The organism is Microvirga sp. BSC39 (genome assembly GCF_000739015.1).
Taxonomy (GTDB): Bacteria; Pseudomonadota; Alphaproteobacteria; order Rhizobiales; family Beijerinckiaceae; genus Microvirga.
Map to the genome: position 1 here is coordinate 1 of NZ_JPUG01000027.1, position 51,419 is coordinate 51,419.

The following is a 51,419-nucleotide window of genomic DNA, read 5'->3' on the forward strand; positions in this document are numbered from 1 at the left end:
GCCATGGCGCGCCACACCTTCTTCTGCATCGACGGTCATACCTGCGGCAACCCGGTCCGCGTGGTCGGCGGCGGCAGCATTCCCCAGCTCAAAGGGGACACGATGTTCGACCGACGCCAGCACTTCCTGGCGGAATACGACTGGATCCGGACCGGCCTGATGTTCGAGCCCCGCGGCCACGATATGATGTCGGGCTCGATCCTCTACCCGCCGACGCGGCCGGATTGCGACGTGGGAATCCTGTTCATAGAGACCTCGGGCTGCCTTCCCATGTGCGGTCACGGCACCATCGGCACCGTGACCATCGCGCTTGAGAACGGCCTCATTCACCCGAAGACACCGGGACTGCTGCGGCTCGATACGCCGGCAGGCGTCGTTGAGGCACGCTACGAGCAGAACGGTCCCTTCGTGGAGCGGGTGCGCATCACCAACATTCCGTCGTTCCTCTATGGCACCGGCTATGAGGTCGAGGTCGAGGGGCTTGGCCACCTCACGGTCGACGTTGCCTATGGCGGCAACTTCTATGCCATCGTGGAGCCGCAGACGCTCTTTTCGGATGTTGCAGACGTCAATCCGTCCGACATCCTGCGCTGGAGCCCGAAGCTGCGCGAGGCGTTCAATGCACGCTACCAGATCGCGCACCCCGAAAACCCGGCCATCGACCGTTTGACGCACGTTCTCTGGACCGGGAAAGCCCAGAATCCGGGCAGCACGGCACGCAACGCGGTGTTCTATGGCGACAAGGCCATCGACCGCTCGCCCTGCGGCACGGGCACCTCCGCCCGTATGGCGCATCTCGCTGCCCGCGGCGCCCTGAACGAGGGCGATGCCTTCGTTCACGAGAGCATCATCGGCTCGACCTTCACCGGGCGCATCGAAGGCCGTACCACGGTCGGCGACCGGGACGCGATCATCCCGTCCATCGAAGGCTGGGCCAGGGTGACCGGGTTCAACACCATCTTCATCGACGACCGGGATCCCTTCGCCAACGGCTTCCAGGTCGTCGACCAGAGCCGCTAGGCCTGAAGCCTGTTTCAGGGGCAAACCATGCGGGTTGCGATCATAGGAGCCGGCGTCGTGGGGCTTGCCACCGCGCACGCCTTGCTCGACAGGGGCCATGAGGTGGTTCTGATCGAGCCGGGGGCCAAGCAGGGGCGCCCGACGGATGGCAATGCGGGCTGGATCGCCCATACCGACGTGATGCCGCTCGCCTCGCCGAAGGCGTGGCGGAACCTGCCGCGCTGGCTGATGGACCCGCTCGGGCCACTGACCATCCGGCCAGGCTACCTGCCGCATCTGGCGCCCTGGTTGGCGCGTTTCCTGATGGCCTCGTCGCCCTCACGCATCAAGGCCAGCATCGGGGCGATCCGCTCGATCAATGCGGAGTCGCTGCCAGCCTGGAAGAGCCTTCTGTCGTCTCTCGATCTGAATGGCCACCTCAGGGAGAACGGCATCCTCTCCGTGTGGAGGCATCAGGGCGAGTTCAATCGATCGCAGGACATCGTCGAACGTCAGCGCGGCTTCGGGATCGAGGCAAAAGCTCTGCGCCCTGAAGAGCTCGCAGAACTGGAGCCCGCACTCCGCAACGTCGAAGCCGCCGTGCTTTATCCGGACGCTTGCCATGTGTCCGATCCGGCTGTTCTGGCCGCTGACCTTCTGCGTCTGGCTCTGGAGCGCGGTGCGGTGCTTGTAGCGGCACATGGGCTGAGACTTGAGCCCAGGGAGGAGGGCATTCACGTTCGAACGGATGGGGCAGAAGCAGAGGTCATCTCCAACCGGGTTATCGTTGCCGCCGGAGCGTGGTCACGTTCCCTTGCTCAGCAACTCGGCGATCGCATTCCCCTCGATACGGAGCGGGGCTACAACGCCACCTATCCAAAGGGGACCTTCGGCTTGAACCGTCCGATCATGTTCGAGGGCGAGGGCTTCGTCGCCACGCCTCTCGATACAGGCGACCGGGTCGGCGGTGCGGTCGAGTTCGCAGGGCTTGAGGCGCCGCCCAACCACAGCCGCACCGATGCCATGGTGCAGCGCCTGACGGGCTTCCTCCCTCATCTCCAGACCGAGACGCCGGCAAAGCGGTGGATGGGCTTCCGGCCGTCGATGCCCGACTCTCTGCCGGTGATCGGACCTGCCGGAAAAGACCGGCGCATCCTCTATGCCTTCGGTCATGGCCATTACGGTCTGACCCAGGCCGCCGTGACGGCCCAGATGGTGGCGGGAATGCTTGAGGGACGGTCGGGTCCGGTTGATGGGAAGCCCTTTGCCGTGCAGCGATTCTGAGATCATTGGGCACCGTTGCAGTAACTTGAAACGGCAAAACGAATCTCGTCGATCAGATCATTCAGGCTGTAGTACTAGACCGAAGAACTGATTGACGAGACGAACTTCGCCCATCACCTGACGTTTTCGCTGGCTGCAGTGACCGCGGCGGATCATCCGCATGGTCTCGAAGCCCATCAGGGCCACGGCGGCGGTTTTCATCGTCTGGAAGCCACGCGTCGGCCGGATCACAGGCTTGAGCGCACCATGGTCGGCTTCGATGATGGTATTCAGATATTTCGAGGTGCGGTGTTCGACATCCTGCGGCAGCAGCCCTTCGCTTTGTAAGCGGCGGATGGCATTCGGATAGGATGCAGTTTGTCGGTCGTGATCGAGGACGGCCGTATTCGTCGACCGCTCGAAACAAGTACCGCCAGCGTCCGCCAACTCGTACATAGATACCGTCTGAGTGGTCAAGTCGGGTGGGCAGCCGGAAACTGGTAAACGTTTCCACTCTTAAGCACGCCAAAGCAGATGTGAACCAGTTTGCGCATGGCGGCCCCTAAGGTCGACATCTTGGCCTTGCCTCGCTCAAGCAGCCGCTGCTGTTGGGCTTTGATGTCCGGGTTCAACTTTGTGGCAACGACAGCTGCCATGTAAAGCGCAGCGCGCAGTCGGGAATTGCCGGCTTTCGAGAGCCGCGGCCTTCCTCGGACGCTCCGCCCCGACTGCCGCTCAATTGGCACAAGACCCAGGAAGGCTGCGGCTTGGCGAGCTGTATCAAATGGGTGGCTTCGCAGCAGCGCGAGCATTCGCATCACTGTCTTTGGACCCACCGCTGGAATCGTGAGCAGTCTCTTCAGATCAGCCTCGAGAGCCTCGTGGGCGGCAAAGTGCCCGGCGATGGCCTCCTGCAGAAGTTTACACTGAGCTTTGAGCGCCCTGATGTTCGTGACAAAGGAACGCTTGATGGCGCCGGAGCAGCCACGGACACACGCCTGCTCATATCGGTTCTGCTCCCGGCGAAGATCGCCCTCCAGGTCATCCAGCCGTGCGAGAAGGGCTTGCAGTTCGATCAGCGGTTCGGCGGGAGGGGTCCACGCTTTCGGCTGGGCCAGGCAGCCGTAGCGCGCCAGGAGCACCGCATCGATCTGGTCAGTCTTGTTCAGGACAGCCATGCCCTTGGCGAAGCTGCGGATTTGGGCAGGGTTGACGAGAGAAACTGTCATACCTTTAGTAGCCAGGAAGCGAGCAGCAAGCTCGTGATAGGCCGCTGTCGGCTCGAGAACCGCATGAACCTGCGAGATCTCGGCTTTAGATACCTTCATCACCCAGGCGGCCGCTCGCTCGATACCGTCCAGGGTATTGGGAAACGACTTCTGCCCGATGGGACGCTGCCGATCAAGAATGATAGCCGCGCAATCCAGTCTCTCCTTTGCGACGTCAATGCCGAAGAACACCGTCATAGAGCTTCCTCTTGTTGAGAATGCCCCTTGCGCTGATCAACCTTGTGAATGCAGGTTTACCCGTCTTGGGATGACCTCTGATACCGTCCGATCTCAGCTGGGGCGCGTGGTGAGGCCGGGCGCACCATCTATGTCGCAGACTTCTGTCTTACGTCTCATTCGAGCTATCCCGGCCTCATGCTGTGGGAATGACCCGCAACACCCATCAAATACAAGGTCTCATCCACTCGCCACGAACTTGAACAATGTCCCTGGTACCGTCGTACCCGCTTCTCAATCTCTGGGGCATAGCGTTGGACCCAACGAAAGATCGTACTTAGACTGACGCTGATACCACGCTCGGACATCATCTCAGCCAGATCGCGATAGCTGATCCCGTACTTGCAATACCAGCGCACGCACAGCAGGATGATCTCGATCGGGGAAACGGCGGCGCTTGAACAAAGACAACAGGATGGCTCCTCAATTAGCCATCCCTCACTACACTGCCGAGGTTACTGCAACAGTGCCTACGGTCTGGCCGAGATGCTCAAATTCTATGCCTGATCTTGTTCGTCCGGGCCAGCCAACAAGTCTATGTTAACATCTATGAGCTCGGCCCATGGTTTCCAATGACCTTCGGCGCAACGGCTGCCCTCATGGCGATCGGCTCGTTCTTCAGCGCGCACGTCGTGGCCCACTTCGGCATGCGACGCATCTATTACTTTGCGATCCCGGTCTTCACTGCGTTGAGCGCCGTCTGGCTCGTATAGGTGGTGGTCGGCGCAGTGCCGATCCTGGCGTTCTTCCTTATCACGGCGGCCTGCATGTTCATGTTCGGCTGGTCCAGCTCCAACATGAATGCCCTATCAATGGAGCCAATCGGCGCCGTTGCCGGCACCGCCTTATCGGTCTTCGGCTTCATCCAGTCCGTAGGAGGCGGTCTGACCCGAGGGTATCTCGGATCGCTGTATGATGGACCACCCTACCCCTCGCCGCAGGCTTTCTCGCTATCGGCACCGCGACGCTGGTATGCGTGCTGGTGGCAGAGAAGGGGCGCCTCTTCAGCGTAGGTATCGAGCACGTTCAGGCCGAGCATCACGCCGCACATTGATCCGAAACAGCAAGAGCCCACCGCCTGGTTGAAATAGTGGGTTCTTGCGTAGTCACTTATCAACTGTGTTGATTTCTCAGGCGACTTGTTGCAGCCCATTTCTGAGATGTCTGGCAGTGAAGAGATCGAGGTGGCCGCCTCCGACGTTTTTGAACACAGTGATCTCACTCTGATCCTTGCGGCCGCTCTTGGTACCGGTGCAGAGTTCGAAGTGATCGGCTTGTATGTCGGTCCAAGCGAAGAGTCCGCGCTCGACCGGCTGGAACAGATCCCCTGCTCCTTCCATGCCGACCCGCGTATCGACGAAAACGCGACCTCGCTGGATGGTTTCGTCATCGGCCTCGCGCATGGTCGGCAGATAGGCGCCGATCAGGTCCACATGTGCGCCCTTCTTGAGAAGAGCACCCTTTACCAATGGCGCAGTCGACATTGTCACGCAGGAGATCACGTCCGCTGCGGGAAGAGCAGCCTCGAGGTCGCGGACGGCAGAGATCGAGACTCCGGCGATTTGCATCTCGCGAGCCAGGGCCTCCGCTCGGGCTGGGGTCCTATTCCAGACTAGGACGCGCTTGATCGACGGCCGCACGCTCGTATGGGCGAGGATGACATGCGGTGCAAGCCCGCCGGCGCCGATAACGAGAAGAACGTCCGCGTCTTCCCGCGCGAGGAACCTCGCGCCCAGAGCGGAATCGGCAGCCGTCTTGCGAAAGGTCAGGGCCGCGCCGTCCGCTGCGAGGACGGGAGCCCCCGTCTTGCCGTCGAAAACCGCCACAAGGCCCTGCACGGAGGGCTGCGGTGGCTCCAGCGCAAGGTTCGACGGGAAGACGCCCACGAGCTTGACCGCAATCACCTCCTGCGCGGCCCAAGCCACCAGCGACACGAACTTGTTGTCACCGCCTGCTGGCTCGTCCATGACTGAGGCGTCGCTTTTGGGAGAAGCACCTTTGTGCGCAACTCGGAGAGCCTCGACGAGGCCTGGATAATCGAGCAGACGGTGAACCATATCGGCATCGACGAACTTCATGGCACTCTCTCCAACTTTACGAAGCTTTTGACGGTAGGGCGGCGCATCGATCAAATGCTCGTTTCATCGATGGATGATGGCTCTTGGTCAGGGATGATCCTCGTTCAAGAGCCGGGGTGTTGCGAACGAAAGCTCCATGAGCCCTCCGCATCAGGTCAGAACAGCAGCCTTGGCAGGAGCACGACCGTCGCTGGCAGGAAGGTGATCAGGAAGAGAACGACGATCAGAGCCATGAGTAGAGGGATCGATTCTCGCGTGAACTCCTCGATCGAGCATTTAGTGATCGAGCAGACGGTGAACAGAACGGAACCAATAGGCGGCGTCACGGAGCCGATGGTGAGATTGACGATCAGGACCACTCCGAAATGGATCGGATCGATTCCGAACCTCTGCATGACCTGAAGGAACAGAGGAGCTAGGATCACCATGAGAGAGAGCCCCTCCATGACGGTTCCGAGCAGAAGGAGAAGTACGTTGATCAGAGCGAGCGCAACGTACTTGTTGTCGGTCATATCGACAAGATATCCCACGACTGTCTGCGGGACCTCCTCGAGGGTAAGAACCACCGAGAAGATGGCCGAAGTCGCTATGATCAGCATCACATTCGCGGTGGTGTGGGCGGATTCCCGCGCCAGCTCGTAAGTCTCGCCAAAGGTGAAGCCTCGATAAATGAACAGGCCCACAAAGAGTGCATAGGCTGCAGCAATCGCTCCAAGCTCGGTCGGGGTGAACCAGCCGATCCGCAATCCGAACAGCAGCAGGAACGGCATGGCCAGTGCCCAGAGCGCATGGCGGGCCTTCACTGCGATCTCGCGCACTGGCATCCGGTGCGGTCTCAAGGCGCCGTAGCCACGACGCTTGGCCACTTGATGGACAGTGATCATCAAGGCGGCTGCGATCAGGAAAGCGGGAATGATACCGCCGATGAAGAGTTGGCCGATTGAGGTATTAGTCAGAAGGCCGTAGATGATAAGTCCAATACTTGGAGGCAGCACCGGGGCGATCACACCGGAGCAGGCACTGATCGCCGAGGCGAATCCGTTGGAGTAGCCCTGCTTGCGCATGATCGGGACGACCGTGCGAGCATCGATGGCGGCGTCGGCGTTCGATGAGCCTGACATGGCGCCCATGAAGAGCGAGTTGATGACGGCAACCTGAGCGAGTCCACCGCGCCAATGGCCGACCAGCGCCTCCGCAAACCCGTAGAGGCGGTCCGCTATCCCGCCACGCGCCATCGCCGCGCCTGCAAAGACGAAGAAGGGCACGGCGAGAAGGGGAAATAGCTCCAGACTTCCGCTCATTCGCTGCGCAATGATGCTCGGTGCGATCGGGTTGAACAGGAAATAGGACATCGCCGATCCGAGCAGGACGAAAGAGATCGGCATTCCTGCGAAGAGCAGCACCAGGAAGACAGTCAACGTTAACGCAATCACCGACCGACGCTCCTAGCCTGCCTAAACTCGCTCCACGCTCTTGCGAGATACATTACGACGATTGCCGCCATGGAGATCGCGAGACCGACCGACATGACCCACTTCGGAACGCCGATGGACATGAACGTCGTGAATCGGGCCGTTCTGATCTGCATGATTGCCGCATAGATCACGCCCGTGGCAATCAAGGCGACAAGGATGTTCATCGTGGCATGAACTAGACGCCTGCCGCGTGGAGGAAGGAGATCGACGAAGTAGCGAACTCCCATCAGGTCGTCCCGCTTGGCGGCGCCGATTGCGCCGAGCCACACCAGCCATACGAAAGCTAGCACGGACACCTCGCTCGCGCCGAATATCGGCGCAGAGAAGACGTTGCGGCCAATGACGTCCGCGCCGACACTGATGATGACGAGCGCTAGAAGAATGACGGGAATGACACTCCCGACCAATTCGCCGATCGAATTGACAAACCGCAAGTTCATGCTCCGGATTAGATGGATTCCGCGGCGCCTCGGCAAGCTCCCGAGACGCCGCGCTATGCCATAAATGGCCGGATTCTACTTGCCCGATGCGGCTGCGCGAACTTGATCGAGCAGACCCGCAGGCCATTGCGGGAAGCTGGTGTAGAACGACGCCGTTGCTTTGCGATAGGCGGGAACGTCCGCGGTGTGGAATCTGACACCCTTCGCTTCGAACTCCTTGCGGATCTCGGCGTTCATGTTGGTCGAGCGTTTGGCGAGCTCCTGACCACCTGTGCGAAATTCCTCCAGCAGCATAACGCGATCCGCCTCGCTAAGCGCAGTGTAGGCCGCATCGCTCATCACCCAGCCGGTGAAGAGATTGAAATGGCCCGTCAGCGTAATATCCTTGACCACCTCATACCACCGGTTCGCCCGCAATCCCGTCAGGGGAGACTCACCGGCATTCACGACACCTTGCGACAAGGCGGAGTAGGTCTCGGCCGCCTCGACCGTGGTTGGTATCGCGCCGAGTGGCTCGAAGGTCTTCTGCCAGGTCGGCACCGGCGGGACGCGAACCTTCACGCCCTTGAGATCGGCGGGATTCGGATAGGGCTTGCTCCCGATCATGTGACGGGCGCCATCAAACCAGTTGAGAGCGAGAACGCGGATCTTCGCCTTCTCCGCAAGCTTGTCGTACCATCCTTTCATTAGTGGCGAGAACGCCAGGCGCTCAGCTTCTTCATTGTTCTCGACAATGAACGGACCGCCGACGACTCCCATTTCCGGCACGCCGAAACTTGCAAGATAAGCAGCGTCGGTGAACGTGATAATCGGCTCGCCCTGGCTTGCCTGCTCCAGCATATCGGTCGTAGTTCCCAGCATGCCACCGGGGAAGAGCTTGATCGTGATGCGTCCATCGCTCCGCTTCGCGACGCGCTCGGCCACTTCGACGGCGACCTTATGCGCCTCGATGGTCGGCTGGTTGACGTGGGCTAGGCGCAACTCGACCTTCTGGGCCAAGGCTGCAGCGGAGAACATGGGCAGGGTTGCAAGGGTTGCGACCCCGGCCAAAAAATTCCGACGTGACTTCATGCTCAGTTCCCTTTTGTCTTGATTATACCAAGTCTTCTTCCTGCATCCCTGCCGCTTCCTCCGGCCCAAGACGCTACCTCTCTCCCGCCGCGCCATCGGCGCCTAGATCGCGAAAACCCGAGTTCGGAGTTGTTTGTGCGAACGTTCTCATAGTATCATCATCGAACGTTCGGAGCGTCAAGGCGAAATCTTTCCTTGAACCTCATCCTTTGGAGGGCACCCAACGAACTGGTGGCTAGCTAAGCTCGGCCGGAAAGGTCGGCATAGGAACACATGACTGAAAAGCGCACGAAGAACGTGACCATCATCGAAGTTGCCCGGCTTGCAGGCGTGAGCACGGCAACGGCTGGGCGCGTTCTGGGAGGCTATGGTTATTCCAGCGAGTCGATCCGCGACAAGGTGCGGGAAGCGGCCGAGAGGCTGGGTTATCGCCCCAATCTGCTCGCCCGCGGGCTTATCACCGGCAAAACCCAGACCATCGGGGTCGTCGCCGGCGACATGGAAAGCCCGTTCTACGCCAGCGTCCTGCGCGGAATCGCCGATGTCGCCCGCAGCCGCGGCTTCGGGATCGTCGTCACCAACAGCGATGAGATCCTGCAACGGGAACGCGAAGCCGTGCAGCTTCTGACCGAGAAGCAGGTCGACGGGATGATCGTCACGCCCTCGGATCTTCAGACCGCCCAACACCTGCGAGAGATCGTGGCTGCCGGCTGCCCCATCGTCCAGATCGACCGCCTTGTCCACGGCCTCGAGGCGGACGCGGTGACCGTGGATAACGTCCAGGGCGCCAAGGCGTGCATCGAGCATGTCATTGCCGCGGGCCATCGTCGAATCGGACTGATCTCGGAGCTGGAGCAGTTCGCAGCGGGCGACTTGAAGTCCTTCATCGATCTCGAGGCCCATGGGCGGGTCGATGCGGCAACGCTCTATCCCAGCTGGCAGCGTCTCGTGGGCTACCTGCAGGCGCATCGGGAGGCGGGCATCCCCGTCGATCTCGATCTTGTCCGGCGAGTCGGGGCCTACTCCGCGGAAGCCGCCAAGGAGGAAACGCTGGATCTGCTCCAGGGAAATGGACGCCCAACCGCACTCTTTACGACCGATGGCCTGATGTCGGCGGGGACCATGGATGCGATCAGTGAGCTTGCGCTGGACCTGCCGCAGGATCTGTCCCTCATCTGCTTCGACGATCTTGAATGGATGCGCTTCCTTCGGCCGGGCATCAGTGCGATCGCCCAGCCGCTCAACGAAATGGGACGCGCCGCGGCGCGTCTGATTCTGGCGCGTATCAATGGCGACACGTCACCGTTTCAGCATCAAATCCTCGCACCTAGCCTGCGCGTGCGGGGCTCGGTTGCACCACTGAAAGCCGAAGGCCACCAAGGCTCTACTCGGCCGGAGCGACGCAAATCCGCGAAGTCCTGACAGGCCTCTCCCGTTTGGCGGAGAGGCGAATCGTCCCCTCTCCGCCGTACTGCGCATTGCTCTCAGCGCACATCCTCAAGAGCGGGGATATCGCCTGCATTCACAGCCATCGGAGCAGCATGGCCGACGGCACCGATGCGCATGCAGGTTTCGGCGGCTTCATGGGCTGCCGCCCGCAGAAGTTCCAGAGGCTCCTCCTCACGCAAGAGGCCGACAAGGGTGCGTGCGATGAACGTATCTCCCGCCCCGAGCGTATCGACGGCCTCAATCGACACGGCTGGAACTCTGAAAATCTGATCCCCGCGACCGAGAATCGCCCCTTGGTTTCCTCGAGTCACAAGGCACCATTGCGCACCGGCATCCAAGGTGTCTCGCAGGAGCGCCTCGGCCTCCGACAGGGCAAGATCGCCGCCCGAAATCGAGGCGAGATAGCAAAGCGGCGCGATGGAGGCACGGTGATGGGCGTCCCGGCGCGTGGAAAAGTCATAGGAGAGTTTGGCTGTCCTTGCGAACCGCACTAGATACGCATCGAGACCGCTCGACTGTCCGATGTGAACGGCATCGAAAGACTCGACGTACGTGAAGTCCTGGTCGTCCGGCTCGAACATCGAGACGCCGAGATCGTACTTCAGGAAGACACGGTCTCCGTTGCGGTGCCCTATGACGCAATAAGCTGTCGACCCCGGCAAAACCTTCAGCCTGTCCGTAATGACTTCCTCGGCGGCGAGCGCCCGTTGCATGGCATCGCCTGCAGCATCGGGCCCAACGGCGCCAACATAGCTCGAAGTCGCTCCGAAGCGGCGCGCAAATACCGCTACATTGAAACAATTTCCTCCTGGAAACATCTCGTTACGCGCGTGATAGCAATCAACATCGTTATCCCCGACTGCGACTATTTTCGTCATTATCCATTTCCCAAGGGCAGTTGTGAGAACGTTCCCACGTTCATGTCCGACTGTCAATTTGGGTTCCGGTGTTGAACCTCAGAGTTTCAGCCTTTCCCAAGTCCAACCGGTCTACTCCTCGGAATAGAGCTTGCCAGAATACATTATGACGTCATATGACATCATGATTACTTCTCAGTCTCCTCTGCGAGCGGCAGATGGGCTACCACTTGGGGATCGACGATGAGCCAAACCGAATTGAATGCTGATGTAAAAAAAGCTCTGGACGCCTTGTCCGGGAAGACGATCAAGCATGTTTTCTTCGTCGCTTGCGGCGGCTCCCTGTCAGTAATGTATCCGGCTAAGTATCTCCTCGACCGTCATTCCGCAGCCCTGCCGTCCGACTGCTACAATGCGGATGAGTTCGTTCAGCGCGATCCGAAAACCCTGAACGCCGATTCGCTCGTCATCCTGTGCTCCATGACAGGCACAACCAAAGAGACCCTTCGTGCGGCGGAGCATGCGCGCTCCAAGGGAGCGACGACCATCGGCCTCAGCGTCGATCCGTCTTCGCCTCTCTCCAAGGCGGTCGAATTCCCTGTTCGCTTCGAGGCGCCTTATACGACGGGTGTGCCCATCGACGCCGGCGACAGCAACTACTCCCGCCTGTACCAGATCGTCATGGGCCTGGTGAAGATCTATGACGGCGTGGACAAGCTCAGCCCCCTTCTGGCGAGCCTCGGCAACCTCCAAACGGCCATCGACAAGGCGCATGTCCATTTCGCGGATCTGTTCGAGACGTACGCTCCGCGGTTCAAGGACGAATCCGTCGTCTACACGGTGGCAAGCGGCGCCTCTTACGGTGCGGCCTATTCCTTCGCGATCTGCGTCCTGATGGAAATGCAGTGGATCAATTCGCAGGCGATTCATGCCAACGAGTTCTTCCATGGCCCGTTCGAAGTTCTTGACAAGGACAGGGCCTTCATCATGATGATGGGCCTGGACGAGACCCGTCCGCTGGAAGAGCGCGCTAAGGGCTTCCTCGACAGGTTTGGCTCCCCGGAGAAGATCATGGTTCTCGATGCCCAGGAGCTGGATCTCACGGGGATCGACGACGAGTTCAAGGGCAACCTCGTGCCCCTCATCTTCTTCGATACTCTCTGGAGGTTCGCCTACAAGCTGGCCGACCTTCGTCAGCACACGATGCTCGAAGGCCGCCGCTATATGAAGAAGATCAGCTACTGATAGCTTCCCCCCTCTCCTGCCCCATACCGGTGGGAGAGGCTCCCAGACCGCTTCTTTCCTTCGTCAGGGGATGCGTTATGAATGCTATCAGGCCATCGACGTTCGAGGGCCATGATACCCCTGCCGGCTTTTCACGAGCGAATGAGATGACGGTCCAATATGACAACCTGACCCCCCTCTACGATCAGGTGAAGCGTCTGATCCTCGGCGACCTGAAGACTGGGCATTGTCGCAGCGGAACCTATCTCCCGTCGGAGACGGAGCTGTGCGAGCATTACGGAGTCAGCCGGATTACCTTGCGAAGGGCGGTGACCGAACTCTGCGCGGAGGGTTATCTGCGGCGGGTTCACGGCAAGGGCACACTCGTCACCGAGCCAAAGCTTAAGCAGACCCTCGTATCGCTGACCGGTTTCACGGAATCTCTGGCAAGCCTCGGTCACAGTGTCAGCTACAGGGTGCTGGAGAAAGGTAGCCATGCACCGCCGGAAGGCGTGATGGAACGCCTCCAGGCCACGGCCGACGATGACGTCGTCGGGATTCGCCGCCTGCTGCTGGTGGACGGGCGACCGCTGACCATCGAGGAGCTCTACTTCCTGCGCAGCCGCTATGAAAAGGCGATCGATCCCGTGATGAAGGGCGGGTCCTTCAATGAGGCCCTGAAGACCTTTTATGGCGAGCAGCCGACCGCGGCGGAGCGAACCATCAATGTGGACGCTCCCTCTCCGAACGAGTGCGAGCTCCTCGCCTGCCCTCCGTCACAGCCCGTTTATCGCATCGAGAAGCTGGTGATCGGACGCAGGAAAAGTCCGATCTCGCTTTCCATTCTTGTAACGCCGTCAAATCGCGTCACGTACTCCATCTCCGCGTAACCGATCTCAGAACCGCGCGGTCGCCGCGTGGGCGATCTGAGCACCGACCTCGTAATAGGCTTCCTTCATGGCCCGGTAGCGAACGGGCTCAGGTTGGGTCATTGGAAGCGGCAGATCGGCCTCCTGGATGTCTCCGAGGACAAGCCGCGCGAGGGTGCGTCCGAAGGTGGTTCCGGGTGCAATGCCGCGGCCGTTATAGCCGCTGAACGACACCACGTTCCGCGCCAGCCTGTGGAATCGCGGCAGATTGTTGCTGGTCATGCCGATGCTGCCGTACCACTCGTATTCGAATGCTATGTCGGCCAGTTGCGGAAAAAGCTTTCGCAGAGCGCGCCGGCCCCAGTTCGGGTGGATGCTCTGCCCCAGCCCACGGAGTGCGCCGACGCTTCCGAACACGAGACGCCCTTGCTGATCGAAGCGAAACGAGCTGAGAATTTCATTCGTGTCCCAGACACCCTGGCGCTCGGGCAGAATTGTGTTGCGCAGGTTGTCGCTGAGAGGCTTCGTCGCGAGATTGAAGTAAGGAAGATGTACGAGCTCGGCGCGGATCTGTGGCCAGACATGGCTCGTGTAGGCATTGGTCGCGACTATGACCCATTTGGCCCACACCGATCCACTATGCGTGCGCACTCGCCACCCGCCATCCGCTTCCTCGGCATCCATAACAGGGCTTGAGGTGAAGATCCGGGCCCCTGCCTTGATGGCAGCGCCTGCTAGTCCGCGAGAATAGCCCAGCGGCTGAATGGTTCCAGCACGGAGGTCGAGAAGGGAGCCGGAATAGCTGCTCGTTCCGATCTTGTGAGCGGTCTCCTCGGTATTGAGCAGATGCACAGGAGCACCGCGAGCCTGCCACTGACGTGCCCGCTCCTGAAGCTCGGCGAGTCCCTTTGCACCGACAGCACAATGAAGCGTGCCGTTGCGCTCGACCTCGCACGCGATGGCATGCTTCTCGACCAGCTCGAACACAAGGCTCGGTGCGTCGCCGAGCAGGTGGAGCAGACGGTTGCCGTAGACCTCGCCCAGTTCTCCCGGCAGATCATCGGGCATCACCCACATGCCTGCGTTGACGAGACCGACATTGCGGCCCGAGCCGCCAAAGCCGATCTCTACGCCCTCAAGCACCACCACCGAGGCTCCCGCCTCGGCAAGATGGAGAGAAGCAGAAAGGCCGGTAAAGCCTGCGCCGATCACCACAACATCAGCGGTCAGATCGCCGGACAACCTCGTCGTTGGAGGGGCCAGAGGCGCCGAGCGTTCCCATAGACCGTGGCTGCGCGGATCGTTCTTCATCCTAGGTTCCTGTGTCTAGAGCGAAGGATGGGCTCTGTTCAAGCACCATTCCCTCTTGTAATCAGATCCTCAGAAGCAACCTTGAAAGCAACCCGTTTTTCCTCAACAGGTCATGAGAAGAGGTAATGAGATGGCCATAGCCCGCCGCTTTCTGCCGTCCATGTCCCTGCTTCGCGCCTTCGAAGCCGCCGCGCGTCATCAGAGCATCACGGCAGCCGCCGAGGAGTTGAACCTGACCCAGGGAGCCGTCAGCCGACAGATTCGGGCCTTGGAAGAACTGCTTGGTTCGGATCTCTTTCTTCGGGAGCGCCAGACCATCCGTCTCACCCTGGCTGGCGAAACCTATGCCCGAGAAGTCCGAGAGGCTCTCAGACGGATCTACAGCGCGACGCTAGCCTTTCGTGCGAACCCCATGGGCGGAACGCTCAATCTCGCGATCCTGCCGACCTTCGGCACCCGATGGCTAGCCCCTCGTCTTCCTGGTTTCCTGCGGGACAATCCCGGGATCACAGTCAACCTGACGACGCGCCTTGCTCCGTTCGATTTCAGCCTGGAACAGGCGGATGCTGCCATCCACTTTGGCAGCCCGGACTGGCCAGGCGCCGAGCTCGCATTCTTGATGAGCGAGACGGTGGTACCCGCCTGCAACCGCTCGCTCTTGGAGCAGTATAGGTTTGAGAAGCCGAGCGATCTTTTCAGGGCCCCACTCCTGCACCTTGTGTCACGGCCGGATGCGTGGGAGCGATGGTTTATGATGCATGGCGCGCTCGCCGAGCCGTTGCATGGCATGCTGTTGGACCAGTTTGCCACGGCCGCTCAGGCAGCCATCTCAGGGTTGGGTTTAGCACTGCTCCCCGAATTCCTCATTCAAGATGAGCTCGCACGGGGCGATCTTGTCAGGGCGTTGGATCTGCCGATGCAAAGCACAGAGCAGTATTACCTTGCCTGGCCTGCAAACCGCTCTGCGTACCCGCCATTGGTCGTGTTCCGGCAGTGGATTGTTCAAGAGACACGAGGGAACAAGGCGAGCGTTGGTAGCCCGGTGGAACAACTGCCGTGAGGTTACGGCAATGCGTCGATCGGCTGATAGGTAAAGAGGCAGAGCCATCACCGAGATCACAAATGTCGGCTCAGGATCAGACGTTCACCTTCCGGCCGCTCACAAAACCTCAGTTCCTAGGCCCCGAAGCAGTTAAAGCCCTTTGGTCCGAGGAGTGCCATGAACGAACCTTCGCACATAAATCGCTGAGGGCTAGTGGTGCTCCCTGAGAGAAGACGTGGCAGCAGCACGATGAAGCGGCCACTGAGGGAAACTCCTCGTGGCGCTAGGCCGCTGAAATCCAGTGTTCGAAGATTGGATCCTGCCGGGTCGATGACCGCATTAGCTGTAACGGTCAGCCGACCCGGTTCGCCGCTGATTATCGTTCAATCACCAGCTCGATAAAAGGCTCAAGGCTGGCATAGGGTAATGTAAACTTCTCGCCTCGGAACAGCATCGGTACGTCCTGCTCACCTGCGAAACCAGACGTCAGCTTGCTTCGAACCGTGAAGGTCTCGCCTGACATCACAGGCCCCCAAGCTTCATCAATATAGTCTATCATGCCGAGCTCACTCAGCTTCGCGTCGACGGTCTGCTTCCGGGCGTGTGATGGCATTTGACGGAGGCTGCTCTCGATATCGTCACGCATGACAGCATATGCGGGATTGCGGACCTTGTAGCGAAGCTCTGCATTCTGTGTGAAGGTCCACACCGAACCAATCACCATCTGTTGCTGTTTGGTGACCGGCTTCTTCTCTGGCTTGTCAGCCTTCTTTGCCACTTTGGCGCGGGCGGAAGTCTCGGCAGGCTGAACATCGGCAATCAGCGCCCATTTGCTCGACCACTCCACCGCTCGGTAGTCGCCTTTCGTCAGGCGATCGGCAAACTCCAGAATGTCCTGATCAATCGGACGTTTGCCCCCGCTAGCCTCAAAGTAGCGCAGTCGCATCTCGTCGGGCAGCAGCAGATAGAAGTTCTCGCTCTTCACATCCACGTCGAAGATGTTGGCGACCTTCACGACTTGATCACGCGTGGCCGGAGCCTCGACGCCATCACCCGTCGGATAAACCATGGTTCCTTTGGGAACGCGGATGTAGCCATCTACTTGAATCTCCGACATCTATTCTTCGTCTCTCTTTCGTAGGGTAACGTGTGCTGAGAAGGCCCAGCTTTTGAAATGGGAACGGCACCCGAAGGTGCCGTTTCTGTTGCTAGGCTTTCCCGAGCCCCGGATGGTTACGCCGCGAGGCGCACTGCACCCATGTCAACGTTATCGTTGGCATTTATGAGTTTTGCACTATCAAGGCCGTAGCTCAGCCTAATCGCAGCCTAGCCTTTATTGCGCCCAGTCGAACCCATGTCGCCCCCATCACAAACACACCGGGGCAGCGGCATGGCCTCAACGAAAGGCCATTCCGCCCAAAACCCGTCTTGCGGTACCTGGACGGCCGGTGTGCTTGTGGTGGAGGCGGCGGGAATCGAACCCGCGTCCTAAACGCCTATTCCACTCTGCCTCTACGATCATAGTCAGGCGAACCTGACATCTGTGATATAGCCACTCAAAGGCACAATATCCAGTCTCAAAGCAGACGATCTTTTCTGATGGAGCAGCATAACGAAATTTGGGCCCACAACGCCGCCTTTAGTCTTGTCTCTCATTGTAGGACTTCAACCAGGCTTGGCCGAAGACCTCCAGAAGGGTCGTCTCACTGAGTGCCTCACAGATCTTTATGCTCCTCAAGGACTGCTTCGGTCAACTTGGGAAGTTTAGGAATGCCCGGGTGAAGGTCTGTTCTCCCGCGGGAGAACAGACCTTCCGGCCTGATCATAAGCCGTTCAGTGACAGCACTGCAGACATGCTGGGAGTCAGGCGAGGGGCGGACGTTGGACGTCTCGCTTCGTTGTCAACGCACTCGGACTCCATATAGCTCGGATTGGAGCCAGCCTCTCTCGTCCTGACGTCTGGCTACCTGGAGAGAAACGGCTCAAAGGGCAAATGCCGGTAAACCTTTGATATTGTTGGTGAGCGCTGGGACTCGAACCCAGGACCCTCTGATTTAAAGTCAGAGGTTCATGCCGCGATCATCGTGGGGCCTGACCTCTCAATATGAGACATGGCCAAATCGGGTCACTAGCTCTTCCGACTCGAGACTCCCTTGCCCAGCTCGGCAGGCTATTCTGGACACTCTGCCAGAGAGCCTCAGGTTGTGCCGCGGTCATCAACGATGCGTCCGTCTTCCATGGTGATGATACGATCAGCCAAACTCATGATCTTCGTATCGTGAGTCACCATCAGTGTCGTCGTGCCGCGCTCCGTGCCGAGACGTTTCAGGAGCGCGACGGCGTTGAGCGCACTATTCTTGTCCAGAGCAGCCGTAGGCTCATCCGCAAAGACAATGTCCGGGTTGCCCACGAGGGCCCGTGCCACCGCAACCCTCTGCTTCTGCCCGCCGGACAGGTTACCCGGCAAATAATGCAAGCGCTCACCAAGCCCAAGTATCTTGAGCAGGTGGGCGGAGGCTCTCTCCCAACCTGCCATGGCGGCTTTGCCATGCACCTCCAACCCAATGCGCACGTTCTCCATCGCGGTGAGGCTCTCATGAAGGTTATGGGCCTGGAAGATGAACCCGAGCCGGCGGCGGCATTGAACGAGCAGGCGCTCATCCGCACCCGCGAGTTGCGTGCCCAAGAGAGTCAGGCTCCCCTCCTGAACGCGACGGAGACACCCCATGAGCGTCAGCAGGGTTGTCTTTCCCGAGCCTGAGGCCCCGAGCAGGACCGTGAGCTTGCCGCGCTCAAGCGCCAGGTTCACGTCAAACAATGCCTGCTTTCGCGCTTCGCCCTCTCCAAACCAATGATTGAGCCCCTTCACCACCACCGGTGCGTCCGGTCGGTTCAGGTCGCCGTCCGTATAGAGTTCACGCCGAGCTGACAGATCCATGGCAGCCCCCTCAGAACAGATCCGCCGGATTAGCGCGGGCGAGCTTGCGGGTAGCAATCGCTCCAGAGAGCGCGCACATGCCGAGTGTACCCATCAGGACGAACGCCGCGCGTGCCCACGTCATGGCAAGGGGCAATCCCGTCACAGTGGCAACGACAGTGTAGAGCAGGAGCGACACCAGAAAGCCTGGAACGAAGCCCAGGATCGCGAGGATCAGGGCTTCCTCGAACACGATGCCCAAGAAAAAGCGCTGCGAGTAGCCAATGGCTTTGAAGGTGGCGTATTCCTTGAGGTGCTCGGCGACATCTGTGGAGAGCACCTGGTAGACGATGATGATGCCGACCAGAATTCCAATCACCACCCCGAACCCGAAGACAAGCCCGACCGGGCGCTGCGTCGTCTGGAAAGCCTGGTCCCTGCCAAAGGTCTCCTCCACGGTTCGAACGATGCTGTCGTCAGCAGGCAGCGTTGCACGCAGCCGTTCTAAGATCGGCGCCGGATCAGCACCAGGCGCGAGGGTCACGAGAATGTGGTTGGGGGCTCCGGCACTCCGCTGCGGGAACAGCCGAAGGAAGGTCTGGTCCGAGACCACCAGATAGCCGTCAGCCGAGAAGCCGCCGCCGATCTCAAATGTGCCCACCACCTTGAGTGTACGGCCCTTCACCTCAAAGCGGTACGGTTCTCCGGCGGCGATCTTAGCAAACAGGCTCTTCGACACGTTCCTGACCCTGGCATCGATCAGCGCCACATCCGACAGGCTGATATCGTTCAACCGTGCACTGATGGCTGGATTGCGGAGGGTTTCCACCGAGGGATCAATCCCAAACACATCCAGGTTGCGGATTGTGCCGTCCGGCTGCTTCCACTCGACCTTGCCGTAGTAGAGGGGGGTGGCGCTCTGGACGCCCTTGACAGTCAGAGCCTCGAACATGCGCTGGCGTGGAAGCGGGCTGCCGTCGGCCAGCGTGTTCATGTCGGAGGCCGAGATGAGAAGGTCGGCATTCATCTGATCGTAGGGAAGCTTGATGCTGGCAACAAGCGCCCCAAGGAAGCCCAACTGCATCAATACCAGAACGCTTGCGAAGGCGACACCGGCGAGGGCTGCGGCAAGCCGAGTCTTGTTGTGAACCAGTTGCAGCCACCCGATGGGCAGCCGTCCGAGAAGATGGCCCAGAAGGATGGTCATGATCCATCTCCGGCACTTATCCGCGCGGTGACCTGCAGATTGGTCAATCGCCGGACCAGCCAGGAGGCGCCAGGCTCGAGGGCCGCTGTCACCTTCACGACCCTAGCATCGGTGTTGGCGGCAGGATCAGCATCGATGGCGGTCTGACGGCCAACCTCGAGCCCGATGCGTGTCACCCGGCCATGAAGCGGCTGCGGCAGGGCTTCAGCCGTAACCTCAACGGCGCTGCCTAAGGCAACGCGGTCGATCTGGGTCTGGTAGACCTCCACCTCGACAGTCATCTGCTCGATGTTGCCCAGGTTCATCAACCCCTGGGTCCCTGGCTTCTCCCCGGGCCTGACATGGACGGTGAGCACCGTTCCGGTGATGGGCGCGCGGACGTAGGCTTTGTCGAGGTCAGCCGAGGCACGCGCCAGATCGGCTTTGGCGGTGTCGACGTTGCGCCTGGCGACGAGCACATCAGCCTGCTCGTCGAGACGGTCGGAGTCATAGCGGGAGAGTTGGGCTTGGGCCCGCTGCACCTCGTGCGACGCCTCATCACGCGCGGCACGGCGCTGGTCGTAGGTTTGCTCGGCCGCGAAGCCACGTTGGCGCAGGGTCCCCACGCGCTCGAACTCACGGACGGCATTCTGATACGTAGTCTCGGCGCGAGCTAGTGTGGCACGGGCTTCGTCGCGGCTCGCCTGTACGGACGCTTTGACCTGAACAAGCGTTGCTTCACGTGCGGAGAGCTGGGCGCGAGCGGTTGCAACAGCTGCAAGCAAGGCGCGCTCGCTGTCCAGGACCGCCAGCACAGCTCCTTGCTCAACCTCATCCCCTTCTTCGGCCTTTAAGCTTGCGACACGTGCATCGCCGGCGCCAAAAGGCGGCGCAACGATCACGACCTCACTCTTGGGCAGCAATCGGCCGAGGCCGACAACTGCAGGCTGGTTAACCTTGATGGCCGCCGCCCTAGGTTGACCAGGATCCCTCTGCGCGACCGATACAGCGATTGGTGAGGAGGTGCCGCCACCAGGTTGCAGTTGAAGCACCGCCATGAGCTTCTGAAGCCCTGGTGGCTGGAAGTAGAGACCGACAAAGCCGCCAAGTGCGACCAGCCCCATAGCAACTAGGATGAGGCCTGCAAGACGGAGCCCTCTCCGCAAATGCGACGGCGCGGGCCCGTAATCTGGTGTCCGCTGAACAACCAGGAGGGGCAGGCGCTCACTCTCGGTCCGGCCATTGGCTGCATCAGCCACCCTAGCGACGTGGACTTGATCCTGGTCGGCGATGACCATGGGCTTGCCCGATCTGCTGTAACAGCGCTGGACCATTAATGACTTCATGGTCATTATAGCACGCATTCTCTCGCAAGCAATCAATAATGACTCATTGGTCATTTATAGGAGGCATGGGTCTAGTGGATGAGGTGAGCACTGCATCAGGGCGGCCGCCCCGGCGGCGGCGTAAGGAGGCCCGGCCAGCCGAGCTCATCAGAGCCGGACTTGAGGAATTTGCCCTGCACGGGTTTGCAGGCGCGCGTCTGGAGGATGTGGCCCGCCGGGCTGGTGTCGTGAAGGGGACGATTTACCGCTACTTCGCGGACAAGGAGGCGCTCTTTCTGGCGGCAGTGCGCATGGAGGTTGCGCCGGTGTTGAGCGAGATCAACGGCTTCATCGATGCCTATCCGGGGACGACCCGGGATCTGTTGAAGCTGATCATTGAGACCATTCACCGGCAGCTCGTAAACTCGGATCTGCGGGTGCTGATCCGGATCATCGTTGCGGAAGGCGAGCGCTTTCCGGCCCTGACCGAGCTCTACTACGCCGAGACAGTCTCAAAGGGCCGCGCACTCCTGGAGCGGGTTGTGGAGCGGGGCATTGCCCGTGGTGAGGTGCGGGAGGGCGCAGCGGCCCGCCTCCCTCTCGTGCTCATCGCCCCTGCTCTCATGGCTGCGATCTGGCGCATGACGTTTGATCGCCATGCATCGATCAGCAGCGAAGCTTTTCTTGAGGCCCACATCGACCTGGTGTTTCATGGGGTGCTCACTGCTGACAGGAATGGAACCGGTCAGTGACCGGGGTTCTCCAATCTGCCAGCGCCTCTACACGATGCCCCATGCTCTGTAGCGGGTTCGGCCGGTGAGCTCGCGCGGCAAGGCGCTTTGAAGCGGAGCCGAGAAGATGGAGAGGAGGCTTGCTTAGGGGTCATGCAGCAAGCTGCTCGAACTGTTCGGCGAGCGACAGCTGCTGCCCGCAGGCATATTTCGCCTGTCCTTTGCGCATCATGTGGATCATCTCGATCCCACCCAAGATCACGCGGGCGCTGTCCATAGACTTGAAGCCGAGCATCGGACGCACCCGGCGTTGGATGGCGCGGTGATCCTGCTCGATGCATTTATTGAGGTGTTGACTCTGCCGGACGCGGATCGGCATCAGCTCGCGCCGAGATCGATTCCGCAGCCGGCTCTCGGCATCACACGACAGGATGGCTTCGCGATTGGTCTGGCTGCCGTCGATTGCGATCCTTTCAGGTTGGCCATGCCGCTTGAGCGCCTTGCACAGGAACCGTTTGGCGGCAGTGAGATTGCGTCGCTCGCTGAACCAGAACTCGACTGTATCCCCGTTGCTGTCGATTGCCCGATAAAGAGACATCCAACGGCCGCGGACCTTGATGTAGTTTTCGTCGATGTGCCACTTGCCAGTGACCGCTCTCTTGCGGCGGTTGAACCGCTCCAGCAACTCAGAGGAGTAGCGAACAACCCAGCGATGCACCGCCGCATGGTCGACGGAAATACCGCGCTCAGCCATCATCTCCTCGAGATTTCGAAGACTGAGATTATAGGACAGATACCACCGGACGCAGAGCAGAATCACCGAACGATCAAAATGTTCGCCCTTGAACACGCAACAGTCCGCTACTGAGACTGCTCTCCCAGTAACCTGATACTCTGAAACAAAGTGCTTGCGACAAAACCTTCTGAGACGGTTCAGAATTCGAGGCAGATCTTGCCGAAATGGGCTCCTGACTCCTCGTACCGGAAGGCATCCGCAATCTCGGCCAAGCCAAAGCTGCGATCGATCACCGGCCGCAGGCCTGTTGCCTCGATTGCTCGCACAAAGTCAATCTGCTGGCGTCGGTTGCCGACGATCAACCCCTGAAGCCGGGCCTGCTTGGCCATCAGGGCACCGGTCGGGACCTCGCCGGCGCCACCAGTCAGCACACCGATAAGCGAGATGTGTCCGCCGACCCGCACCGCTATGATCGACTGCCCTAGGGTGCCCGGTCCGCCCACCTCAATGACGTGATCCACGCCGCACCCGCCGGTCCAGTCCCGCGCACGCACGCCCCAGTCCTCATGTTGGCGGTAGTTGATTGTGTGATCGGCGCCCAAGGCGCGGACCCGCTCCAGCTTCTCGTCGGAGGAAGAGGTAGCGATGACCGTCGCGCCCATCGCCTTCGCAAGCTGGAGGGCGAAGATCGAGACGCCGCCGGTGCCCAGCAACAGCACCACATCGCCGGCCTTGAGCCCGCCATTGACCACCAGAGCACGCCAAGCCGTCAGCCCGGCTGTCGTCAGCGTGGACGCCGCGGCATGACTGAACCCTTCCGGAGCTCGGGTGAACCAGGTCGCCGGCCGCAACACAACCTCCCGGGCATAGCCATCGACGCCATCACCGGGGGTGGTCGCGAAATCGGAAACGGTCGGCGGCCCCTCGAGCCAGCCCGGGAAGAAGCAGGAGACGACATGATCACCGGCCTTGAACTCGGTCACGCCCTCGCCTACCGCCTCAACCACGCCGGCGCCGTCGGACATCGGGATGCGTGCCCTCGCTGTTGGCATCCGTCCGCTCACGACACCATAGTCGTGATAGTTAAGCGAGCTCGCGTGAACCCTGACCCGGATCTCGCCCGGACTGGGAGCACCGGGATCGGGCATGTCGGCCAGATCGAGCCTATCGAGTCCGCCGGGTGCATGCAGAACGATCCCTCTCATTGTCCGTCTCCCAATCCTTGCCTGTATGCTCGTCCAGAGCGAAGGGTGCCGTTTGGACGAGCAGGACAGGGCGCCTCTTGCTCCACCGTCAAGGCTGCGAGCACGCCGGCTTTCAGCGCCGCAGTTGAAGATCTCAGGCGCTTCCCGCGTGAAGTCGCCCAACTTAACGCATTGCGGTAAGCCGGGGTCCTTGCTGAGACACATCAAGTCCTCACAAGCTCCGTGAGACGTTTCTCCAGTCTTGTTACTAAGCTTGCGGCCGGACCTGTTCCGAGCGTCTGGCGTTGACGGCGTAGTGCCCTCACCCGGGAGCAAGACATGCCTAGCCCTCAAGTGCTTGTGGTCGCCACCTCGCACGACCAGATGGGATCCACCGGCCACCGCACCGGCGTCTGGTTGGAGGAGCTCGCCACCCCCTACTACGCCCTGCTCGACGGCGGCGCGCAGGTCACGCTCGTGTCGATCAAGGGCGGCGCTATCCCGTGGGATCCCCGCAGCTTACCGGCAAAAGCCGGTGAGGGAACGGGCGAGAAGCCGGAGGAGCAGCAGGAAGTTCCAGCCTCGGTTCACCGTTTCCTGGCAGACGAGAGCGCCATGCAGACGGCCCGCAACTCCCCTGCCCTTGGCAGCGTCGATCCAGGCTCCTTCGACGCAGTGTTCCTGCCCGGTGGGCACGGGCCAATGTGGGATGCGGCCAATGACGAGACGCTGGCTCGGGCCATCGGGTCCATGTTCGATCAGGGCAAGGTTGTCGCCGCGGTCTGCCATGGTCCAGCCGGGCTGGTAAAGGCCACGCGGCAGGATGGGCAGCCCGTCGTCGATGGTCGTCGGGTGAGCGCCTTCACCAACACCGAGGAGGAAGCGGTTGGGCTGACGAAAGTGGTGCCGTTCCTGCTGGAGGACCAGCTCAAGGACTTGGGCGGCCATTTTGAGCGAGGACCGGACTGGCAGCCCTTCGCGGTGCAGGACGGCAATCTGATCACCGGCCAGAACCCGCAATCCTCTGAGCTTGTCGCCCGGCATGTCTTGAGCGCTCTGGAGCAGGCTGGCTAAAGTAGCAGTGCCCAGCAAAACGGGCGGCTCGCCGTGACAACCCTCATGCTGGTTGGGGCAACAGGCCTGGTCGGCGGGGCGGTCCTGCGGCAAGCGTTGGCAGATGCCAGTGTGACTCGGATCGTTGCACCAACCAGACGGGAGCTGATGCCCCATCCGAAGCTCGAAAACCCGGTGGTCGATTTCGAGCACCTGCCGGCTTATGCCACCTGGTGGTCCGTCGATGGCGTGATCTGCACCTTGGGCAGTACGATCCGCAAGGCAGGCTCGCAGGAGACGTTCCGCCGGATTGATCATGACTATCCCCTGGCTGTGGCGCGGCTTACCCGTCAGCATGGCGCCCGCGCTTTCGCGTTGAATTCGGCCACGGGAGCAGATCCTGGTTCGCGCTTCTTCTACAACCGGGTCAAAGGCGAGGTGGAGGACGCGCTGCGGGAAATCGGGTTCCCATCCTTGACCATCGTGCGCCCTGCCCTGATCGGCGGCGACCGCAGCGAGTTCCGGCCTGGGGAGTTCATAGCCATGCGGCTCCTGCGGCTGGCGCAGCAGGTCCTGCCCCGCCGTTATCACATCGTGCCGCATGAGCGGATTGCCAAAGCCTTGCTGGAGGCGGCGATCACTGCCGCACCCGGCGAGCGCATTATCGAGTCCAAGGCCATCGTCTGAGGAAGGCACCTGACAGAGGACCACATGCCCTCAACAGGAGCGGGGCGCCAGACGGTTCCGCTGCAAAGCCCGCCGTAGGTCAACCGACACCCGAACGTGATCTCGGATCAGGCGGCGGTGCTGAAGAGCGCAGCAATGAAGTCACACTGAGCCTTCATTTCGGTTGCTGGTGCAATCGCGATCTGCCCTTTGCGGATCATCGCCACAGCCTCATAGCCAGCAGTTGTCTGGGAGGCAGTCTGGAAGCTTTTGAAGCCCAGCCCTGGCCGAACCAGCCGCTTGATGCGCCGGTGATCCTGCTCGACGATATTATTCAAAAACTTCACCTTCCGAAGTTTGGCGAAACGCCACAGCGTCCCCTCTTTCTTTATGGCTCTCGCCGCGATCGGATAGGCAGCATTCTTGTCGACTGTAATGGTGCGCGGATTGACTCTATGCGGCTGCTGCAAGCCTTGCGGAAAAACCGCCGAGCTGCACCGGCATCTCGCTTGGGCGAGAGCAGAAAGTCGATTGCCTGTCCGGCCACATCGACAGCACGGTAGAGATACACCCATTCTCCCTTCACGCGAATATAAGTGTCGTCCACGCGCCAGAATCCGTTTGTCATCCGCAGATGAGGGCGGATACGCTTGTTGAACTCAGGTGCATAGGCTTGGATCCAGCGAAAGAGAGTTGTGTGATCCACCTGCACACCGCGGTCGACCAGCATGCGTTCCAGATCGCGATAGCTGATTGGGAACTGCAGATACTGGCGCACTGCCCACAGAATGATCTCAGCCGTGACCTGCCGACCTTTGAACGGGTTCTTGTTGTCTTGCTTCACTGCCAGCTCCTCCCAGCCTCCTCCTGTCGTAGCTCAGGCGGACTAAGCTTCAAAGCTGCAACAGAACCTCGTGGACGTGCAGCAGGGGGCCGCGGGACCACCTCGGCGGCCAGCCAGGTGCTGGGCGCCGCCCAGGAGCTGTCGCGCCACTCCAACGACCTCTCCCGAGAAGTCCAGGACTTCCTCCAAGGCGTCAAAGCCGCTTAAATTGGGGAGCTTCTACGTGGCATGGATCAGGCTAGCCCGTGCACGCCCGGTCCTTGGCTCATTCGAAATATCCCCACCAAAAGTCCGCTGCTCGCAACCGCCCTATCCGCCTGCAAGCAGAGTTGCCGGCGATCAGTTTGGGCCCATTCAAAATCAGGCTCGGGCTTAGAGGAATGTTAAGACAGTTTTGAAAGGCCTTGGGCCCTGCCCGGCCGACTTCAGGTAAGAACGTGATCTGCTGCTCTGCGTCAGATGGTATCTGGCTTTAGCCTGAGCTTGCCCGATCTTGAGGAGACGATGACCGAGCTAGGCATCTCCGACGACCATTCGACAAATCAACTTATTTACTACGTTTTGTAGCAAGCGACACTGGAACGCATTGAGCTACCCGCTTGCGTCAATACGGACATTGTTAGGTTCACGCATTTAGCACATCATAGTCGCTCAAATGAAAAAGCAATAATACAACAATAAAGTAGCTTGCTATGACCGGGGTCACTATCGAGAACAGCTGCCCGACGTGGAGGGAGGCTGATCGTCTTTCAGCTTTAAGAGATTTTGACGTTCTGGACACTCAGCCAGAAGCAGCCATCGACAACCTCACCAAGATTGCGTCGAACGTCTGTGAAGCTCCGATTGCACTCGTCTCTCTCATTGATGAGAAACGGCAGTGGCTCAAGTGCACGATAGGCATCAGTGGTGTTCAGGAAACTCCTCGTGATGTCGCCTTCTGTGCTCACACGATTCTCCAAAGAGGCATCCTCGTTGTTCCGGACACAACACAAGATCCCCGTTTCCAAAACAACCCGTTTGTAACCGGCGAGCCGCACCTGCGCTTCTATGCGGCTGCACCTCTAGTGACTAAAGACGGTCTGCCGCTCGGCACACTCTGTGTTATCGACTTCAAACCTCGCCCTGATGGCCTCACACGGGAGCAGTCAGAGACGCTACTAGCGTTGGCTCAGGCCGTGATGAGCCAACTGGAACTTAAACGCTCTCACAAGGCAGTCGCAGAAAGTGAGGAAAGACACCGGGCGCTTATCGAAGCTAGTAGCGCAATGGTCTGGCGCGCGGCTCCTGACGGGTCAATCCTAGAGGGTTGGGGATGGGAAACGTTCTGCGGCCAAACTCCTGAAGCATTTAGGGGATACGGCTGGCTTGATAACGTTCATCCTGAAGATCGGGAGCATGTCGTTGAAGTGTGGCAGAGGGCTCGCGCCCTGCAAGAGCCCTGTGAGAACGAGTACCGGGTTCGCCGTTTAGATGGCACCTTTCGTTGGGTTCTCGCGCGCGGAGTGCCGCTCAAGTCTCAGGACGGCTCCATTCGCGAATGGGTTGGTACCCTCACAGACATTCACGAGCAGAACGTTGCTGCGGAGCGGCTGCGCAGCAGTGAGGCCCGGTACCGGGGGCTTGTCGATGCAAGTGCGACGGTTGTCTGGCGAGCAGCTCCTGATGGCCAGATCATTGAAGCCTCCTCAGGATGGGAGACAATTTCCGGCCAAGCACCTGAGGCGTTCAAGGATTACGGCTGGTTGGAAGCTGTTCATCCCGACGACCGTGAGCGCGTGGTCGGTCACTGGCAGCAGGTTCTTGCATCTGGCCAGCCGAGCGGGGACGAGTTTCGCGTCCGTCACGTGAATGGCGAGTACCGGTGGTTTGTCACTAGGACAGTGCCGCTCTTCAACACAGATGGCGTTGTAGAGGAGTGGGTTGGCACCATCACTGACAATCATGAGCAGAAGAGTGCTGCAGAACGCGTTCGTATCAGCGAGGAGCGCTACCGCGCGTTGATTGAAGCGAGCGCATCTGTGGTGTGGCTTGCGGCGGCTGATGGTGCGATGGTCGGGGGAGCCGGTTGGACCGCACTATCTGGTCAAGGTCCCAACGAATATTCAGGTTCTGGATGGCTGAAGGCTGTTCACCCGGACGATCAGGAATCCGTCAGGGAAGGCTGGATGCAGGCTGTCTCATCCGGCACAGCATGTGTAGTTCAGTTTCGCATTCGGCAGGGGGATGGCACCTACCGGTGGGCTCTTGCAAGGGCTGTTCCACTGAAGGATCAGAGTAGTGCCGTGAGAGAGTGGGTCGGCACAGTCACGGATATCCATGACAGCAGGATCGCTGAATTGAAGCTTTGGCAAGCCGCTAATCACGATACTCTTACAGGACTAGCAAACAGGGCCTTGTTTCAGGCGAGACTGGACGAGGCTCTTACACAGGCGCGGCAGGCAGGTGATAGTGTTAGTCTCCTGCTGATCGACTTAGACGATTTCAAGGATGTGAATGACTCGTTCGGTCATGATGCAGGCGACGCGCTCCTGAAGGAGACTGCGGCTCGACTGTCTGCCGTAGCACGAGACTGCGATACGGTCGCAAGGCTTGGAGGTGATGAGTTTGCTATCCTGCTCGCAGGGGCATCCAAGCTGGAGCATTCGTCGACGCTTGCAGAGGGTCTGATCAAGAAGTTAGGTCAGCCTGTATCGTATGCTGGTCAGGCAATTGTCAGTCGAGCGAGCATCGGGGTAGCCAGCTTCCCGAATCACGATACTGCACCTGCCGAGTTGATGAAGGATGCTGATATTGCGCTCTACCGAGCCAAAGCTGACGGGCGCAACCGGGTTGTCGTCTACTCCGCTGAGATGAAAGCTGCCACACAGCAGCGCATCGCGCTTAGAACGGAAATGCGCGCAGCCATCTCTCGTGATCAGGTCAGACCCTATTACCAGCCAAAGGTCTGCCTCTCAACAGGGCGAGTCGTTGGTTTCGAGGCGCTTGCACGCTGGAACCATCCAGCTAAGGGTGTCCTCACCCCAAGCACCTTTGGTGCTGCCTTTGACGATCCTGAGCTTGCGACCATGGTTGGCAAGCGATTGATCGGCAAAGTGGCCTCGGACATGCGCAGATGGCTTAACGGCGGGCTCAGCTTTGGTCGCGTGGCGATCAACGTGTCCCATGCTGAGTTTATCCAGCCGAATTTGGCTGATGACATCCTCCGCATTTTCGACCTCGCAAAGGTCCCGACAGATCACTTTGAGATCGAGATCACCGAGAAGGTTCTGCTCGATACCCGCTCGAATGCGATCTCCTCCGTACTGGAAAAACTACGGGGGCGGGGAGTTCAAATTGCTCTTGACGATTTTGGAACCGGGTATGCGTCGCTGACCCACCTCAAGGAGTTTGCAGTAGATCATATCAAAATCGACAGGAGCTTCGTGCGCGACATCGAGGAGGACCCGGATGATGAAGCTATCGTAGCAGCGGTGGTTGGCCTTGGCAGGGGTCTGAATCTACAGGTCACGGCAGAGGGAGTTGAGACAGTAGGTCAGGTGCAGCGTCTGCGGGAGATGGGATGTGACAATGCTCAAGGGTTCTTCTACGCAAAGGCTGTAGCTGCTTCCGAAGTGCCTTCTTTGGTTGAGGAGTTGGAGGGGAGCAGCAGGCGAAGTGGAGCGGCAGCCTAAGCCGTTCACGGCGTGGCCTGCCTCCTGCACCTCAAAGGTTGCCGCTTCAAGGGACGCAGCTGTGAGACCTTGAGACGGTGTTGTCATGTCTGGATGGCGCCCGTTTGGCAATTTGAGACCTCCTGTCAGGAGCCACACCGATGCCAGCACCCAAGAAGAAGCCGAACAGCATTCGAACTTCACTCCGCTTTGATCCGCCCACCCTGGAGGAGGCGATCTTCGCCGCGCAGGAGCTGACCGATGACGCTGATGGGCAGGCAAGATCTCCGCAAGTCTGATGGGCCTGCTGGAGGCGAATGTTAAAGCTGCGATCCTGAAGGCGGCAGTCACCGGTGCCACGCCGGATGGTGGCCTAGTCCACCTGCATCTGTTCGCCTGGTTCAGTCTCGAACCGGACTAGTGGCTCCGGCGGCACCGCCGGCCTGAGCGAGGCCACGAAGGCTTTGAGCATGGTGTAGCTGCCGGCATAACCGCGCTCGCGACACTCGCTCAACAGCACGGTGGCGGGAATGAGATCCGGCGCGGCCGCGGCCAGGCGCTGTTGGAGGTAAGGCTTGGAGGGATCCAGTTTGGCCGGCCGGGCTGGGCGAGGCCGATACCGAACCGCCTCCGGCTCGCGCAGATAGCGCCGCACTGTATTGCGGGAGAGTCCCAGTTCGCGGGCAATCTTGCGCACGCCTTTGCCATGTTTGGCCAAAACCCGGATCTCCATCGACATCTCGCCTCCAATCATCCGGGCCCTCCGCTCCTCTCGCGAAGGCCCAGCATAACCGGTGGGTCAGATTTGAATCGGCGACCGGGTCAGTTTCTCATCGGCGTCAACAGCGTCCAGAGTGCCATCAAGAGCCAAGCGCCGGTGTCGGTAAGCAGGCTCGGCGCTGACCTCAGGACCGAACTATGGCAGCGGAGGCAAGCGCTGCCCGTCCTCGGGGGGCGACGACTGCCACCAGATTGAGGGGACTAGGTCTGAGGACATGAAGGGCATGGAGCGCATGTGAGCCGATTGCACGACTGGTGCGCAGATACTCCACTTGACCCGGGCTGACCGCCAGGAGGGCCTGAGCATGGGCGAGCGGCAGGTCCGCCCGCTCCTCGGGCACTCCGCCACCTCCGGTCTTGAGAATCCGATTGCTTCGGGTCTCGTCGATTTGAACATACGTGCTACGGCCGGGCTGGTCAGGAAAATAGCCCTCCCGCACGCGCTCGCCTCCTCTCTCCGTCCGAATGAGGCGCCCTACAGACGAAGCGATGATGAACAGGCGGGGTATTGGCACGCGGTGGAGCCTTTCTCCAAGGCGGGTCATGGGATAGCGCCCTGCCCTAAACCTAGGGCGCAACTCTGAGAGAGAAACCGGCTGCCGCGTTTACGGAAAGCGTCAGGCCTGCTGTCGCCTCTTCTAACAAAGAAAAGCACCTCGCGTGTGCAGAGGCGCTTGAGTTTGAGGGAGGACCAGCCCCCCAGCCACTCCATGATGGACCAGACCAGAATGCCTGATCTGCGGGGGCTGTGGCTGTGCCGAAAAGAGCACAGGCACCAGTCAATGCGTCCTTAGAGGCCGGCCAGCAGGAGACTCACGCTGATCAATGCAGCGATAGAAGCGACAAACCGGATGGCAGCCGCCGTGAACTTTGGTGCCGCCGCGGGAGAAAATGCAGGCGCTGTGACTTCTGTCTTGCGCATGATGAGAGCTTTCAGGAAATGCAGCTGGTTCTGGAAAAATCGAAAAAGGGACGAGCAATCGTGCCGCTTGGCGGGTGTTTCTCTGAGCGATTTGCACGCTCATGTCTGTAGCCTGCTGGACACACAACTCGCCCTGATGCGACTGAGTAGGGCAGTCCTGTCGCCATGCTCCGACGCGCCAGCGCCGCGGATCTCCGGCGCGGTGATGATAAATGCACGATCTGGAGTGATGCAGGAAAGTCTCTACCTTGTGTGAAACCCGCTGCAGTTGCACCACATGCCAATCTTTCAGCCGAGACAGCTAGATGTTCAGTCCCGGCATTTTGTGGAGCGGATTGAGCCTGAAGCGTTTTGGCTCGGCTGTCCAGATCTTGCAGATGTACTCGTAGGGTGTGAGGCCCTTCAGCGTCTTCAGACGCCGGCCGAAGTTGTAGGCTGAGATGAAGTCATCGAGGTGCTGCCGCAACTGCTCATGGCTGTCATAGTGATAACGCTTGACGGTCGCGTCCTTGATGGTGCGATTCATCCGCTCAACCTGCCCGTTCGTCCAGGGATGATTGATCTTGGTGAAGCGGTGCTCGATGCCGTTCTCGCGGCAGCGCATGTCGAACATGTGCGTGCAGTAGCGGGCGGTCGGGCCATCAGCATAGCGCGGCGGCAGCCGGAACTGGATGCCGTTGTCGGTGAGCACCGTGTGGATCTTGTAGGGCACGGCCGCGATCAGGGCCACCAGGAAGGCCGTGTTTCCTGGTTGATGCCGTGGCGCGTGGCCAGGGCTCTCAAGCTTGCTTGACTATTCTGGATTGCGCGACGGACCGCCTCAGTCGTGGTGGCGCTGCCGTGGAGAACCTGGCCCATAGAGCATCCCTCCATTCAGGCGATAAGAATGCACCATCAAACCCCGGGATCAAACATCCCTAGTGTCTGCACGGTCTGGTTAGTCCACTGAGCGTCCGTCACGGCTCGGTAGGCGATCTCTGAGGATTTGCGTCACCTGCGAGGCGATCTCGCGGATGGAGATGGAGAGCTCTTCAGTGGCGGCCGCTACGGTTTGTACGTTGGCCGAGGTTTGCTGGGCAGCCGACGAGACAATAACCGACTGCTGGTTCGTGTTGTCCGCCACAATGGTCATAGACCGGGCTGTATCCTCTAGCCCGTTCGCTGCCACCGAAAGGCGAAGAAAACCAAAATGTCAAAACATTCTGAAGGAGCGGTTACAAACTTTTCTTGGGCCGACGAAGGGCTTGGTTACAGCCTGGTCGGCCTGCTGTCCCCACAACAGTTGCACCCGGTTGCAGACGAGGTTCGCCGGCAGGTTAGCTCTGGGGCATAACCTCAGCAGAAAGGTATGAGTTGTGATGAGGTGGACGCTTCCCCGCAGCCTTGCGGTAGTAAAGCGGAGGTGTTGATAAGCACCACTTGAGGGGGCGTCCCTCGGAAAGGTTAGCACGGCCGCGTCATGACCAAAAGATTAGCCCATGCAACTGCTTAATTTTCAGGGCATCGCTGCGGTCGATCTTGTGGTGTCCGTCGTCAGAGTTTTTGAGACATCGGGCGGTCTGAACCAAGGGAGGCTCTGGCTCATCTGGGTTGCAGATTAGGCGACTTGCATCTAATGCTGCAAGCGGCGGGTTTGAATAGTGTGTCGTTCTATCCGTTCTCTCTCCCTCAGAATGCTCTCACCGCGTCCGACGTAGACGTCGGCCGGCGTGAGGTTGTCAAGGCTTTCGTGGTAGCGCCGGTGATTGTAATGCGCCACAAAGGCCTCGATCTGCGCCTCCAGGTCGCCCGGCAGGAAGTAGTTCTCCAGCAGGATGCGGTTCTTGAGCGTCTGGTGCCAGCGCTCGATCTTGCCCTGTGTCATGGGATTAAACGGCGCCCCACCCACGTGGCTCATGCCTTTGCCCTCCAGCCACGAGGCCAAATCCGCCGAGATGTAACCCGAGCCGTTATCCGACAGCAGCCGGGTCCGGCCCACGGGCTCACTCGGCAGCAGGCGCGATTGGGACCGGCTCGGCTGCCTGCGGGAGGGCCGGCACCTCACATCCGGTAGCGCAGCAGCGGCCGGGCTGCTTGGAGACGCGCTGGCCCTGGTCGACGACGTCGCGGTCGAGCAGGCTCTCGACGAGCTCGACCTTCTCCATGACCGGATAGTTGCGCCAGATCTCCCGCTTCATCGCCTCGGGCGAGCCGCCGCCGTGCAGGGAAATGAGAGAATACCACCCGCCCTGATGCGAAACCGTGAGATCCTCAATGAAGCGGGCCACCTCCATGCGCTGCTCCATCGGGATATCGGGGCGTCCGCCGAGCACGGCCGTCAGCGAGGCGGCCGTCTCCGGGTTGTGATCCTCGTCCGGCCCCGGCAGGGCCACGATCAGACCGCCCGATACGTAATGGGCGATCTTGTGCATGTCGTAGATCTTGGTCGCGAGCAGCAGCTTGCCGATGTTGGAGAACACCGCGTCCGGCATGACGGAGCCAGCCGGGTCCTTCGTGCAGTAGACGGACGACGCAACACCGCAGGCATAGAAGCTCTCGGTGATGGTGATCAGATCGACCATCTGCTCTCGGATGTGACCATGGCGGTCCGGATCGAGCCCATTCGCCTCGATCATCAAGGCTCCCGCGCCGATGAGGAGATCCCCAAAGCCCGCACGCGCGCCGATGCAGGAGTGACGGTGGTGGGTTGCATAGGAGGTGGTGAGAAAGCCGCCCTCCTCGTATTCACCCGCAAGGAACACGCGGTCGTGCGGCACGAACACGTCGTCGAAGATCACGACACCCGTGGACTGGCCGTACTTGGCTGAGAACCTCGCCGCAGCCTCGCCCGGCCGGCCTGCGGGCCTCGCCACAATAGTCACGCCAGGCGCGTCCACAGGGACGGCACAGCACACCGCAAAATCCGCGTCCTCCTTAGTGTGTGTGCGGCAAGGCATGACGAGGAAATCGTGCATGTAGGGCGCACCTGTGACGATGGCCTTTGTACCGCGAAGGACAATGCCGTCGGAACGGCGCTCCTTGATGTGCACGTAGACGTCCGGGTTCGACTGCTGTCCCGGGCGCTTCGAGCGGTCACCCTTCGCATCCGTCATAGCGACGCCGAGCGTCAGGTCCCGATCCTGAACGTCATGCAGATAATTCAGGAAACGCTGCGAATAGTCGGTGCCGTGATTGTCGTCAGTGCGCTTCGTCGCTTGGAATAGCCCGTTCAGGGCATCGTGAGTGAGATAGCGCTGGGCGCAGCCCGAGACCTTGCACACCAGCCGGACCGCTTCGAGCTTGTAGAGCAGGTCGGTCGAGGTCTCGTCGATGTGCAGCATCCGGTTGACGATCTTGCCCGATGTGCCCTGCCGCGCCGTCATGATGGCTTGGTGCTCGGTACGATGAGCGAAGTCATAGGTCACGCCGACGCCGTTGATGCCGGGAGCCAGCAGCGGTTCATCGGCGACGCTCTCGACCTTCTGGCCATTGACGAACACCCGCGGGCTGTAGGCGCGCAGGGACTCCCGGTAGGCGGCGGCGTCCATCAGCATGGCTTCCTCCTCGAGGGCTGTTCCGAGTTTTTAACATTGTTAGAACCGCTCAAACTTGAACAATGTTAGAATTTCTGTCAACTGTTTCGGACTCGGAGGTATTCGACATGGCGGTTCGGCGGGCGGAGCGACGGCAGGCGGTCAGCGACCACAAGCGCGCCCTCATCCTGGAGGCGGCGCGCGAGGTGTTCGCCACTGAAGGGCTGGAGGGGGCAAGCTTGCGCGCCATCGCGTCGCGGGCCGGCTACACCCCAGGGGCGCTCTACTTCCATTTTGATTCCAAGGAAGCGATCTATGCCGAGGTGTTGCACGGATCGCTCGCCGCGCTCGGCCTGACGGTTGACGAGGCGGTGGCGAAGGCCCAGGGAGCCGAGGCGAGGCTAAGGGCCGCCGCGATGGCGTTCTTCCGATTCTATGCTGGAAACCCGCGCGACCTCGACCTCGGCTTCTATCTCTTCCGGGGCGGCATGAGACCCAAGGGGCTTGGGCGTGAGCGTGACATGTCCCTGAACGACAGCCTCGAAGCGGCCCTTCGTCCGATCGCCGAGGCCGCCGAGGCGATGGGCTCCCCACGCACGGAGGCGGACCTTCTCATGGTCGACACCTTCGCTCACGCCACGGGGCTCCTGCTCCTGCTACACACGGGCCGCATCCGCATGTTTGGCGCATCCGCAGCCGAGCGCATGGAAGCCTATGTCGATGAGCGCATCAACCTTCTGAGACAGGAGACACGGTAATGCCCGCTCTCGACCGCGATCACTCTACCCTTCTCGTCGTCGACATCCAGGGCAGGCTCATGCCGGCCATCGAGGACGGGCCCGCCGTCATCGCGAACGCGAGGCGTCTTGTCGATGCGGCGGCGCTCCTCGAGGTCCCTGTCCTGTTTACGGAGCAGAACCCGGCTGGGCTGGGCCCAACGGTGCAGGAACTCACTCCGTCCGGTCCCGTCGCCCACAAGATGACCTTCAACGCGGTACGCTCGCCGGGCTTCCTGGACAGATTGCCGGCGGAGCGGGCGATCGTCGTGGCCGGCTGCGAGGCGCATGTCTGCGTATTGCAGACGGTGCTCGGCCTTCTATCGCACGGCAGGCAGGTCTTCGTTGTCCGGGATGCTCTCGGATCTCGGCGTACGGAGAGCAAGGAAACCGCCGTTCGCCGCATGGAGCGGCATGGCGCCGAGATCGTCACGTCCGAGATGGTGACTTTTGAATGGCTCACCACCTGCGAGCACCCGCGGTTCCGGGAGGTCGCCGCGCTTATCAAGTGAAACTGGATGCGAGAACTGAGGTGTTCGCGAACAAGCAGGAGAATGGGGATGGAAGCAACCTGGTACCTCGACGTGGTGTCGCCGTATGCCTACCTCGCCTTGGGCGAGGTCGAGGAGTTGGGCCGCACGATCCCGATCAAGTACAAGCCCATCCTGTTCGCGGGCCTGCTGAAGCACTACGGGCACCTCGGCCCCGCCGAGATCCCTTCAAAGCGTATCCACACCTACCGCCTGTGCATCTTTGAGGCTCAGCGGCGCGGGATTGATCTGCGCTTCCCTCCGGTTCATCCCTTTAATCCGCTTCGAGCGCTTCGCATCCTGTGCGCCCTTGGCGCCGAGCCGGGAGCGGTTCGGCGCGTCATGGATCACGTTTGGCGCGAGGGGCATGATCCCAATGAGGACGGTGTCTGGGAGGAGCTATGCCGGGATCTCGGAATTGACCGTTCGGATCTCCAGGAAGACGCCGCCGCTGCCAAGGCGGCCCTGCGCACCAACACTGAGGAAGCCATTGCCCAAGGGGTCTTCGGAGTACCTGCCCTCGTCATCGGTCGCGAGCTCTTCTGGGGTGTCGATGCGCTGCCGCTAGCGCGGGCCTACCTCTCCGACCCAAATCTGTTCCGAACTGGAAGGATGGCGTCTGTCGATGCAATCGTGAACCCGTTGGCTCGACCAGCCCAGCAAATGACGGTCGCTCCATCAGTATAAAGCCGCTGGGCTTCGCGTCTGTATCTAAACTGTCTGGAGGCTCCCATGATCATGGCTTTCTCGCCCGAAGCGGTCGCCGACCGCTACGGCACGCATAAGGTTCTCAATCAGGCTCAGCCTGCCAGCGGGTTCAACGCCTTCACGGGTGACGTCGTTCTCAAGTCCGCCGTCGAACGTGAGGCACCTTGGGTGGCGCATCGCTGCGATGCACTCGGAGCGCTCGCCGGTGATGAGTACGTGCAAGAACTGGCGCGCTTAGCGAACCGCCACTTGCCCGAACTCAAGACGCATGACCGCTTCGGCAATCGCATTGATTGGGTCGATTTCCATCCGAGCTGGCACGAGCTGATATCTTTGGCATGGAAGCACGAGGTTCCTAACCTCGCCTGGCGCACGAACCAGAAGAACGGCCACTACGCTCGTGCGGTGCTGTCCTATATCTGGAATCAGGTCGAGCAGGGGACGGCCTGCCCAACGGGCATGGCCTATGCATCCTATGCAGGCTTAGCCGCCGAACCCGCGCTCACCATCTGGGCCGAGAAGGCTAAGGGAACGGTATATGAGTTCAGCCGCAGGGAAGTGGGCGAGAAGCCATCTGTTGTTATTGGCTACGCGATGACGGAGAAGCAGGGCGGCTCGGATCTGCGTGAGACGCAGACCACGGCGCGCTTCTCGCATTCCGCCGACTACCACGGAAAGACGGCCCATTGGTATGAGCTGACCGGCCACAAGTGGTTCTGCTCGGTGCCGCAGTCCGACGGCTTCTTTACGCTAGCCAAGGTAGACGGTGAGGTAACCTGCTTCTTCCTGCCGCGCACCCTGCCAGACGGGAGCTACAACCGCTTCTACGTGCAGCGGCTCAAGGATAAGGCGGGCAACAAGTCCAATGCCTCGAGCGAGGTGGAGTATGCCGGGACGCTGGCGATCCGCGTCGGCGAGGAGGGCAAAGGCATCCGGGAGATCCTCTCGCACGCGCACCTGACCCGGCTTGACTTCGCCGTCGGCTCGGCCGGTCTCATGCGCCAGTCGCTGACCCTTGCCCTGAACCATACGACGACCCGCAACGCCTTCGGCACTAAGATCGCGGATCAGCCGATGATGACCAATGTGCTGGCCGACATGGCCGTTGAAGTTGAGGCGGCGACGCTGATGGCGCTGCGCGTGGCTCGCGCCACCGACGATCTGGACGGCGTCGAGCATGAGCGGCTGCTTGCCCGCGTGGCGACACCTGCTGCCAAGTTCTTCAACTGCTCGCGGGCGCCGTCCATCGCTTACGAGGCGCTGCAATGTCATGGTGGTAACGGCTTCATCGAGGAAAACCCGATGGCGAGGCTTTACCGCGAAGCCCCGCTCAACAGCATTTGGGAAGGCACGGCCAACATGATGTGCATGGACGTGCGCCGCGCGATGATCAAGGACCCACGCACCATCAACGCTCTGTTCGATGAAGTGAGGCCTCTGAAGGGCCAGGACGCACGCTTCGATGCAATGATCCAGCACACTGAGATCTTGGTGCGTGAGGCGGTCAAAGATGAATTCCTCGCCCGTCCGATGACCGAGGCGGTGGCCCGCCTTCTTCAGGGGGCTGAACTGCTGCGTTACAGTACGCAGCAGGTAAACGACATCTTCCTCGGCACACGCCCCCCCGGCGTCTCGGGCGCGTGGGGCTCCCACTACGGAACCCTCGCTATGACAGTCACCCAGTTTGTCGCCAAGATCGTCATGGAACGCGCCATGGTTTCCCGGTGACGATCATCGGCACGAGCCTGGATCCGCCGGGAGCGAGCTTTATGGCGGCGGGGCAATACTTGATCAACGAGACTACTCGACTGAAGCGCGGATGCTTAGCCACCCGAAGGGAACAACCTCCAAGGGGCGCCGCAACCGTGCACACGACCCCTCTTGGCGCAAACTCGATCCGCACCTGCCCGCTGCTCCTAGTCGCCAACCTCAAATCAGTGACAGAACGACGCCTGCAATGCTGATGCCAGCACCCGCCCAGCGGTGGATCATCCGCCGGTGACCGAGGACCGTGCCTATTGCGAGGCCCATCCCATGCAGAAGGATGGTCGCCGAGATAAAGCCGAGACAATAAAGGCCTGCTACGGCTTCCATCGGCATCTCGGCTCCATGGGCGTGGCCGTGGAAGATGGCAAACATTCCGGCCAGGATCATGGCAACAGAGGTGACGCAGCGGACCTCAGCAGCCAGAACTGCGCCGAAGATAATCACCGAAAAGGCAATGCCCGCCTCGACGGCGGGAATTTCAATGCCTATGAAGCCCATGACGCCACCGACGAGCATCATGGAGGTGAAGCTCGCCGGAACAGCCCAGAGTGCCCGCCCACCGAGCACGGCCGCGAGGAGACCGACGGCTACCATGACCAGCATGTGGTCAAGACCTCCGAAGGGATGCGCGAAACCGTCGACTAGACCTGACGCTGCATGGTCCCCAGTATGGGCAAGAGCCGGCATGGCCGCTACCATCATGGGAGCGACAAGAAGGGAATGCTTCAATCTCATGGAATTCTCCTGTCATGCGCCCGCGGCGAGGCCGCCGGCTCGTTCAATGAATTGCGCGATGGCATCGACGCTGACACCGCCACGGATGTTGCTGAAGACATAGGGGCGCTGGCCGCGCATGCGCTTCGTGTCCTCCTCCATGATGACAAGATCCGCGCCCACGTACGGCGCAAGGTCGATCTTGTTGATCACCAGAAGGTCAGAGCGGGTGATGCCTGGGCCGCCCTTGCGGGGGATCTTCTCGCCGCCCGCAACGTCAATGACGTAGATCGTCAGATCCGCGAGTTCGGGCGAGAAGGTCGCCGACAGATTGTCGCCGCCGGATTCCACCAGCACGATGTCAAGTTCAGGGAAGCGTTTGCGCATGGTTGTGATGGCTGCGAGATTGATCGAGGCATCCTCTCGGATCGCCGTGTGCGGGCAACCGCCCGTCTCCACGCCGATGATGCGTTCCACCGGAAGGGCACCCGCCACAGTCAGGAGACGGGCATCCTCCTTCGTGTAGATGTCGTTGGTGATGGCGCAGATGTCGTAGCGCTCGCGGAACGTCTTGCAGAGCGCCTCCATCAGGGCGGTCTTGCCGGAGCCGACCGGCCCGCCGATGCCAACGCGAAGAGGTCCTGTCTGGGATTTCATGAGCGGAAAAGCCTCGTATATTGGTTTTCATGATGGAACGAGCCGAGATCGGCCCGAAAGGTAGCGCCGCCGATATCGTCGAGGGATAGGGTAATAGCCTCCTGCGCGACGTCTCTCACAGTTGCAGCCAAGGCGCTGCAGACCCGGATACCGGTTGTCTGCCCGATCGGCGCGAGCCGGATGGCTGCCGAGACGAGCGTTTGCACGAGCCCGAAGAGGTAGGCGTTCAGGGTGATTGGGAGAGGTACACCATGCGCCGCAGCCGCCATGCCGATGGCAATAGGGAACGCGACCTCGCCATCTAAATCGAGCAAACCCGGAGCGGGCCAAGCAGCCAGAGTTGCGTCGAGGAAGCTGCGCCCCTGCTGGCTCGTCTCGAGGTACAACTCGGCGGAGGGGGAGAACGCCAGGGCAATTTCGTTGACATTCACGAGCGCGGCCTCATGGCCCGCCGCCACGGCCCGATAGGCGTGGCTCAGCAGGATCGCGTCATTGCGGCCGAAGCCGAGCGTCATCTGATCCCTCAACCACGCAACGAGCGTCTTCTCGTCCCCCACGTCCCCTGCTTCGACTGCCCATTCCAGCGTGTGGGAATAGGCATAGCAGCCGACCGGGTAGGACGGAGACAGCCAAGCGAACAGCGGCAGGATGCCCTGGCCCTTCTCCACAACCTGCAGCAGGAGCGCATCATCCATGGCCGTGTCCGTGGTGATGGCCGAAACGACCGCCGTGCTCGTGCTGATGGTATGCGCCACGCACCGGACGGAACGGGCGCTCGACGATCTCCGTCCTGGCTCCGAGCCCATGCAGCATCTCGAGCAGCACATGATCGTAGGCGATGTAGATCGCCTCCCGGCTGATCTGCGCCGGCACGTGCCGGTTGCCGATGTGCCAAGCTAGGGTGAGGAGATCGAGCGGATCTTCGGTCGAGACCTCAATGAGCTTCTCAGTCGCTGCCTTCACCTCAACGAGCCAGCCGCTGTCGAGGCGAATGGCGTCTCCGTCCTCGAGTACGTCGGCCTTGTCGAGGTCGAGAAGGAAGGCCGTGCCGCCATCGGCGTTCAGCAGGATGCGACGTCTGTGTCGGTCGCCGTGGTCGAGGGTGATGATGTCGACAATGCGGTCGGAATCGACGGCATCGCGGCGGATGATGGATGTGGCGCGGATCATGATCAGAACAGGAAATATCGTTGTGCCATGGGAAGAACTTCAGCCGGTTCGCAGACAAGCAACTCGCCGTCAGCGCGAACGTCATAGGTCTCCGGGTCGACCTCGATGACCGGCGTGGCGCCGTTCAACACCATGTCCTTCTTGCCAATGCCGCCGCGAACATTCTCGACGGCGACCAGCGGCTTCTGGACTCCGAGCCTGCCTGCAAGCCCATTTTCGACAGCGGCCTTGGACACGAAGGTGAGCGAGGTTGCCGCCAGCGCCCGCCCATAGGCTCCGAACATCGAACGGTAGTGCACCGGCTGCGGGGTCGGGATGGAGGCGTTCGGGTCGCCCATGAGCGCCGCCGCAATGGCTCCACCCTTGATGACCAGATCGGGCTTCACGCCGAAGAAGGCCGGCGTCCAGACCACGAGATCGGCGAGCTTGCCGGACTCGACGGAGCCGATATGCCGAGATACGCCGTGAGCGATAGCGGGGTTGATCGTGTACTTCGCCACGTAGCGCCGAACGCGAAGGTTGTCGTTGTCGCCGGTCTCGCTAGACAGCGGGCCGCGCTGTACCTTCATCTTGTGCGCCGTCTGCCACGTGCGGATGATGACTTCGCCGACGCGGCCCATGGCCTGGCTGTCCGAGGACATCATCGAGAGCGCGCCAATATCGTGAAGGATGTCCTCGGCAGCGATAGTCTCCTTGCGGATGCGGCTCTCGGCGAATGCCAGATCCTCGGGGATCGACGGATCGAGATGGTGGCACACCATGAGCATGTCGAGATGCTCGTCGATGGTGTTGACCGTATATGGGCGCGTCGGATTGGTAGATGATGGCAGCACGTTGGGGAGCCCTGCCACTTTGATGATGTCCGGAGCGTGACCGCCACCCGCCCCTTCCGTGTGGAAGGCGTGGATTGTTCGTCCCTTGAAGGCCGCAATCGTATCCTCGACGAATCCGGACTCATTGAGCGTGTCCGTGTGAATCATCACCTGCACGTCGTAGTCATCGGCCACCGACAGGCAGCAATCGATGGCCGCGGGCGTGGTGCCCCAGTCTTCGTGAAGCTTGAGGGCGCAGGCACCTGCCTGGATCATTTCTTCAAGCGCACCGGGCTGTGAGGCGTTGCCCTTGCCGGTGAAAGCGAGGTTCATGGGAAAGGCGTCCGCCGCCTCGATCATGCGTGCAATATGCCATGGCCCCGGCGTACAGGTGGTGGCGAAGGTGCCGGTGGCCGGCCCTGTGCCGCCGCCGAGCATCGTGGTGATGCCCGACATCAGCGCCTCCTCGATCTGCTGCGGGCAGATGAAGTGGATATGGGAGTCGAAGCCGCCCGCCGTGACGATCTTGCCCTCGCCGGCGATGATCTCCGTGCCTGGGCCGATGATGATGTCGACATTGGGCTGCACGTCCGGATTGCCGGCCTTGCCGATCCCGGTGATCCGTCCGCCCTTGATGCCGATGTCACCTTTGACGATGCCCCAATGATCGAGGATGACCGCGTTGGTGATGACGGTGTCGACCGCGCCCTCGGCACGGGTCGCCTGCCCCTGCCCCATTCCGTCGCGGATAACCTTACCGCCACCGAACTTCACCTCCTCCCCATAGGTCGTGAAGTCCTTCTCGACCTCGATCACGAGGGAGGTATCTGCGAGCCTGATCCGGTCCCCTTTGGTGGGACCGAACATGTCGGCATAAGCTGCGCGCGGGAGCGAGGCTGGCTTCCTACGATTCGTCATCAGAGCGCCCCCATCACGCTTTGGCGAAAACCATAGACCTCGCGCTTGCCGGAGAGCGGCACCAGCGTGACCTCCCGCGTGGAGCCGGGCTCGAACCGCACCGCTGTGCCGGGCGTGATATCAAGACGCATGCCGCGCGCCTTCTCGCGCTCGAACGACAGGGCCGGATTGGTTTCGAAAAAGTGGTAGTGGCTCCCGACCTGGATGGGACGGTCGCCTGTGTTCGCCACCGCCAGTACGGTTCGCGGCGCACCCTCGTTGAAGACGATTTCGCCATCCTGCGCCATCACTCCGCCAGGGACGTCCTGGGAGGCTGCGCCCCGGACCGGATGATGCACGGTGACGAGCTTGGTGCCATCGGGGAACGTGGCTTCAACCTGAACATCATGGATCATCTCGGCCACGCCCTCCATCACCTGATCGGCGGTGACAACATGGGCGCCTGCCTCCATCAGGTCGGCGACGGAGCGCCCATCGCGCGCTCCCTCCACCACCGTGTCGGTGATGAGAGCAATCGCCTCCGGGTGGTTGAGCTTCACGCCGCGCTCCAACCGGCGGCGGGCCACCATGGCGGCCATGGCGATCAGGAGCTTGTCTTTTTCACGAGGTGTAAGTTGCATTGTAGAGTCCTAGCTGAGCCAGACACGAGGCAGGGGCTCGCCACGAAAGGCGAGGAGAAACCGGCAGATGGCGGCTCTCAGCGCCTCGATGGAGAACGCGCAGAAACGCACGGCGAGAATTCCATGCCATGCACTTGCCGCCGCATCGCAGTCCTGCCCGGAGGGCAGTTGTTCGCGCACCGACTCCAGGCGGGCTTCGGCATCCGGCGCCACGTGGATCAAGGTTGCGAAGGCGCGGGCACCGTTGCCAACGACCGGCTTCTGCAGCAGGTCGGCAATGGCTCCATCAAGTCGCAGCGTATCGGCATAAATGAGCCGCGATCCTCGTCGGATGCGCCAACGGTCGATGAAGAGGCCCTCGACAATGCGCTCCGCCCTCGCCTCGCGCCCGAAGACGACAGCCTCCAGCAGGGTCAGACACCCGTCCTCGGCAACATTCGCCTCAAGCTGCCGGTCAAGCCTCGCGTTGTCGAACAGGATCGTCTCCTGTGGGAGCCAATCGAGACGAGCCCCTGCCCCTGCCGTGAGCTTCACCAACAGATTGGAAACAGGCCCGTCCGAGCGGTAGACCTTCTCCGCGGCAGGCGTCGCAACCGTCACGTACGCATCCGCCTGTGCCTCGACTTCCACGGTGAAGCGATCGCCACAGGCAATGCCGCCTGCAGTGTTGACGAGCACGGCGTCGAGCCCCGCCCCCGCTCCCCTCGGCAGACGGATACGCATGGAACCGCTTTCCTCGATGCGCATCGGCCTTGTGCGCCCGTCGAGAGCGGCTGCAGCGAATGAAACCCGGCCGACGGCCCGCTGGCGCTGCGCGGGAATGCCGTTAAATGGCAAGGCGCTGACGAACATCGTTCCCCTCCAGCGCTGCACGGTCGCCATGCTGAACGATCTCGCCGCGCTCCATGACCACGAAGCGGTCCGCCAAATCACGGGCAAAGTCGAAATACTGCTCGACAAGCAGAATCGCCATGCCCTTGCGACCACGAAGGTAAGAGATGGCGCGACCGATGTCCTTGATGATCGAGGGCTGGATGCCTTCCGTCGGCTCGTCGAGCACGAGGAGGCGCGGACGCATCACCAACGCCCGCCCGATGGCGAGCTGCTGCTGCTGCCCACCCGACAGGTCGCCGCCCCGCCGCCCCAGCATGGACTTGAGCACGGGGAAGAGCTCGAACACCTCCTCGGGAATCTGCCGCGAGCCGCGCTTCAACGGGGCAAAGCCCGTTTCGAGGTTCTCCTTCACCGTCAGGAGCGGAAAGACCTCCCGCCCTTGAGGCACATAGGCGACCCCACGCGCTGCGCGTTCGAAAGGCTTCAGACGCGCGATGTTCTGTCCCTCGAAAAGAACGCTGCCGCCGGAGATGGGCCGATGGCCTGCGATGGCGCGGAGCAGCGACGTCTTGCCCACGCCGTTGCGCCCGAGCACACATGTAACCTCTCCTACGGTGGCAGTGACGGAAACGCCGCGCAGGGCCTGAGCTGCGCCGTAATGGAGAGACAGGTTTTCGACTGCGAGCATTGTCATCGGCCCAAATAGACTTCCACCACACGTTCGTTTGCGCTCACCGCATCGAGCGATCCCTCGGCGAGTACGGACCCCTCATGCAGGCACGTGACCTTGACGCCGAGATCGCGGACGAAGGTCATGTCGTGTTCGACCACGATCACGGCCTTGCTCCTGGCGATGTCACGGAGAAGGTCGGCAGTGTCGGCAGTTTCCTGGTCCGTCATGCCAGCGGCAGGCTCGTCGATCAGCAGGAGCTTGGGCTCCTGCGCCAGCAGCATGCCGATCTCAAGCCATTGCTTTTGTCCGTGGGACAGCTCGCCCGCTCTGCGATGGCGCTGGGCTGTGAGGCGCACCCGCTCCAAAAGGGCATCGATCCTCTCCTGCTCCTGAGCAGGCCGGCGCGAGAGCAAGGTCGCGAGAGGCCCGCGCTTATTCTTCAAAGCGAGAAGCAGGTTGTCCTCGACCGTATGCATCTCGAATACGGTTGGGGTTTGGAACTTGCGGCCGATGCCGAGCTCGGCAATGGCCGTCTCGTCGAGAGCGGTCAGGTCGTGGGAGCCTTCGAACAGGGCCGTGCCCTCGCTGGGCTGCGTCTTCCCGGTGATCACGTCCATCATGGTCGTCTTGCCGGCCCCGTTTGGGCCGATGATGGCGCGCATCTCCGCATGGTCGATGGCGAGTGACAGAGCGTTCAGGGCACGGAAGCCATCAAATGAGACAGTGACGTTATCGAGATAAAGCAGGGTCGGCGTAATCGGTGCGGTCATGGCTCACTCCGCCGCGTGGGTAACAGACTGGGGCGAGCGGCGCGCTCGCAGCTTTTGGCTGGAACGCTCCCACAGATCGCTAGCGGCCCCGAGGATCCCGCGAGGCATAAACAGCGTGACGAAGACGAAGAGGCCACCCAAGGCGAACAGCCAGAACTCCGGCAGCGCCGCCGTGAACCAGGTCTTTCCCGCATTAACCAGCAGAGCCCCAAGAATGGCGCCAGCAAGAGTCCCGCGTCCGCCGACCGCTACCCAGATCACCACCTCAATGGAGTTGGCGGGAGCGAACTCACTCGGGTTGATAATACCGACCTGGGGCACGTATAGCGCACCCGCGACTCCCGCCAGCATGGCGGACAGGGTGAACACGGCGAGCTTATAGTGCTCGACGCGGTAGCCAAGGAAGCGCGTGCGGCTCTCTGCATCGCGTATAGCCACGAGCACCTTGCCGAACGTGGATCCCACGACCCACCGACACAGAAGATAACCGCCCGCAAGCGCCAGGACCGACAGCACGAACAGGACTATTCGCGTAGAACCGGCTTGCACTGGGAAGCCGAGAATCTCCTTGAAGTCGGTCAAACCGTTGTTGCCGCCCAATCCCATGTCATTGCGGAAGAAGGCCAGCATCAGCGCAAAGGTCATGGCCTGGGTGATGATGGAGAAGTAGACGCCCGTGACGCGGGAGCGAAAGGCGAACCAACCAAAAACGAAGGCGAGTGCCCCCGGCACCAGCAGCACCATTAGCGCCGCGAAGGGGAGCCAATCGAAGCCGTACCAGAACCAGGGCAGTTCCTTCCAGTCCAAGAACACCATGAAGTCGGGCAGAACCGGATCGGCATAGACGCCACGTGGCCCAATCTGGCGCATGAGGTACATGCCCATGGCATAGCCGCCCAGGGTAAAGAACGCTCCGTGCCCGAGGGAGAGAATTCCGCAGAAGCCCCAGATCAGATCGACGGAGAGCGCCAGCAGGGCAAAGCAGACATACTTACCGAGCAGCGGCACCAAGTGGTCGGAGAGGTGCAGCGCCGATCCGGGGAGGGCCAGTCCGTTCATGGCCGGCACCAGGATGGCAGCGGCGGCCAAGAGCGACAGAACGACAGTCGTCTGCCGGTCGAAAAGGGATTGAGTTCTCATGCTTCGACCGCTCTGCCTTTCAGCGCGAAGAGCCCGCGCGGACGCCTTTGAATGAAGACGATGATGGCGATGAGCAGGGCAATCTTGCCGAGGACCGCTCCCGCATAAGGTTCAAGCATCTTGTTCGCGATGCCGAGCGTCATCGCGCCCACCAGCGTGCCCCACAGGCTTCCGACGCCGCCGAACACGACCACCATGAAGCTGTCGATGATGTAGCTCTGCCCGAGATTGGGACTGACATTGTCGATCTGGGAGAGCGCGACGCCGGCAATGCCGGCCACGCCCGATCCCAGGCCGAATGCCAGCGCGTCGATGCGGCTGGTCCTGATGCCCATGGAGCCTGCCATGCGCCGGTTCTGCGTGACGGCCCGCACGTAGAGTCCGAGCGAGGTGTACCGCAGTACAAGGAGCAGGATCGCAAAGACGGAGAAGGCGAAGACCACGATGGCGATGCGATTATAGGTCAGGCTTATCGCCCCGATGTCTAGCGCGCCGCTCATCCAGGCGGGTGTTCCGACCTCGCGGTTGGTGGGGCCGAAGATCGTGCGCACGCCCTGCTGCAGGATCAGCGATATTCCCCACGTGGCGAGCAGGGTTTCCAGGGGGCGCCCATAAAGGAACCGGATGACCGCCCTCTCAATGAGAAGGCCGACCGAACCCGCAACCAGGAAGGCAAGTGGCAGCGCGATGAGGAGCGAGGCTCCGAACAGACCAGGAAAATAGGAGCGGATGACTTCCTGCACCATGAATGTGGTGTAGGCGCCGAGCATCACCATCTCGCCATGAGCCATGTTGATGACGCCCATGGTGCCGAACGTGATGGCAAGGCCGATGGCGGCCAGCAGCAGGACGGATCCGAGGGAGATGCCGTACCAGACGTTTTGGAACGCCTGCCAGAACGCAAGGCGGGCCCGAATACCCTCGGCGGCTTTTCCTGCGGCCGCCATAATCTCAAGCGGGGCGTGGGACGGCAGGTTGGAGAGGAGAGCGAGAGCTTCCTGATCACCCCGATCCCGCAGGGTTTCGACGGCGGCGAGCTTCTGCGTATGCAGAGCATCCTGCTTGCTCAGGAGGATGGCGGCACGGGCAGTCTCCAGTGCATTCCTGACAGGGACATGGCCCTCCTGCGCAATGGCTTCCTCGAGCGCAGGCAAGGCCGCCTCATCCCGGGAGCGGAACACGGCGCGTGCGGCTTCCAGGCGCTTCGCGGCATCGGGACTGAGCAATGTCAGGCTGCCGAGCGCAGCCTCGATAGCGCGACGCACCCGGTTATTGACCCGGACCGACTTCAGCTCACCAGTCGGATTGCCCCATGTCTGACCTGTGGCCGCGTTGATGAGGTCTCCGGAGGCTCGGCGAACGAAGACCTGTCCCGACCCGACGAGGAGCCGCCCGTCGCGCAGGGCTTCGACGACATCCACGGCCAAGGGATTGCCACTGGCGGCAACAGCACCGATTGCGGCGTCCGTATCCGCATAGCTGTCATTGGTGAACTTAAGCAGAGCTTCTTCATAAGGTCCCGCCAAGGCAGCAGAGGCCATGCCGAGCAGCAGAACGAAGGCCTGCAGGAAGTTGCGCAAAACAATCATGAAATGAGCTTCGTACGGAGGGAGCGTGAGGGCGGCGGCTGCCGCCCTCATCTTCGAATGCTTAGGAACCGCACTTCTTCGTCACGGTATTGTAGTTGCCGCACTTGAGGGTCTGCCAGTCGGCGACCAGGTCCTTCGAACCGTCCAGGTGCTTCGACCAGGCATCGCCCGCCACCAGATCATCCGTTTGCCAGACCGTATCGAACTGGCCATCCTCCTTGATCTCGCCGATCAGCACCGGCTTGGTGATGTGGTGGTTCGGAAGCATCTCCGAGACGCCGCCGGTGAGGTTCGGCACCTTGATGCCGACGATGGCATCGATCACCTTGTCCGGATCTGTCGTGCCGGCTTTCTCGACGGCCTTCACCCACATGTTGAAACCGATCACATGGGCTTCCATCGGATCGTTGGAAACGCGCTTCGGATTTTTGGTGTAAGCCTTCCACTTCTCGATGAAGGCCTTGTTCTCGGGCGTGTCGACCGACTGGAAGTAATTCCAGGCTGCGAGATGTCCGACGAGAGGCTTCGTGTCGATGCCTGCAAGTTCCTCTTCGCCGACCGAGAAGGCGACAACCGGAATGTCGGTCGCCTTAACGCCTTGGTTGGCGAGCTCCTTGTAGAACGGCACGTTGGCATCGCCGTTGATCGTGGAGACGACGGCCGTCTTCTTGCCCGACGAGCCGAACTTCTTGATGTCGGCAACGATCGTCTGCCAGTCGGAATGCCCGAACGGCGTGTAGCTGATCATGATGTCCTCGGCCTTTACGCCCTTGGACTTCAGGTAGGCCTCGAGGATCTTGTTGGTGGTACGGGGATAGACGTAGTCCGTTCCGGCCAGGACCCAGCGCTCGACCTTCTCTTCCTTGGCGAGGTAGTCGACAGCCGGAATTGCCTGCTGGTTCGGTGCGGCGCCCGTGTAGAACACGTTCCGCTCGCTCTCCTCGCCCTCGTATTGGACTGGGTAGAACAGAATGCTGTTGAGTTCCTTGAAGACCGGCAGCACCGACTTGCGCGATACGGAGGTCCAGGCGCCGAAGACTGCGGATACCTTGTGCTGGCTGATGAGCTCGCGGGCCTTCTCAGCGAAGAGCGGCCAGTTGGAAGCCGGATCGACGACAACTGCCTCAAGTTTCTTGCCGAGCAGTCCGCCCTTCTTGTTCTGCTCTTCCACGAGCATCAGCATGACGTCCTTGAGCGTCGTTTCGCTGATCGCCATCGTGCCAGACAATGAGTGGAGAACCCCTACCTTGATCGTTTCCTCTGCTTGTGCGGCCTGCGCCGTTGCGCTCGAAACCAGTGCCGCTGCTGCCAGCGCCATCAAGTTTCTCCGCGTCATGTCGAATATTGACATAGGTCCTTCTCCCTTGCCTGCCCTGGTTCAGGTGCAGCGACGGACCACTATGCAAGAAGCATGCCATGATTGGTCGAGAGATAACGGCTTGCGCGGGCGATGACCGGAGAGTTCGGAAGCCTGACAGAATTTGCTCAGAAAAGCGGCGGAAGCTCAAATACGAGGCTTGTGAAGTAATGTTTCAATGTAAGGCGAAATGTCCGCACCGGGTCAGAATTTCACCTTCCAGCCGCTCAACGAACGTCGGCTCTTGAGTCCTCAAGCGGACCAAACATTTATGTCTCAGGAGTGCCAGGAGCGGTCCTCGTACGACGCAGTGCCGGCCTGCTTACTTCGGTTCTCTGCCCAGCTTGGGCTTGCCGTCCACCTCGATACGTGCCTGTTTCGAAGCGGATCTGCTCATCAGGCACCAGGGCGTGGGGAATGGGATTGCCGCGGCGCAGGTCGAGGGGTAGGTAAGCACCCTGTCCGCCAGTAACGGGCTGAGGCATCAAGGCGTGCTGAGCGGACTGCATGCTCCAGCCTGATGAGCCGGAGCATAAACAGAGAATCGGGACAGCGCATGGCCAAGGCTGGGTCGGGGTCAGTATCTAAACCTGGAGGTATGACGCATGGAAAACCTGAGCAGCAGTGCTCGTTGCGGTGAAAGCCTTCCACAAGGAACACCGCGTAATGCACGGCAGGCCTGATCCCAAGGCTCTCCCGGACTTTCTTTCCGGCAGCGGGCAGATGGGAGCCTTGATCCGCGCCCGTAACTGGGCCGCAACCCCGCTTGGTCCGCCGCATGCCTGGTCACAGACGCTCAAAACGCTGGTCAGCGTTATGCTCGGCTCGTCCCAGCCGATGTTCATCGCCTGGGGGCCGAGCGCATCCTGCTCTACAATGACGCCTACTCCGAGATCCTAGCCCAATAACATCCGGCCGCGCTGGGCCAACCTGTCCTGGACGTCTGGGACGAGATCCGCGACGACCTCATCCCCATCGTCGAGCAAGCCTATGCCGGCGAGCCGGTCCACATGGACGACATCACCCTGTTCATGATGCGGCGCGGCTTTCGCGAGGAGACCCACTTTGCGTTCTCCTACACGCCCGTTCGGGATCACACCGGTGAAGTCGCCGGCTTCTTCTGCCCCTGCATGGAGATCACCGCTCAGGTCATGGCCGAGCGCCGCTTGGCCGCCGAGAAGGAGCGCCAGCAGCGCCTGTTCGAGCAGGCACCCGGCTTCATTATCGTCCTGACCGGCCCCCACCACGTGTTTGAGTTCGTCAATCAGGCTTACCGTCGGCTGTTTGGCGACCGT

46 protein-coding genes, 1 other RNA gene and 5 pseudogenes are annotated in these 51,419 nt (G+C 60.9%); 16 read left to right on the forward strand and 36 right to left on the reverse strand.

Features of this window, described 5'->3' with window-relative positions:
- Positions 1–3 precede the first annotated feature (3 nt).
- Both MA07_RS03200 and MA07_RS03205 read left to right on the forward strand, forming a co-directional pair.
- Positions 4–1,020 (forward strand): 4-hydroxyproline epimerase, encoded by a 1,017-nt coding sequence (locus MA07_RS03200; RefSeq protein ID WP_036347006.1) that lies wholly within the window; start codon positions 4–6, stop codon positions 1,018–1,020.
- A 27-nt stretch (positions 1,021–1,047) separates the two neighbouring features.
- Entirely contained in the window at positions 1,048–2,283 is a 1,236-nt protein-coding gene (locus tag MA07_RS03205; protein ID WP_036346927.1) for an FAD-binding oxidoreductase, read from the forward strand.
- Between the two features lie 57 nt (positions 2,284–2,340).
- Here the strand turns inward: MA07_RS03205 and MA07_RS03210 are convergent, their stop codons facing one another.
- The 8 genes and pseudogenes from MA07_RS03210 to MA07_RS03240 all read right to left on the reverse strand — a co-directional run bounded on the left by MA07_RS03210 (position 2,341) and on the right by MA07_RS03240 (position 8,831).
- A complete protein-coding gene (locus MA07_RS03210) occupies positions 2,341–2,718 on the reverse strand; it encodes a DDE-type integrase/transposase/recombinase (RefSeq protein WP_052002789.1) in 378 nt (125 codons plus the stop codon).
- A 17-nt stretch (positions 2,719–2,735) separates the two neighbouring features.
- Entirely contained in the window at positions 2,736–3,728 is a 993-nt protein-coding gene (locus MA07_RS03215; RefSeq protein WP_036346928.1) for an IS110 family transposase, read from the reverse strand.
- 215 nt (positions 3,729–3,943) lie between these two features.
- Positions 3,944–4,195: pseudogene (locus MA07_RS30680) on the reverse strand (hypothetical protein); the annotation flags it as partial.
- Positions 4,196–4,428: 233 nt separating this feature from the next.
- A complete protein-coding gene (locus MA07_RS03220; RefSeq protein ID WP_036346931.1) occupies positions 4,429–4,632 on the reverse strand; it encodes a hypothetical protein in 204 nt (67 codons plus the stop codon).
- 265 nt (positions 4,633–4,897) lie between these two features.
- A complete protein-coding gene (locus MA07_RS03225) occupies positions 4,898–5,845 on the reverse strand; it encodes an ornithine cyclodeaminase (protein WP_036346933.1) in 948 nt (315 codons plus the stop codon).
- Between the two features lie 155 nt (positions 5,846–6,000).
- Positions 6,001–7,278 (reverse strand): TRAP transporter large permease, encoded by a 1,278-nt coding sequence (locus MA07_RS03230; protein ID WP_036346935.1) that lies wholly within the window; start codon positions 7,276–7,278, stop codon positions 6,001–6,003.
- Positions 7,275–7,760, reverse strand: coding sequence for a TRAP transporter small permease subunit (locus tag MA07_RS03235; RefSeq protein ID WP_052002790.1), 486 nt, complete (start codon positions 7,758–7,760; stop codon positions 7,275–7,277). Before MA07_RS03235 ends, MA07_RS03230 begins: the two co-directional genes overlap by 4 nt.
- 75 nt (positions 7,761–7,835) lie before the next feature.
- Positions 7,836–8,831 (reverse strand): C4-dicarboxylate TRAP transporter substrate-binding protein, encoded by a 996-nt coding sequence (locus tag MA07_RS03240; RefSeq protein ID WP_036346937.1) that lies wholly within the window; start codon positions 8,829–8,831, stop codon positions 7,836–7,838.
- 273 nt (positions 8,832–9,104) lie between these two features.
- Here MA07_RS03240 and MA07_RS03245 point away from each other — a divergent pair, with 273 nt between their 5' ends.
- The gene (locus tag MA07_RS03245; protein WP_052002791.1) at positions 9,105–10,253 is read left to right on the forward strand and encodes a LacI family DNA-binding transcriptional regulator; all 1,149 of its coding nucleotides are present in this window, start codon (positions 9,105–9,107) and stop codon (positions 10,251–10,253) included.
- Between the two features lie 62 nt (positions 10,254–10,315).
- On the opposite strand, the gene MA07_RS03250 is transcribed toward MA07_RS03245, so the two are convergent.
- A complete protein-coding gene (locus MA07_RS03250; protein WP_036346941.1) occupies positions 10,316–11,158 on the reverse strand; it encodes a PfkB family carbohydrate kinase in 843 nt (280 codons plus the stop codon).
- A gap of 222 nt (positions 11,159–11,380) precedes the next feature.
- On the opposite strand from MA07_RS03250, the gene MA07_RS03255 reads away from it, so the two are divergent.
- Both MA07_RS03255 and MA07_RS03260 read left to right on the forward strand, forming a co-directional pair.
- Positions 11,381–12,382 carry an SIS domain-containing protein gene (locus MA07_RS03255; protein WP_036346943.1) on the forward strand — a complete coding sequence of 334 codons (1,002 nt, stop codon included), beginning with the start codon at positions 11,381–11,383 and terminating at the stop codon, positions 12,380–12,382.
- Positions 12,383–12,528: 146 nt separating this feature from the next.
- On the forward strand, positions 12,529–13,251 hold the full coding sequence (locus MA07_RS03260) for a GntR family transcriptional regulator (RefSeq protein WP_036346946.1): 723 nt from the start codon (positions 12,529–12,531) through the stop codon (positions 13,249–13,251).
- Between the two features lie 6 nt (positions 13,252–13,257).
- Here MA07_RS03260 and MA07_RS03265 read toward each other — a convergent pair whose 3' ends face one another.
- Entirely contained in the window at positions 13,258–14,541 is a 1,284-nt protein-coding gene (locus MA07_RS03265; protein ID WP_036346949.1) for an FAD-binding oxidoreductase, read from the reverse strand.
- Positions 14,542–14,671: 130 nt separating this feature from the next.
- Here MA07_RS03265 and MA07_RS03270 point away from each other — a divergent pair, with 130 nt between their 5' ends.
- A complete protein-coding gene (locus tag MA07_RS03270) occupies positions 14,672–15,601 on the forward strand; it encodes a LysR family transcriptional regulator (RefSeq protein WP_036346951.1) in 930 nt (309 codons plus the stop codon).
- A gap of 358 nt (positions 15,602–15,959) precedes the next feature.
- On the opposite strand, the gene MA07_RS30425 is transcribed toward MA07_RS03270, so the two are convergent.
- The 5 genes from MA07_RS30425 to MA07_RS03290 form a co-directional block, all read right to left on the reverse strand.
- Positions 15,960–16,700, reverse strand: a complete 741-nt coding sequence (locus MA07_RS30425; RefSeq protein ID WP_036346953.1) for a hypothetical protein — start codon at positions 16,698–16,700, stop codon at positions 15,960–15,962.
- 73 nt (positions 16,701–16,773) lie between these two features.
- Positions 16,774–17,161, reverse strand: a transfer-messenger RNA (tmRNA) gene (gene ssrA / locus MA07_RS28540).
- A 619-nt stretch (positions 17,162–17,780) separates the two neighbouring features.
- Complete coding sequence (locus tag MA07_RS03280) at positions 17,781–18,521, reverse strand: ATP-binding cassette domain-containing protein (RefSeq protein WP_081928749.1); 741 nt, start codon at positions 18,519–18,521, stop codon at positions 17,781–17,783.
- Between the two features lie 10 nt (positions 18,522–18,531).
- Entirely contained in the window at positions 18,532–19,707 is a 1,176-nt protein-coding gene (gene devC, locus MA07_RS03285) for an ABC transporter permease DevC (protein WP_036346954.1), read from the reverse strand.
- Positions 19,704–21,020 (reverse strand): HlyD family efflux transporter periplasmic adaptor subunit, encoded by a 1,317-nt coding sequence (locus MA07_RS03290; RefSeq protein WP_052002792.1) that lies wholly within the window; start codon positions 21,018–21,020, stop codon positions 19,704–19,706. Before MA07_RS03290 ends, devC begins: the two co-directional genes overlap by 4 nt.
- A gap of 95 nt (positions 21,021–21,115) precedes the next feature.
- On the opposite strand from MA07_RS03290, the gene MA07_RS03295 reads away from it, so the two are divergent.
- Positions 21,116–21,763: a TetR/AcrR family transcriptional regulator gene (locus MA07_RS03295; protein WP_036347017.1), complete on the forward strand. Its 648-nt coding sequence runs from the start codon at positions 21,116–21,118 to the stop codon at positions 21,761–21,763.
- A 130-nt stretch (positions 21,764–21,893) separates the two neighbouring features.
- Here MA07_RS03295 and MA07_RS03300 read toward each other — a convergent pair whose 3' ends face one another.
- Entirely contained in the window at positions 21,894–22,592 is a 699-nt protein-coding gene (locus tag MA07_RS03300; RefSeq protein WP_036346956.1) for an IS6 family transposase, read from the reverse strand.
- An 83-nt stretch (positions 22,593–22,675) separates the two neighbouring features.
- Positions 22,676–23,683 carry an NAD(P)-dependent alcohol dehydrogenase gene (locus MA07_RS03305; protein WP_036346958.1) on the reverse strand — a complete coding sequence of 336 codons (1,008 nt, stop codon included), beginning with the start codon at positions 23,681–23,683 and terminating at the stop codon, positions 22,676–22,678.
- Between the two features lie 318 nt (positions 23,684–24,001).
- Here MA07_RS03305 and MA07_RS03310 point away from each other — a divergent pair, with 318 nt between their 5' ends.
- Together MA07_RS03310 and MA07_RS03315 are read left to right on the forward strand one after the other, a co-directional pair.
- Positions 24,002–24,736, forward strand: coding sequence for a type 1 glutamine amidotransferase domain-containing protein (locus tag MA07_RS03310; RefSeq protein ID WP_036346960.1), 735 nt, complete (start codon positions 24,002–24,004; stop codon positions 24,734–24,736).
- A gap of 147 nt (positions 24,737–24,883) precedes the next feature.
- Positions 24,884–25,402 (forward strand): NAD-dependent dehydratase, encoded by a 519-nt coding sequence (locus MA07_RS03315; protein ID WP_244445144.1) that lies wholly within the window; start codon positions 24,884–24,886, stop codon positions 25,400–25,402.
- A gap of 107 nt (positions 25,403–25,509) precedes the next feature.
- Here the strand turns inward: MA07_RS03315 and MA07_RS28550 are convergent.
- A pseudogene (locus tag MA07_RS28550) lies at positions 25,510–26,225 on the reverse strand (IS6 family transposase).
- Between the two features lie 692 nt (positions 26,226–26,917).
- On the opposite strand from MA07_RS28550, the gene MA07_RS03330 reads away from it, so the two are divergent.
- Both MA07_RS03330 and MA07_RS29960 read left to right on the forward strand, forming a co-directional pair.
- Complete coding sequence (locus MA07_RS03330; RefSeq protein WP_052002795.1) at positions 26,918–29,896, forward strand: EAL domain-containing protein; 2,979 nt, start codon at positions 26,918–26,920, stop codon at positions 29,894–29,896.
- A 140-nt stretch (positions 29,897–30,036) separates the two neighbouring features.
- On the forward strand, positions 30,037–30,174 hold the full coding sequence (locus MA07_RS29960) for a hypothetical protein (protein WP_160195368.1): 138 nt from the start codon (positions 30,037–30,039) through the stop codon (positions 30,172–30,174).
- A 74-nt stretch (positions 30,175–30,248) separates the two neighbouring features.
- Here MA07_RS29960 and MA07_RS03335 read toward each other — a convergent pair whose 3' ends face one another.
- From MA07_RS03335 to MA07_RS03360, 6 genes and pseudogenes are all read right to left on the reverse strand, one after another.
- Positions 30,249–30,614: a helix-turn-helix domain-containing protein gene (locus tag MA07_RS03335; RefSeq protein ID WP_160195369.1), complete on the reverse strand. Its 366-nt coding sequence runs from the start codon at positions 30,612–30,614 to the stop codon at positions 30,249–30,251.
- Positions 30,615–30,780: 166 nt separating this feature from the next.
- Complete coding sequence (locus MA07_RS29435; protein WP_152568703.1) at positions 30,781–31,170, reverse strand: hypothetical protein; 390 nt, start codon at positions 31,168–31,170, stop codon at positions 30,781–30,783.
- A 708-nt stretch (positions 31,171–31,878) separates the two neighbouring features.
- Positions 31,879–32,435, reverse strand: a pseudogene (locus tag MA07_RS03345) (integrase core domain-containing protein).
- A 79-nt stretch (positions 32,436–32,514) separates the two neighbouring features.
- Positions 32,515–32,709, reverse strand: a complete 195-nt coding sequence (locus MA07_RS03350) for a hypothetical protein (RefSeq protein WP_036346969.1) — start codon at positions 32,707–32,709, stop codon at positions 32,515–32,517.
- Positions 32,710–33,189: 480 nt separating this feature from the next.
- Positions 33,190–33,543 (reverse strand): annotated as a pseudogene (locus MA07_RS03355) (integrase core domain-containing protein); the annotation flags it as partial.
- A 16-nt stretch (positions 33,544–33,559) separates the two neighbouring features.
- A complete protein-coding gene (locus MA07_RS03360; protein WP_036346973.1) occupies positions 33,560–35,110 on the reverse strand; it encodes a 4-hydroxyphenylacetate 3-hydroxylase N-terminal domain-containing protein in 1,551 nt (516 codons plus the stop codon).
- A 107-nt stretch (positions 35,111–35,217) separates the two neighbouring features.
- Between MA07_RS03360 and MA07_RS03365 the strand changes: the two genes are divergently transcribed.
- From MA07_RS03365 to MA07_RS03380, 4 genes are read left to right on the forward strand one after another with little or no spacing between them, the layout of a single operon-like run.
- Positions 35,218–35,847 carry a TetR/AcrR family transcriptional regulator gene (locus tag MA07_RS03365; RefSeq protein ID WP_036346975.1) on the forward strand — a complete coding sequence of 210 codons (630 nt, stop codon included), beginning with the start codon at positions 35,218–35,220 and terminating at the stop codon, positions 35,845–35,847.
- Positions 35,847–36,377, forward strand: a complete 531-nt coding sequence (locus MA07_RS03370; protein ID WP_036346977.1) for an isochorismatase family protein — start codon at positions 35,847–35,849, stop codon at positions 36,375–36,377. Before MA07_RS03365 ends, MA07_RS03370 begins: the two co-directional genes overlap by 1 nt.
- A gap of 48 nt (positions 36,378–36,425) precedes the next feature.
- Entirely contained in the window at positions 36,426–37,082 is a 657-nt protein-coding gene (locus MA07_RS03375; RefSeq protein ID WP_052002797.1) for a 2-hydroxychromene-2-carboxylate isomerase, read from the forward strand.
- Between the two features lie 45 nt (positions 37,083–37,127).
- Positions 37,128–38,831 carry an acyl-CoA dehydrogenase family protein gene (locus MA07_RS03380; RefSeq protein ID WP_036346980.1) on the forward strand — a complete coding sequence of 568 codons (1,704 nt, stop codon included), beginning with the start codon at positions 37,128–37,130 and terminating at the stop codon, positions 38,829–38,831.
- A gap of 201 nt (positions 38,832–39,032) precedes the next feature.
- Here MA07_RS03380 and MA07_RS03385 read toward each other — a convergent pair whose 3' ends face one another.
- From MA07_RS03385 to urtA, 12 genes are all read right to left on the reverse strand, one after another.
- A complete protein-coding gene (locus tag MA07_RS03385; RefSeq protein ID WP_036346983.1) occupies positions 39,033–39,605 on the reverse strand; it encodes a HupE/UreJ family protein in 573 nt (190 codons plus the stop codon).
- A 12-nt stretch (positions 39,606–39,617) separates the two neighbouring features.
- Positions 39,618–40,241, reverse strand: coding sequence for an urease accessory protein UreG (ureG, locus tag MA07_RS03390; RefSeq protein ID WP_036346984.1), 624 nt, complete (start codon positions 40,239–40,241; stop codon positions 39,618–39,620).
- On the reverse strand, positions 40,238–40,936 hold the full coding sequence (locus tag MA07_RS03395; RefSeq protein ID WP_052002798.1) for an urease accessory UreF family protein: 699 nt from the start codon (positions 40,934–40,936) through the stop codon (positions 40,238–40,240). Before MA07_RS03395 ends, ureG begins: the two co-directional genes overlap by 4 nt.
- A complete protein-coding gene (locus MA07_RS03400; protein WP_036346985.1) occupies positions 40,929–41,411 on the reverse strand; it encodes an urease accessory protein UreE in 483 nt (160 codons plus the stop codon). Before MA07_RS03400 ends, MA07_RS03395 begins: the two co-directional genes overlap by 8 nt.
- A gap of 2 nt (positions 41,412–41,413) precedes the next feature.
- Positions 41,414–43,141 (reverse strand): urease subunit alpha, encoded by a 1,728-nt coding sequence (ureC, locus tag MA07_RS03405; protein ID WP_036346986.1) that lies wholly within the window; start codon positions 43,139–43,141, stop codon positions 41,414–41,416.
- Entirely contained in the window at positions 43,141–43,761 is a 621-nt protein-coding gene (locus tag MA07_RS03410; protein ID WP_081928753.1) for an urease subunit gamma, read from the reverse strand. Before MA07_RS03410 ends, ureC begins: the two co-directional genes overlap by 1 nt.
- A gap of 9 nt (positions 43,762–43,770) precedes the next feature.
- Complete coding sequence (locus MA07_RS03415; RefSeq protein ID WP_036346987.1) at positions 43,771–44,613, reverse strand: urease accessory protein UreD; 843 nt, start codon at positions 44,611–44,613, stop codon at positions 43,771–43,773.
- Positions 44,588–45,283, reverse strand: coding sequence for an urea ABC transporter ATP-binding subunit UrtE (gene urtE / locus MA07_RS03420; RefSeq protein ID WP_036346988.1), 696 nt, complete (start codon positions 45,281–45,283; stop codon positions 44,588–44,590). Before urtE ends, MA07_RS03415 begins: the two co-directional genes overlap by 26 nt.
- A 2-nt stretch (positions 45,284–45,285) precedes the next feature.
- The gene (gene urtD, locus MA07_RS03425) at positions 45,286–46,038 is read right to left on the reverse strand and encodes an urea ABC transporter ATP-binding protein UrtD (protein WP_036346989.1); all 753 of its coding nucleotides are present in this window, start codon (positions 46,036–46,038) and stop codon (positions 45,286–45,288) included.
- 3 nt (positions 46,039–46,041) lie between these two features.
- Entirely contained in the window at positions 46,042–47,178 is a 1,137-nt protein-coding gene (gene urtC / locus MA07_RS03430; protein WP_036346992.1) for an urea ABC transporter permease subunit UrtC, read from the reverse strand.
- Complete coding sequence (gene urtB / locus MA07_RS03435; RefSeq protein ID WP_036347032.1) at positions 47,175–48,767, reverse strand: urea ABC transporter permease subunit UrtB; 1,593 nt, start codon at positions 48,765–48,767, stop codon at positions 47,175–47,177. Before urtB ends, urtC begins: the two co-directional genes overlap by 4 nt.
- 61 nt (positions 48,768–48,828) lie before the next feature.
- Positions 48,829–50,085, reverse strand: a complete 1,257-nt coding sequence (gene urtA / locus MA07_RS03440; protein WP_244445145.1) for an urea ABC transporter substrate-binding protein — start codon at positions 50,083–50,085, stop codon at positions 48,829–48,831.
- Between the two features lie 1,013 nt (positions 50,086–51,098).
- On the opposite strand from urtA, the pseudogene MA07_RS30690 reads away from it, so the two are divergent.
- Positions 51,099–51,419, forward strand: a pseudogene (locus tag MA07_RS30690) (hybrid sensor histidine kinase/response regulator); the annotation flags it as partial.

Coding starts and splice junctions, on each gene's coding strand:
- MA07_RS03200 (WP_036347006.1), top strand. CDS start 4: ATGGCGCGCCACACCTTCTTCTGCATCGACGGTCATACCTGCGGCAAC.
- MA07_RS03205 (WP_036346927.1), top strand. CDS start 1,048: ATGCGGGTTGCGATCATAGGAGCCGGCGTCGTGGGGCTTGCCACCGCG.
- MA07_RS03210 (WP_052002789.1), bottom strand. CDS start 2,718: ATGTACGAGTTGGCGGACGCTGGCGGTACTTGTTTCGAGCGGTCGACG.
- MA07_RS03215 (WP_036346928.1), bottom strand. CDS start 3,728: ATGACGGTGTTCTTCGGCATTGACGTCGCAAAGGAGAGACTGGATTGC.
- MA07_RS03220 (WP_036346931.1), bottom strand. CDS start 4,632: ATGAAGCCGAAGACCGATAAGGCGGTGCCGGCAACGGCGCCGATTGGC.
- MA07_RS03225 (WP_036346933.1), bottom strand. CDS start 5,845: ATGAAGTTCGTCGATGCCGATATGGTTCACCGTCTGCTCGATTATCCA.
- MA07_RS03235 (WP_052002790.1), bottom strand. CDS start 7,760: ATGAACTTGCGGTTTGTCAATTCGATCGGCGAATTGGTCGGGAGTGTC.
- MA07_RS03240 (WP_036346937.1), bottom strand. CDS start 8,831: ATGAAGTCACGTCGGAATTTTTTGGCCGGGGTCGCAACCCTTGCAACC.
- MA07_RS03245 (WP_052002791.1), top strand. CDS start 9,105: ATGACTGAAAAGCGCACGAAGAACGTGACCATCATCGAAGTTGCCCGG.
- MA07_RS03250 (WP_036346941.1), bottom strand. CDS start 11,158: ATGACGAAAATAGTCGCAGTCGGGGATAACGATGTTGATTGCTATCAC.
- MA07_RS03255 (WP_036346943.1), top strand. CDS start 11,381: ATGAGCCAAACCGAATTGAATGCTGATGTAAAAAAAGCTCTGGACGCC.
- MA07_RS03260 (WP_036346946.1), top strand. CDS start 12,529: ATGACGGTCCAATATGACAACCTGACCCCCCTCTACGATCAGGTGAAG.
- MA07_RS03265 (WP_036346949.1), bottom strand. CDS start 14,541: ATGAAGAACGATCCGCGCAGCCACGGTCTATGGGAACGCTCGGCGCCT.
- MA07_RS03270 (WP_036346951.1), top strand. CDS start 14,672: ATGGCCATAGCCCGCCGCTTTCTGCCGTCCATGTCCCTGCTTCGCGCC.
- MA07_RS30425 (WP_036346953.1), bottom strand. CDS start 16,700: ATGTCGGAGATTCAAGTAGATGGCTACATCCGCGTTCCCAAAGGAACC.
- MA07_RS03280 (WP_081928749.1), bottom strand. CDS start 18,521: ATGGATCTGTCAGCTCGGCGTGAACTCTATACGGACGGCGACCTGAAC.
- devC (WP_036346954.1), bottom strand. CDS start 19,707: ATGACCATCCTTCTGGGCCATCTTCTCGGACGGCTGCCCATCGGGTGG.
- MA07_RS03290 (WP_052002792.1), bottom strand. CDS start 21,020: ATGGTCCAGCGCTGTTACAGCAGATCGGGCAAGCCCATGGTCATCGCC.
- MA07_RS03305 (WP_036346958.1), bottom strand. CDS start 23,683: ATGAGAGGGATCGTTCTGCATGCACCCGGCGGACTCGATAGGCTCGAT.
- MA07_RS03310 (WP_036346960.1), top strand. CDS start 24,002: ATGCCTAGCCCTCAAGTGCTTGTGGTCGCCACCTCGCACGACCAGATG.
- MA07_RS03315 (WP_244445144.1), top strand. CDS start 24,884: ATGCCCCATCCGAAGCTCGAAAACCCGGTGGTCGATTTCGAGCACCTG.
- MA07_RS03330 (WP_052002795.1), top strand. CDS start 26,918: ATGACCGGGGTCACTATCGAGAACAGCTGCCCGACGTGGAGGGAGGCT.
- MA07_RS29960 (WP_160195368.1), top strand. CDS start 30,037: ATGCCAGCACCCAAGAAGAAGCCGAACAGCATTCGAACTTCACTCCGC.
- MA07_RS03335 (WP_160195369.1), bottom strand. CDS start 30,614: ATGTCGATGGAGATCCGGGTTTTGGCCAAACATGGCAAAGGCGTGCGC.
- MA07_RS03350 (WP_036346969.1), bottom strand. CDS start 32,709: ATGACCATTGTGGCGGACAACACGAACCAGCAGTCGGTTATTGTCTCG.
- MA07_RS03360 (WP_036346973.1), bottom strand. CDS start 35,110: ATGCTGATGGACGCCGCCGCCTACCGGGAGTCCCTGCGCGCCTACAGC.
- MA07_RS03365 (WP_036346975.1), top strand. CDS start 35,218: ATGGCGGTTCGGCGGGCGGAGCGACGGCAGGCGGTCAGCGACCACAAG.
- MA07_RS03370 (WP_036346977.1), top strand. CDS start 35,847: ATGCCCGCTCTCGACCGCGATCACTCTACCCTTCTCGTCGTCGACATC.
- MA07_RS03375 (WP_052002797.1), top strand. CDS start 36,426: ATGGAAGCAACCTGGTACCTCGACGTGGTGTCGCCGTATGCCTACCTC.
- MA07_RS03380 (WP_036346980.1), top strand. CDS start 37,128: ATGATCATGGCTTTCTCGCCCGAAGCGGTCGCCGACCGCTACGGCACG.
- MA07_RS03385 (WP_036346983.1), bottom strand. CDS start 39,605: ATGAGATTGAAGCATTCCCTTCTTGTCGCTCCCATGATGGTAGCGGCC.
- ureG (WP_036346984.1), bottom strand. CDS start 40,241: ATGAAATCCCAGACAGGACCTCTTCGCGTTGGCATCGGCGGGCCGGTC.
- MA07_RS03395 (WP_052002798.1), bottom strand. CDS start 40,936: ATGGATGATGCGCTCCTGCTGCAGGTTGTGGAGAAGGGCCAGGGCATC.
- MA07_RS03400 (WP_036346985.1), bottom strand. CDS start 41,411: ATGATCCGCGCCACATCCATCATCCGCCGCGATGCCGTCGATTCCGAC.
- ureC (WP_036346986.1), bottom strand. CDS start 43,141: ATGACGAATCGTAGGAAGCCAGCCTCGCTCCCGCGCGCAGCTTATGCC.
- MA07_RS03410 (WP_081928753.1), bottom strand. CDS start 43,761: ATGCAACTTACACCTCGTGAAAAAGACAAGCTCCTGATCGCCATGGCC.
- MA07_RS03415 (WP_036346987.1), bottom strand. CDS start 44,613: ATGTTCGTCAGCGCCTTGCCATTTAACGGCATTCCCGCGCAGCGCCAG.
- urtE (WP_036346988.1), bottom strand. CDS start 45,283: ATGCTCGCAGTCGAAAACCTGTCTCTCCATTACGGCGCAGCTCAGGCC.
- urtD (WP_036346989.1), bottom strand. CDS start 46,038: ATGACCGCACCGATTACGCCGACCCTGCTTTATCTCGATAACGTCACT.
- urtC (WP_036346992.1), bottom strand. CDS start 47,178: ATGAGAACTCAATCCCTTTTCGACCGGCAGACGACTGTCGTTCTGTCG.
- urtB (WP_036347032.1), bottom strand. CDS start 48,767: ATGATTGTTTTGCGCAACTTCCTGCAGGCCTTCGTTCTGCTGCTCGGC.
- urtA (WP_244445145.1), bottom strand. CDS start 50,085: ATGGCGCTGGCAGCAGCGGCACTGGTTTCGAGCGCAACGGCGCAGGCC.